Raw genomic sequence first — 56,184 nt, forward strand, 5'->3', positions numbered from 1 at the left:
GCCAGGCTCGCCTGGACGCGCTGGCGGATCAGCCACCGGATGGGACTGGTGCCGGTGACCCTGGTGAAGTGCCGCAGATAGGTGCGCGGCGACATGTGCGCCTGCCGGGCGAGCACGTCGACGCTGAGCGGCTCCGCGAGATGCTCCAGGGCCCAGCCGACGCTGCGGGAGATCCGGTCGTCGCCTGACGGCAGGGAGCCCGTCGCGGGCATCGGCGTCTCGATGTACTGCGCCTGCCCGCCGTCGCGGTGCGGCTGCACGACGAGCCGGCGGGCGACGGCGTTGGCGACCGCGGCGCCGTGGTCGGCGCGCACGACGTGCAGGCACAGGTCGAGGCCGGCGGCGCTGCCGGCGCTGGTCCACACGTCGCCGTCGGCGAGATAGAGGACGTCCGGATCCACCCGCACCGACGGGAAACGGCGCTGCAGGAGATCGGCATAGCGCCAGTGGGTCGTGGCGCGGCGGCCGTCGAGCAGCCCGGCGGCGGCGAGCGCGAACGCCCCGGAGCAGATCGACAGGATCCGGGCGCCGCGGGCGTGGGCGGCCCGCAGCGCGTCGAGGACGGCGGCGGGTGGGTCGCGGTGCACGTCGGCGACGCCGGGGACGATGACGGTGCCGGCGGCGGCGAAGTCGGCGAGCCCGAACGGGGTGCTGAGCGTCGCCCCGCCGATCATCGGCACGGGCGCGTCGCTGGGCGCGCAGACCACGAGGCGATACCAGGGCCGGTCGAACTCCGGCCGGGGCAGGCCGAACACCTCGGTGACGATGCCGGTCTCGAACGCCGACATGCCCGGATAGGCGAGGACGGACACGTCGAGCATGGCGGTATCTTAGTGCACAGTGGCATTCACGCCACTGTTCCGGCCGGGCGGCCGCCGCCACGATGAGCGCATGACCAACACAGCCGCCATCGACCACTTCGCCGGTCGTCTCCGCTTCGAGACCGACGTCAGCGACGTCCACGCGGCCCTGCATGCGCGCACGGCCGGCTATGTCGTCGTCGACTCGCGCGGCGCGCAGGCCTGGGCGCAGGGGCATCTGCCGGGCGCGGTGCACCTGCCGACGGCGCAGATCGCCGGGCGCGCCGCCGAGGTCGTCCCCGCCGGCGCGCGGGTCGTCACGTACTGCTGGGGGCCCGGCTGCAACGGCGCGACCCGGGCCGCCCTGGAGTTCGCCAAGCTCGGCTACGAGGTGCGGGAGATGCTCGGCGGTTACGAGTACTGGGTGCGGGAGGGCTTCACGTATCAGTCGCCGACCGGCCCGGACCGCCGCCCGGCCGACGAGCTGACGGCGCCCCGCCGGGCCGTGTCATGTGACTGCTAGGACCGTCTTGCCGATCGCGGTGCGCCCCTCGATCGCGGCGTGCGCGTCGGCGGCCCGGTCCAGGGGAAGCGTCTGCCCGATCAACGGTGTCAGCCGGCCGGCGGCGACGGCGGCGAGGGCCCGGGTGAGGTAGGCGCGGAACCCGTCCGGGGCGAGCTGTACGGCCTCGATGCCGGTCGCGGTGATCCCCCTGGCCCGTGCGACGTCCGGGTCGGCGGTGGCGAACGACCCGGCCGGGGTGCCGTGGGAGGAGAAGCGGCCGCCCTCGGCGACGAGGTCGAACGCGGCGCGGCCGTAGTCGCCACCGGCGCCGTCGAGGACCACGTCGAGGCCGCCGGTCAGGTCCCACACCCCGTCGGTCCAGTCGGCGACGCCGTAGTCGACGACGGCGTCCGCGCCCAGCGCGCGCAGCGCGGCGAGCTTGGCCGGGCCGCGGGCGGCGGCGACCACCGTCGCGCCGGCGGCCCTCGCGGCCTGGACGAGCAGCGCGCCGAGGCCGCCCGCGGCGGCGGTGACCAGGACCCGGTCCCCGGCGACGACCTTCACGACGTCCAGCAGCGCCAGGGTGGTGACCCCGTCGTGGAGGACGGCGGCGGCCTCGCCCGCGCCGACGCCGTCCGGGATGTCGAAGAGCGCGTCCTCGCGGGCCGCGACCCGGGTCGCGTAGCCGCCGCCGTCGTGCCGGAGCCGGGCCAGGACCCGGCGGCCGTGCACGGTGCCGGCGGCGCCGACGCCCGGCCGGTACGGCAGCGTCACGGGGAAGAACGGGGCGCCGCCGCCGGCCCGGACGCGGGTCTCCAGCCACAGCGTGTCGGCGGCCTCGACGTCGAGGACCACCTCGCCGTCGCCGGGGACCGGGTCGGGGACGTCGCGCAGCCGCAGGACTTCGGGACCGCCGAAGCGGGCCACCTCGATCGCCTTCATGCCCACCAGGGTGGAACCTCAAGCGAGGTTCAGGTCAAGGGCCGGCTCAGATCGTGGCGGTCAGCCAGTGCCGGCCGGGGTCCAGGTGACGTTCGAAGCGCAGACCGGCGCCGGACAGGGCGGCGTGCAGCTCGTTGCGGCTGAGCCGCCGGGTGGCGAACCGGTGCGTCCAGGTCGTGCCGGGCTGGTCGATGTCGCGGTACGTGCAGACCGCCTGCAGCACGGTGCCGTCGTGGGACAGCGGGGTGTCGGTGATCTCGACCCGCCCGATGCGGCCGGTGACGGGGCGCATGTCGGCGAACACCCGGTCGAACCAGGCGGGCGGCAGCCACTGGATCACGACCCGCCCGCCGGGGGCCAGGTGCCGCCGGCAGGCGGCGAGGAGCCTGCTGCGCAACCGGTCGTCGGGCGTGTTGAACAGGTGGCTCGCCAGCAGTACACCCGCGAAACGGCGATCGAGGTCGAGCGTCTCGATGTCGGCCAGGACGGTCGCGGCGCCCCGCACGTGGGCCAGCATGTCCGCGGAGTTGTCGACGGCGGTCACCGGGTGCCCGAGGTCGATGAGGGCGTGGGTGAGCCGGCCGGCGCCGCAGCCGAGCTCGAGGATCTCCGCGCCGGCCGGGACCGCCGCGTGGACGAGCGCCGGCTCACCGGTCGTCGGCAGCCGCGCGTACACGCCCACGGGGGAGCCGTCCCTCGTCACCGCGCCGCCGTCCTCGGGGTCCACTGGGTCCTCGGGGTCCACGAGGTTCACGAGGTTCACGGTCCCACAGTTCGGGTGACTTCGTGGGCCCGCCGGGCACCGGAACGCATGGGTGCGCCGCCGGTGGGCAGGACGTGGTGGTGGAGAGACGGTTCACGAGCGACGTCAGGTTCGACGTCAACGGTCACACCTATGAGCTGAGCGTCGACAACCGGGCGACCCTGCTCGACGTGCTCCGCGAACAGCTGTCGCTGCCGGGCACGAAGAAGGGCTGCGACCACGGCCAGTGCGGCGCCTGCACGGTCCTGCTGTCCGGGCGGCGGGTCAACAGCTGCCTGGTCCTCGCCGTCACCTGCGACGCCGCGGCCGTGACGACGGTGGAGGGGCTCAGCAGCCGCACCGCGATCCACGCGGCGGTGCCGCCCGACGAGCCGCCGACGCTGCACCCGATGCAGGAGGCGTTCGTGGCGCACGACGCGCTGCAGTGCGGCTTCTGCACGCCGGGGCAGATCTGCTCCGCGGTCGGCATGCTCGAGGAGGCCGCGGCGGAGGAGGTGGACCTCGACGAGCACGAGATCCGTGAGCGCATGTCCGGCAACATCTGCCGCTGCGGCGCGTACGTCAACATCGTCGCCGCCATCCAGGAGGTGGCGGCCCGGTGAAGCCGTTCGAGTACCAGCGGGCCGGCGGGCCGGCGTCGGCCGTCGCCACGATGACGCACCCGGGCGCGGCGTTCCTGGCCGGCGGGACCAACATCATCGACCTGATGAAGCTCGGCGTCACCGCACCGGACCTGCTCGTCGACGTCAGCGGCCTGCCGTTGCGGCAGATCGAGCCGCTGCCCGACGGCGGGATCCGGGCCGGCGCGCTCACCGCCAACACCGACCTGGCCACCGACCCGGTGGTGCGGACCAGGTTCCCGGCGGTGGCCCTCGCGCTGCTGTCGGGCGCGTCGGCGCAGCTGCGCAACCGGGCCACGATCGGCGGGAACCTGTTGCAGCGCACCCGGTGCCGGTACTTCGCCGACGTCACCAAGGCGTGCAACAAGCGGCGGCCCGGCACCGGCTGCGCCGCCCGCGACGGTGAGCACCGCGACCTGGCGGTCCTCGGCGGCTCCCCGCAGTGCGTCGCGACGAACCCGTCGGACCTCGCGGTCGCCCTCGCGCTCGTCGACGCGCGGGTCGAGCTGCTCACCCCGGACGGGCCCGCGGACATGAGCGTGCACGAGCTCTTCCGGCTGCCCGGTGACCACCCGGAACGCGACACGAACCTGCCGCCGGGGGCGCTGATCACGGCCGTGGTGCTGCCGGCCACCCCGATCGCGCGGCTGTCGACGTACCGCAAGGTGCGCGACCGCTCGTCGTTCGCGTTCGCCGCCGGGTCGGTCGCCGCCGCCCTCGACGTCCGCGACGGGATCGTCCGCGACGTCCGGCTGGCGTTCGGCGCCGTGGCGCACCGCCCGTGGCGCGCGTACGCGGCGGAGCGGATGCTGCGCGGCGCGACCGCGACCGTCGACAACTTCGAACGCGCCGCGGACGAGGAGCTCGCGGCGGCACGGCCGTTGCGCGACAACGCGTACAAGGTGCCGCTGATCCGCAACCTCACGGTCGGGGTCCTGCGGGGGATGACGGAGGCGAGCTGGTGACCACGTTCCTGACCTCGCTCACCGAACGCGCGACGCAGCCCGCCGTCGGTGTCGGGAGCCCGCGCATCGAGGCGTGGGACAAGGTGACGGGGCGGGCGCCGTACGCCGTCGACCACCCGGTGCCCGGTGCCGCCTACGCGTGGGTGGTCCAGTCGACGGTGGCCCGCGGGGTCGTCCACGACGTCGACACGTCCCGCGCCCTCGCCGAGGAGGGGGTCCTCGGGGTCCTCTGGCACGGCAACGCGCCGCACCTCGAGCCGGTCGGCGACCCGGAGCTGATGGTCCTGCAGTCGCCGCGGATCGCCTACCGCGGCCAGGTCGTCGCGGTCGTCGTGGCGACGTCGCCGGAGGCCGCGCGGGGCGGCGCCGACCTGGTGCGGGTCAGGGAGGAGGGCACCACCGCCGACACCGTGCTGCGGATCGACCATCCCGCGCTGTACCAGCCGGTGCAGGTCAACGCCGGCTACCCGGCGCGGTCCGCGATCGGCGACGTCGACGCCGGACTGGCCGAGGCCGCGGTCCGGGTCGACGCGACCTACCACACGCCGGCGGAGCACCACTGCGCGATGGAGCCGCACGCGACGACCGCGTTCTGGGAGCACGGCTGCCTCGTCGTGTTCGACAGCACGCAGGCCTCGACGGCGGCGCGCGACGCCCTCGCCGGCCTCTTCGAGCTGCCGCCGCAGGCCGTGCGGGTCGTCAACGAGCACGTCGGCGGAGGGTTCGGCAGCAAGGGCACCATGAAGGTGAACACGGTCCTCGCGGCGATGGCGGCGCGGCTCGTCGGCCGGCCGGTGAAGCTGGCGCTGACCCGGCAGCAGCTGTTCGCGCTCGCCGGTTACCGGACGCCCACCATCCAGCGGATCCGCCTCGGGGCGACCGCGCAGGGCCGGCTGCTCGCCATCGGTCACGACGCGGTCAGCCAGACGTCGCAGCTCTCGGAGTTCGTCGAGCAGAGCGCCGTGTTGTCGCGGCACATGTACGCCGCGCCGCACCGCCTCACCACGCACCGCGTCGTGGCGCTGGACGTGCCGACCCCGGTGTGGATGCGGGCACCGGGCGAGTGCCCGGGCGCGTTCGCCCTGGAGTCCGCGATCGACGAGCTGGCGTCCGCCGGCAACTGGGATCCGGTGCGGCTGCGGATCGACAACGAGCCGCCGGTGCACCCGGAGGAGCGGATCCCGTTCTCCAGCCGGCATCTCGTGGAATGCCTGCGGGACGGCGCGGAACGCTTCGGCTGGTCCGGCCGAGACCCGCGCCCGGCGGTGCGCCGCGACGGCGAATGGCTGCTCGGCACCGGCGTCGCGGCGTCCACCTACCCGTCGATCACGTGGCCGTCGACGGCCCTGGCCCGGGCGACCGCGGACCAGCGCTTCGACGTGGAGGTCAACGCCGCCGACATCGGCACCGGCGCCCGCACGGTCCTGCGCCAGATCGCCGCCGACGCCCTCGACGTCCCCGCCCACTGCGTCGCGATCACCGTCGGGGACTCGGCGATCGGCCCGGCCACCGTCGCGGGCGGCTCGACGGGCACCGCCTCCTGGGGCTGGGCGGTCACGAAGGCCTGCCGCCTGCTGCGCGAACGCATCCACCGCGACCACGGCGGCCGGGTCCCCGACGGCGGCGTGGCCGTCCGCGCCGACACCACCCTCGACGTCCGCGACCGTCCCGAGTTCTCCCGGCACGCGTACGGTGCCCAGTTCTGCCAGGTCCGGGTGTCCACGGTGACGGGCGAGGTCCGCGTCGACCGCCTCCTGGGCGTCTTCGCCGCCGGCCGCATCGTCAACCCCACGACCGCCCGGTCCCAGTTCCTCGGCGGCATGACGATGGGCCTGTCGGGCGCGCTCCTGGAGCGCTCGATCCTGGACCCGCGCACCGGCGACTTCGTGACCGGCGACCTGGCCGCGTATCACGTGGCCGTCAACGCCGACGTCCCCCGCGTCGAGGTCTCCTGGCTCGACGAGCACGACCCCCACCTCAACCCCATGGGCGTCAAGGGCATCGGCGAGATCGGCATCGTCGGCACCGCCGCCGCCGTCGCCAACGCCGTCCACCACGCCACCGGCATCCGCGTCCGCGACCTCCCCATCGGCCTGGAGCACCTCGTCCCGAGATCCCGCTGACCCCTTCCGAAGACCTGCGCCGCGGCCGACGACGAACCGTCGGCGCAGCACGGACGGCGGCCCCCCGACACCTCGGGGGGCCGCCTTCGGCATCTCGCGCTAATGCGTATTAGTTGGGGACGCGAACGGGTAACGAAAGCGCTCCGGGAGCTTGACGGGTCAGCGGGGACGGGCGCACGATTCGTGGCCTGAGCGTGCTGATACGCATTAGCCAAGGAGATCACCGTGGGACGTCGGGTCACGCAGCGCGACATCGCGCGGATGACCGGCGTCAGCCAGGCGACCGTGTCGGTGGTGCTGAACGACCGGGCCGACAGCGGGGTCCGCATCGCGCCCGAGACGCGGCAGCGGGTCCTCGACGCGATCAGGGCCACCGGCTACGTCGCCGACGTCGTCGGGCGACGGCTCGCCGACAGGAGCAACCGAATCCTCGGCGTGTTCACCTACGAGCCGGTCTTCCCCAGCACCACCGCGGACTTCTACCACCCGTTCCTGGTCGGCATCGAGCAGCGGGCCGAGCAGGTGGGCTGCGACCTGCTGCTGTTCACCTCCGGCCCGCACCGGATGCGGCTCGCCGACGGGTGCATCGTGCTGGGCCGGTCGATCGGCAAGGACGAGCTGGCGCGGCTCGTCGGCGAGCACCACCCGTTCGTCAGTGTCGGCCGGCGCGACGCGGCCGACGTGCCGTACGTGGGCGCCGACTACGGGGCGGCGACCGCGGAGCTCGTCGCGAAAGCCGTCGCGCGGGGACACAGGAGGCTCGCGTACGTCGGCACCGGCGGGCCCGCCGAGTCGCACCTGGACCGGCTGCGCGGCTTCGCCGACGCGTGCCTGGCCGCCGGGGTCCACGCCACCCATGAGCGCCGGGACGTGCCGCTGGAGAAGCTGGAGGACGTCACCGCGATCTTCCTCGAGGAGCCCGCCGACGCGGCCGAGCTGATCGCCGCGCTCCGGCACCACGGGAGGGAGGTGCCGCGGGACGTGTCGGTGGTCGTGCTCGGCGAGCCGACCCGGGCCGGCGCCACTCCCCCGCCGCTGGACGTGACCCGCTTCAGGACGCCGCGGCGGGAGATGGGCTGGCAGGCCGTCGACCACCTGGTCGACCTGGTCGGTGGGCAGCCGGCCCGGCAGACGTTGCTGGCCTGCGAACTTGTCGCAGGTGAAACCCTGGAACAAGCAAGATCGAGGAGAGACACGTGAAGGAGATCACGGCGGACGTGCTCGTCGTGGGCGGCGGGCTCGGCGGGGTGGCGGCGGCGCTCGCCGCGCTGCGGGCCGGGCGGACGGTCGTGCTCACCGAGGAGTTCGACTGGATCGGCGGCCAGCTCACCAGCCAGGCCGTGCCACCGGACGAGCACTCCTGGGTCGAGCAGTTCGGCGTGACCGCGAGCTACCGGGCGCTGCGCGAAGGGATCCGCGACTACTACCGGCGCTACTACCCGCTCACCGACGCGGCGCGGCGCTGGACGCACCTGAACCCCGGCGCCGGCGGCGTCAGCCGGTTGTGCCACGAGCCCGCGGTGGCGAAGGCCGTCCTGGAGGCGATGCTGCAGCCGTACCGCGGCGGCGGCCGCCTCACCGTCCTGCAGCCCTGGCGGGCGACCGGCGCCGAGACCGACGGCGACCGGGTCACGTCCGTGACGGGCCGGCACCGTGACACCGGCGAGGGCACCGTGATCACCGCGCGGTACGTGCTGGACGCCACCGAGACCGGCGAGCTGCTGCCGCTGACCGGCACCGAGTACGTGACGGGCTTCGAGTCGCAGGACGACACGGGCGAGCCGAGCGCACCGGCGACGGCGCAGCCGGCCAACATGCAGGCCGTCTCGGTGTGCTTCGCGATCGACCACGTCGACGGCGACCACACGATCGACCGGCCCAACGCCTACGGGTTCTGGCGCGCCTACGCACCGCCGATCTGGGGCGGCCCGCTGCTGTCGTGGCGGTCGCCGCACCCGCGCACGCTGGAGATCTCCGAACGCAGCTTCACCCCCAACCCCGACGACGACCCGGTCGGTGTCATCGCCGACCAGCGGCTCAACCCGGGCGACGCCAACCTGTGGACGTTCCGGCGGATCGCGGCGCGCAACCTGTTCACGCCCGGCGCGTACGCCAGCGACATCACGCTCGTCAACTGGCCGATGATCGACTACTTCGAGTCGCCGGTCATCGACGTGCCCGACGCCGGCGAGCACCTGGCGCGCGCCCGGGAGCTGTCGATGTCGGTGCTGTACTGGCTGCAGACGGAGGCGCCCCGGCCCGACGGCGGCACCGGCTTCCCCGGGCTGCGGCTGCGCGGCGACGTCACCGGATCGGCGGACGGGCTGGCCCAGGCGCCGTACGTGCGCGAGTCGCGGCGCATCCTCGCCGACTACACCGTCGTCGAGCAGGACCTGTCCTTCGCCGTGCGCGGCGACAAGGGCAGCGTCGACTACCCGGATTCCGTCGGGGTCGGCATGTACCGCATCGACCTGCACCCCTCCACGGGCGGTGACACGTACATCGACGTGCCGTCCAGCCCGTTCCAGATCCCGCTCGGCGCCCTGCTCCCCCGCAGGGTCGAGAACCTCCTGCCGGCGGCGAAGAACCTCGGCACGACCCACATCACCAACGGCTGTTACCGGCTGCACCCCGTCGAATGGAACATCGGCGAGGCGGCCGGCGCCCTGGCCGCGTTCTGCCTGGACGAGCGCACCACCCCCCGCGCCGTCCGCGCCGACCCGGCACTGCTCGCCGCGTTCCAGACCCGCCTGACGAACGACGGCGTCGAGCTCGCCTGGCCCGACGTCACCGCGTACTGAAGACACCCCCACTTCTGGAGACCCCCATGCGAATGAAGACAGCCATCGCGGTGGCCACCGCGGCCCTGCTCGGCCTCACGGCGTGCAGTTCCGAGGAAGAACCGAAGGACGACGGACCGGTGTCGTTGCGCATGACGATCTGGACCGCCAACGAGGCACACCTGAAGCTGTTCAACGAGATCGCCGGTGAGTACAAGGCCGCCCACCCGAACGTCACCGAGATCAAGTTCGACTCGCTGCCGTTCGACACGTACACCACGGCGCTGACCACGCAGATCGCCGGCGGCAACCAGCCGGATCTCGCGTGGATCCTGGAGAACTCCGCGCCCGACTTCGTGTCCTCCGGCGCGCTCGTCCCGCTCGACGACACGCTGAAGAAGACGCCGGGCTACCAGTTCGAGGACCTCGGCGCCAGCCCGATGAAGCTGTGGCAGAGCGACGGGAAGCTGTTCGCCTACCCGTTCTCCACCTCGCCGTTCGGCGTGTTCGTCAACAATGACCTGGTGAAGGCCGCCGGCAAGCAGACCCCCGCCGAGCTCATCGCGGCCGGCGACTGGAACTGGGACACGGCCCTTTCGACCGCGGCCGCGGTGAACGCGAAGTCCGGCAAGGGCGGCCTGGTCGTGCGGGACTTCGACTACAAGTCGTGGCAGAACCTGGCCAGCTTCTGGGGCGGCTGGGGAGCGCAGGCGTGGAGCGCCGACGGCAAGACCTGCGGCTTCGACAAACCCGAGATGGTCGAGGCGATGACCACGCTGCACAAGGCGATCTTCACCGACAAGGCCCTGCCGGGCCCGGGCGTCAGCGCCGACTTCTTCGCCGGCGACGCCGCCATGACGATCACCCAGATCAGCCGGGCGTCGCTGCTGAAGAACCAGTTCGGCTGGGACCTGGTGCCACTGCCGAAGGGCAAGGTCGGCGACTACGCGGTGTTCGGCCAGGCCGGCATCGGGGTGTTCAAGAAGGGCAAGCACGCCGCCGCCGCGCAGGAGTTCCTCGCCTTCATGACCAGCCCGGCGAACTCGGCGAAGCTCGCCGCGTACTTCCCGCCGCCGCGCACCTCGCAGCAGACCGCGGAGACGCTCGCCAAGACCAACCCGCTGCTCAAGCCCGACCAGCTGCAGAAGGTCGTCGTCGACGGGATCGCCAAGGGCGCGGTCGGCCCCAGCCACGCCGGGTTCGCCGAGCTGTCGCAGACCGTCCGCGCGAGCCTCGACCCGCTGTGGCAGCCGCAGGCCGACGTCAAGGCGGTGCTGTCCGGCGTGTGCGCGAAGATCGCCCCGCAACTGGCGAAGCAGTGAAACTTCGGTCCCAGACCGCGGACCGGCTGGCGGGGTGGCTGTTCATCGCCCCCCAGCTGGCCGGTTCGGCCGTCTTCGTCTACGCCCCGCTGTGCATGGTCCTCTGGTACAGCCTGCACGAGTGGAACGTCCTGGCGGGGAGCTTCGAGTTCGTCGGCGGCGAGAACTACCAGGCGCTGCTGGACGACCCGACGCTGCCGTCGGTGCTGCGGGCGACCGGGATCTTCTCCGTCGGGCTGGTCGTGTTCAACCTCAGCCTGGCGCTGCTGCTCGCGGTGCTGCTCAACCAGCGGCTGCGGGGGCTCGCGGTGTACCGGACGCTGTTCTTCTCCCCGGTCGTCGTGTCGCTCGTCGCGTGGACGATCGTCTGGGGCTTCCTGCTGCAGTCCAACGGCGGCGTCAACGGGCTGCTCCAGACGGTCGGGGTCGAAGGACCCAACTGGCTGCGGACCGGGCCGACCGCGATGGTGTCCGTGATCGCCGTGCAGGTGTTCAAGAACGTCGGGCTCAACATGGTGCTCTTCCTGGCGGCGCTGCAAGGTGTGCCGGGTGAGCTCTACGAGGCCGCGCAGCTGGACGGCGCGTCGGCGTGGACCCGCTTCCGGCGCATCACGGTGCCGATGATCAGCCCCACGATCCTGCTCACGTCGATCATCACCGTGGTCGGGTCGCTGCAGGTCTTCGCCCAGATCGCCGTGCTCACCCAGGGCGGTCCCGGCACATCGACGACGGTGCTCGTCTACTACCTCTACCAGCAGGCGTTCCAGTTCCACCACTTCGGCTACGGCTCGACCCTGGCCATCCTGCTGTTCGTCATCGTCCTCGCGCTGACACTCGTGCAGTGGCAGCTGCGCCGGAAGTGGGTCGTGCATGAGCAGTAGAACTCGCGTCCTCGTCTACGGGCTGCTGTCGGTGCTCTGCGTGCCGTTCGTCTTCCCGACCTGGTGGATGGTCACATCGTCGTTCAAGTCGACGAGCGAGATCTTCGCCTACCCGCCCCGCCTGCTGCCCTCCGAATGGCACTTCGGCGCGTACCGGGAGGTGTTCCGGCTCCAGCCGTTCGCGGAGCAGTACTGGAACAGCCTGTACATCGCCGCGATCGTCACGGTGGGCACGATGGCGGTGGCGTCCCTGGCCGGCTACGCGTTCGCGCGGATCCGCTTCCCCGGGCAGAACGCGCTGTTCGTGGTCGTGCTCACCGGCCTGCTCATCCCGAGCGAGGTGACGATCGTGCCGCTGTTCCAGCTGTTCAACCGGTTCGGGCTGATCGACACGCACTGGCCGCTGATCCTGGTGCCGATCTTCGGGGCGCCGAGCGTCCTGGCGACGTTCATCATGCGGCAGTTCTTCGTCACGCTGCCCAAGGAGCTGGAGGAGGCGGCGCGCGTCGACGGGCTCGGCCGGTTCGCCACGTTCCGGCTGATCGCGCTGCCCCTCGCGCGCCCGGCGCTCGGGGCGGTCGGCATCTTCACGTTCCTCAACAGCTGGAACCTGTTCCTGGAGCCGGTGGTGTACCTGTCGAGCAAGGACAAGTACACGCTGCCGCAGGCGCTGACGCAGTACGTCGACGCGTACGGCGGCCCGATGTGGGACGTCCAGCTGGCGGCCGCGTCGCTGACCGCGCTGCCGGTGCTCGTCGTGTTCGTGATCGCGCAACGACAGTTCGTCGAGGGGCTCGCGCACACGGGGCTCAAAGGGTGATACACCTTCGCTTGTGAGCAGAAGAGTCACGCAGCGGGACATCGCCCGGATGACGGGGGTGAGCCAGGCGACGGTGTCGCTGGTGCTCAACAACCGCACCGGTGACGACGTGCGGATCGCGCCCGAGACCCGGCAACGGGTCCTCGACGCGATCCGCGCCACCGGCTACGTCGCCGACCCCGTGGCCCGGCGGCTGGTCTCGGGGCGGAACCGGATTCTGGGCGTGTTCACGTACGAACCGGTGTTCCCGGCCACCGCGGCCGACTTCTACCACCCGTTCCTGGTCGGCATCGAGCAGCGGGCCGAGCAGCTCGGCTGCGACCTGCTGCTCTTCACGTCGCACGCGGAGAGCCGGCGGATCTTCCACGCCGACAGCCGGATCGGGATCGCCGACGGCACGATCCTGCTCGGCCGCCGGGTCGACCGCGACGACCTGGGCCGGCTCGTCGGCGAGGGGCACGCGTTCGTGTCCGTCGGCCGGCGCGACGACGCCGGCGGGCCGGTGCCCTGTGTCGGCGCCGACTACCCCGCGGCGGTCGCGGCGCTGCTCGAGCGGGCGGCCGCGCTCGGGCACACCCGGATCGGTTACCTCGGCACCGGCGGGCCCGCGGAGTCGCACGCCGACCGGCTCCGCGGCTTCCTCGCGGGTGGCGGGGCGCACCTGGTGCACCTGCCGCAACCGTCACGGCAATGGCCTGCGGCGATCGGGCGGGAGCGGCTCACCGCGGTGTTCCTGGAGGAGCACGCCGACGCCGTCGACCTGGTCGCGGCGCTGCGGGCGGACGGCCGGGAGGTGCCCGGGGACGTGTCGGTGGTGGCGCTCGGTGAGCCCAGCGGCGCCGGACCGGTCGACGAGACGATCACCAGGCTGCGGATTCCGCGCCGGGAAATGGGCTGGCAGGCGGTGGACCAGTTGACCGAGGCGATCGAGGGCGGTGGTGTCGTGCAGCGGCTCCTGCCGTGCACGGTCCACGAGGGCGCGACCCTCGGCGCCATATAACCGCCTATTGCGATCGAGCCGCGCCCCAGCTGGGACGCGGCTCGATCACGTTTCTCCCCGGAATGCGACGCTGCATCGACCGGTTTCGGCACTCCATCGAATTCAGAGCGGGCAGATCGTGTTTAGCGGCCGGCCTCGGCGTGGTAGCGGTCCACCACGTCCTGCTTGATCCGGCCCCGGTCGGAAACGTCGATCCCCTTGGCCTGCGCCCATTCCCGAATGGCACGGTTCTGGTCGCGGTCGCCGCGGGTGACGCCCCGGCCGCGCACGTCGCGGCCGCGCACGGTGCTGACCACGCCGCCCCGCCCGATCTTCGTCGCGGCGGCGACGAACGGGGCGACGGCGTCGCGCAGCTTCGCGGCGTTGGACGCGGACAGGTCGATCTCGTACTGCACGCCGTCGAGCGCGAACACGATGCTCTCGGCGGCGGGCTTGCCGTCGATGTCGTCGATCAGCTCGTGGATGACGCGTTTCGCCATGAGTGGCCTTTCTTCAGGTGCTGCCAATGCGTGCCGCATCATCGACACGTGCGTGCCGCATCATTTGGACACGAACAAGATACTCAGCGGGATAGTAGCCCCCGATCGGGGCGACATTACTCCCACCGTACCGTTCTCGCTCACCTGGCGCGCAATCCCCGCCGTCTCGAAACGCATACAGCATGAAACGCGCACGATCGGTTAAGTCGTTCGCGTCCGGCAAGTCACCCGGGGCGGATGTCCTTGGCTCATCCTCACCGCCCGCATGATCGCTGTCGTGAAGTCAGGCAAGCAGCCTTTCGTGCGGTCCGGCCGGCATCCGGCGCTTTCCGCGACGTCAGGCCAGCATCCGGAGCGAGAGCAGCAACGCCGCGCCGACGACCAGGAGCAGGCCTCCGACGGTGGCGATCCGGACCAGCCAGGAGCCCTCCCGCACCAGGCGGGTCCAGCGCTGCAACTGCTGCTTGGTGAACGTCAGCAGCCGCCGGGCCCAGTGGAACTCCATGGCCAGGATCGCCAGCCCACCGAGGATGACGAGCCATCCCGGCCCGGGCAGCGGCAGCAGCACCACGCCGACGGCGATGACCAGCGTGCCGACCAGTGCGACCACGATTTTCACGCCGAACCGGCCGATCCGCGTGGCATAGAGCCGCTCGCGCCAGCCCAGCATTCTGTGGGCGACCCGGCGCCAGAACCCGCCGGGTTTCAGGCCGGCCTCGAATTCGGCGGCCTCCTGCGTCCCCTTACCCGCTTCGGCACCCCGCTCCGGCGCAGCGACACGCCGGAAGTCACCCGGTGGGGAGCCAAGCGGTCCGGAATCAGGCGTAACGCCCGACCCGTCCGCCTCACTGTCGCGCAATTTCCGTTCCCATCACTGGATAACCCGTCACTCCCACGAACCACTGGACGTTACCCGAATGAATTGACGTACGGCCCAAACGTCACGTCAAGGACCCCGGTCACGCTCTGAAAACCGGACATCGCGCGCACGTTGTTCGGTTGACGGCAAATCGGGCCCAGAAACACTACAGAGTGAGATCGCAGAATCACTACGCGTAACACTGGGAATCGCCTCAACATAAGAGAGGCGGGGCACGGCATGCTCCGCAGCGGTGCCGGGGGGAGTACGACATGAGCGCTATCCGACCATCGACCGTCGAGGTCGAGACATCCCTACGACTCGTCGCGCCCGACGCGACTGCATTGCCGGTGCGAGCCAGCTTGCGATACGACCCGAACGACCCGTACGCGGTCCACGTCCTCTTCCACGCCGAGTCGGCCGGGGGCGAGCCGGTCAGCTGGTCCTTCGCCCGTGAGCTGCTGTTCACCGGCCTGGACGAGCCCGCGGGCATCGGCGACGTGCGGGTATGGCCGTGGAACGGGCCGCGCGGCGACTTCGTCGCACTGGCCCTGTCCTCACCGGACGGCAACGCGCTGTTCGAGGTCCCACGCAGCGTGCTGGTGCGCTTCCTGCGCCGGACGTACAGCGTCGTGCCGCGCGGGCACGAGACGGACCACCTGGACGTCGACAACGCGGTCAACCGGCTCCTCGCCGGTCGCTGACCGACCTGCTCCACCTGTACCGCGTCAGCCGGGCGCCACACCGGCGGCCACCCTCCGTCAGCAGCCCGCCAGCTGCCGAGGGTGCGGCCGTGGGGTGGCGCCCGACGCTTGTCACCCCTGGTCGCCGGTGTTCGGCGGGGTGCCGGTGCCGCTGAAACGGACGTTGCCCCAGGGGTCCACCTCCAGCAGCCGGGCCGGCACCGGGTCGGCGGGCGCGCCCGCAGCAGCGCGTCGCGGCGGCCCGCCCGCAGCAGCGCCGGCACCGCGGCTGACGATCGGGCGGGCCGCGTGGACCGTCACCTACTCGCTGATCCACCCGGGCGTCTACGCCGCGGCCGGCCTCGACCCGGTCCGGACACGGGCGGCGGCGTGGCGCAACCCGGCCTTCCGGGAGACGCTGCGCTGGTCGGCGGAGCGGGTCACGACCTACCTGCAGGAGCTCGGGCTCGTCGCCGGACCGGCCAGGCGACTTTGGCGGTCCTCGGCGCTACTGTGAGCGCCATGAGATGGGTACTGGTGGTCGTCGGGGCCCTGCTGATCCTCTCCGGCATCGTCTGGACCCTGCAGGGGCTCAACCTGCTGGGCGGCAGCGCGATGTCGGGCCACGCGATCTGGGCCGCCATCGGCCCGATCGCCGCGATCGGCGGCGCGGTGCTCTTCCTCCGGGGCGTCCGGAGGCGTTGAGAGACCCAGATCACCAGACGATGCGTGTCGGGCGCGCTACTGTCTAGTGAGTCGGTGTGCTGTGTGTCCCCGGGCCTCACCACACTGCCTTCACGGAATACCGTTCGGCTGGAGCCGTGATGCGCCTATCGCCGCGAGGCGACCTGGCACACCGACCTTAACTTCCGCGGGCTGGGCGTCAGCTCAGCACTGCGTAGACCACCACGTTGTCCCGGTATGAATGCCGGGCGGCGTCGAACTCGCCGCCGCACGTGATGAGCCGCAGCTCCGGCAGCGGCGTCGGCCCGTAGACCTTCGCGCTGGGAAACTTCGCCTTCGCGTAGTGCTCGCGGGCCGTCACCGTGAAGGTGAGCCACGCGCCGCCGCGCTCCACCTCGACCCGGTCGCCGGTCTTCAGCTCGTGCAGCTTGTAGAACACCGCCGGGCCGGTCTTCGAGTCGACGTGCCCGGCCAGGACCGCCGGCCCCGGATCACCGGGCACGGTGCCGCCTGCGAACCAGCCGGCCTCCTCGTACACCTTGGGGCTCCGCAGCTCGCCCCGCGGGTCGACGGTCAGCGACTCCAGACCGGTGTCGACCCCCAGCGAGGCGATCCGCAACCTCGTCGGCGGCGCCTCCGCGGCGGCGTCGGCGAGGGGGGCCAGGTCGATGCGGTGCGGCACGATCCAGTTGGACTCGCCCGCGTCGATGTCGACCCGGCGGCCGACGAGCGTCGCCGCGCCGATGTAGACCGGCGCGGCGAGCGCGAGGACGCAGGCGATGAGCGTCAGGGTCCGCCGCCGGCCGGGGCTCAGGCGGAAGGCACGGTGCCTGACGACCTGACCGGCGGACCTGACCATGTGGCTAGGTTATTGCAGCGGTGCCGCGACCCGGTGCCGGCGGCGCAGGATCACCAGGCCGGCCGAGATCAGCACGACCAGCAGCGCGGCGCCGCCGAAGACCGGCAGCCAGACGCCGGAGCCGTCCTGCGCGGTGCCGCCGCCACCGGTGTCGACGCCGCCCGCGGGCACGCCGCTGCTGGTCGCGTCGGTCCGCAGCTGGGCGGTCAGGCCGCTCTTGCCGTCCAGGACGATCAGCGAGTAGACGCTGCCGGCCTTGAGCGGCGCGGTGACCGTGGTCGCGGCGGTGGTGACGCTCGGCGCGGTGAGCCGCAGCGTCCACTTGCCCGGGTCGACCAGCTGGTAGTCGGTGGTCGTCGCGAACTGCACCTCGCCGGCGATCTTCGCGCCGCCCGCGATCGTGACGTCGAGCGTCGGCTGCTTCACCGAGGCCTGCACGACGCGGACCTTGGCCTTGCCCGGGTCCGGCAGCGCCAGGTCGTCGGGGATGACCCGCAGGCCGAGGTCGGCGAACTTGCCGACGCCCGCGACGGTGTACGCCTTGCCCTCCACGACGGTCGCCTGGGTGCTCAGCACCGGCGGGCTGTCGGCGGCGGCGCCGGGCAGCCGCATCGCGACCGCGTAGGTGCCGGGGGCGAGCGGCAGGTACTTCGACACGACGCCGTAGCCGACCGCGTCGAACTTCTGCGTCGCCATCGAGCCGTCGACGGCGCTCAGGTAGACGTCGACGGCGGGGGTGTCCGGCGACAGGTGCGCGAGCCGCACGTAGCCGACCCCGGCGGCCGACGCCGGGGAGGCGCCGATGAGCGAGACGCCCAGGCCGAGGAGCACGGCCGCGGCGAACGCCCCGATGCGTGTCACGGTCCGCCGTCGCAGGGAGGCAGCGATCACGTTATGTCCCTTTGCTCGAAGAAACCCGCCCGGAGGGGTTCGAGGTGCGGGTGGTACGGCCCCGCACGAAGGGAATTGAGTAATCCGCCCGGGCACCATAAGCACTGACCGATGTGCACGATGCCGAACGGCGCGCCGAAACGCAACCACTGGACGGTCTTTTTCCGCTACCAGAGGGTTACCGATCGGTAGCGATCACTATTGCCAGGCTGCCTACCGCGGGCTGCCGAAGTCCTGGGTCCAGATCGGGGTCTTGCCCTGGTACGCGAGGCCGACGCCGAGGTCCTTCAGCCCGCAGTTGAGGATGTTGGCCCGGTGACCGGAGCTGTTCATCCACGCGTTCATGACGTCGGCCGGCGTGCGCTGCCCCTTCGCGATGTTCTCCGCCGCGCCGGACCACTTGTAGCCCGCGTTCGTGATGCGGGTGGCGAAGCCGGTGCCGTCCTGCGAGTCGTGCGAGAAGTAGTCGTTGGTGGCCATGTCCTGCGAGTGCTTGCGGGCCGCGGTGGTGAGCTTCGCGTTGTACGCCAGGGGCTTGCAGCCGGCCTTCGCGCGCTCGGTGTTGACGATGGCGAGGACCTGCGCCTCGTAGGAGGCGTTGCCGCCGGCGGCCGGGGCGGTCGTCTTCGGCTTCGCGGGCGGTGTGGTGGCCGCCTTCGTCGGCGCGGCCGAGGACGCGGGGGTCGTCGGGGCGGGCGAGGCGGTCGCGCCCTCGACCCCGCCGGACGGCGCGGCGCCCGACGGGTCGCCGCCGCTCATGTCGCCGGCGTTCGCCGGGTCGCCGGTCGCGTCGCCCGCCACCGAGGTCCGGGCGGCGTCGCCGGTGTCGCTCCTGTTGCCGAGCAGCACGGCGCCACCGAACGCGGTCGCGCCCACGACGAGCAGCGCGGCGACCCCGACACCGACGATCACGGCGAGCCGGGTGCCGCGACGGTGCCGGGGCTCGTGCTCGTCGGCCTCGGGTGCCTGCCCGTGACCGCCGTCGCCGTACGGGCCGTTGCCGTAGGCGCCGTCGCCGTACGGGGCGTTGCCATGGACGCGGTCGCCGTACGGGGCGTCGCCGTGGGCGGCGTTGCCGTACGGGGCGTCGCCGTGGGCGGCGTTGTCATGGGCGGCGTTGCCGTACCAGTTGTCGCCGTGGCCGGCGTCGTGGTGGGCGGGCTCGGTGTTGCGGGCGTCGTACGGGCCGAACGCGGACACCAGCTGCCTCCTGAGGCACAGACGACACGATCGCATGTGAGCCTATGAGGCGCCCCGCCGCCGATTCCAACCAGCGACGCCGATTTCACGACGATCTAAGCGAAACTTATGCCTCGGTCGCGCAGAGCAACGCCGTCACGGCGCGGCGCAGCACCCCGGTCGCCGCGGGGACGTCGAGGTGCAGCTCGTCGCGCAACATCGACCACGACGCGAACGTCGTCGCGACCGTCAGCGCGTGCAGGGTGTCCTCGCGGGCGGCGCCGGTGCCGTCCAGCTCGCCGGCGAAGAGCTTCTCCAGCTCCTCGCGGGCGTTCGTGACATACCAGGTCCGGTTGTGCCGCAGCGCCGCGGAGAACGGCTCCCGCAGCCGGGCCGCGCGTGCCGCCGGAGCGATCAGCTCCAACAGCCGGGCGCGCTGCTCGCAGTACGCCTCGATGCGCTCGGGCAGGGGCAGGTCCTGCGGGACCGGGCGGTGCTCGGCGGCCTGGCGCTCCATGAGGCGCGCGCCGGCCGCGGCGAACAACCGCTCCATGTCCTTGAAGTTGGTCCACAGCGCGCGCAGGGACACCCCGGCCCGCTCGGCGATCCGCTCCGCCGTCGGCTTGAGGTCGCCCTCCTCCAGCAGCGCGAGGTGGGCGTCGACGATGGCCCGCCGGGTCCGCTCCGCGCGCAGCGTGCGACCGTCGACCCTGCGCTGCCCGACGACCGCCTCACTCATGACGCACCGCTCATGACTGATCAGCCTACGTGTGTACGGTGAGGTGCGTGGCACTGCGCACCGTGCACGAACTCGACATCGATCTCCCCGTCATCGACCTGGGTGAGCTCGAGCCGGTCAGCGCGCCGTGGGGCGGCAACCTCAACGACGCCCACGTGCAGACCGGCCGCGCCATCCGCACCACCCTCATCGACGCCCGGCTGCGCCGCTCCCACCTGGAGAATCTCGACCTCAACGGGGCCGTCTGGGAGGACGTGACGGTGTCCGGCTGCCGCTTCGAGAAGGTCGACTTCAGCGCGGCGCGGCTGACCGGGCTGACGGTCGAGCGGGTCCACTTCGTCAACTGCAAGCTCACCTGGGCGCACATCGCCGAGTCGCGGTTCGGCGACGTCCTGTTCGAGGGGTGCCGCCTGGACGCCGCCAACCTCGACGACATCACCACCATCGGCCCGACCGGGTTCGTCGGGTGTGTCCTGGTCAACACCACCTTCCGCGACTGCGTGCTGCCGCAGGCGGCGATGTCGGGCTGCCGGCTGCGGCAGATGTCCTTCACCAGCTGCGACCTGCGCGGCGCCGACCTGCGCGGCAACCAGCTGTCGGAGGTCAGCGGCGTGAGCAGCCTGCGCGGCGTGACGATCGAGCCGGCGCAGCTGCCGGGCCTCACCGACGCCGTGATGCGCGACCTCGGCGTGGTCGTCCGCGGCCCGAAGGGCTGACCCTCCGGCGTCCACCAGGCTTTTCGGGCGAGCGGTGCTCATCGGGCTTTTCGTGCCCGTGGTGCTTATCGGCGCGGGGATGTGGGGCCGCGGCGGGACCTGCCGCGGGCCGAGGGGTTGACCCGCCAGCGGGGGCGGCGACGCTGCGGCTGGAGGGGCTCGTCGACGCACGGCGCCGTCGGTGCGGCCGCGCCGAGGTCCGCGGCCCCCTGGCCCGGGCCCGGCAGCAGGTCGCGCGGGTCGGCGTCGACCGCGCCCTCGACGCTGGCGAAGGTGGCGATGCGATCCATCCCGGCGGCGACCTGCGCCCATGACCTGATCGCGGGCGAAGGGACGGCGAGCCGCAGCTCCCCTCCCCGCTGCCGGGCGAGCTCGGCGACCCTGACGAGCAGGGCAGCGCCGGCGGTGTCGCACACCGTCACCTGGGAGACGTCCAGGACGAGCCGCGGCTCGGCCGCGACGAGACAGCCGGCGAGCACCGGTTCGACGGTCTCGACGGTCCCTTCCACGAGCAACCCGTGCAGGGCAAGCACCACGGCGTTCATCGGTCTCGACGGTACCGGCACACCCCGCCCCTATCGTCTCCGTCGGTCGGATGACCCCGCACGGGCCGACCCGTCATGCGCGCATCGCATCCAGGGCCTTCTTCAAGGCCTTCGGCTGGGTCGCAGTGGTCGGCGCGCCGGGCCGCAGCTCCCGCATACGGGCGCCGATCTCCTCGTCGAAGTGCCCGTCCCCGGCGTACTGGAACTCCTTTTTACCCGCCCGTGAGCAGCACAAACAGTCAGCGCCGAGTGCTCAGCACCATGCCGGAGCCGTGGTCGAGCTCGACGGACACCAGGTCCCCGTGGTCCAGCAGCGTCCGGCGTACGCCGTCCTGACGGGCCACGAAGTCCTCGGGCCAGCCGTCCGCGGGCCGCATGTCGTCGACGACGAGCACGCCGCGCGGGCGCAGCGCGGCGATGGTCAGGTCGAGCCCCTCGATCTTGCCGCCCTGCGCGTCGGCGAAGATCAGGTCGAACGCGCCGACCGCGGTGGGCAGGAACGTCAGGGCGTCGGTCACCCGCAGGTCCACAAAGGACGGCCATGCCCCGGTCGCCGCGACGGCGGCCGTCCCGGCGTCGAGCTCGATCGACGTCACGGTCACGTCGGTGCGCTCCCCGAGCCCGCTGACGATCCACGCCACCCCGACCCCGGCGCCGGTCCCGAGCTCGAGAATGTTGCCGCCGGGACGGACGCCCGCCGCGAGGGTGGCGAGCAGTCGGCCGACGGGGCGTTCGCAGGACAGCGGAAAGCCGCTGGTCTCGGCGCGGGCATACGCGGCATCGACAAGATTCATGCCGCCGACCCTATCGAACGGGGACCGGCGGGCCGTGCGAAGCTGACGTCCGTGAAGTCACCGCGGATCCTGACGCTCGCAGCCCTGCTGGCCCTTGCGGCGCCGACGGCCCTCGCCGGCTGCGGCTCGTCCGGCACCCCGGCGGCGACCGGCGGCGACGAACAGTCCGCCACCAGCACGTTCGAGGTCAAGGACGACGTCAGCGTCGTCGAGGTCGACAGCGCGGGCGGCGCGATCACGGTGAAGGCCGGCTCCGGCCCGACGATCAAGGTGACGGAGACCGCCAGGTTCAAGGCCGACAAGCCGGGCCGCAAGCAGAGCGTCGAGGGCGGCGAGCTCGTCCTGCAGTCGACCGGCTGCAAGAGCGGCGGCTGCTCCATCTCGTACACGGTGGAGATCCCGTCGACGCTCAGCGTGCGGCTCGACAGCGCGGGCGGCGCGATCTCCCTGGCCGGTCTGACCGGCATCATCGACGTGTCCTCCGACGGCGGCGCGCTGACCGGCGAGGGCCTGGCCCCGCCGGAGCTGACCGCCCGCACCGGCGGCGGCACCGTCCAGCTGGCGATGGCGCAGGCCCCCGACCGCATCGACTTGGACAGCGGCGGCGGCGACGTGTCGCTCAAGCTGACCGCCGACGGCTACGCCCTGGACGTGGAGCTCGACGGCGGCCAGCAGTCCGGCACCGTGAAGTCGCAGGCCACCTCGGGGCACAAGGTGCACGTGGTCACCGGCGGCGGGAGCCTGAAGTTCGGCTGACCGTCAGTCCGTGAGCGCCGAGTAGACGAGCTGGCGCAGCTGGGACCGGATCGGGTGGGTGCTGGACGGCAGCAGCTGCGTGTAGAACGCGACCGTGAGCCGTTCGGCGGGGTCGATCCAGAAGGCGGTGCTGGCCGCGCCGCCCCAGTAATACGTGCCCGGTGAGCTGGGCGTCTTCGCCGGCACCGGGTCACGGACCACGGCGAAGCCGAGCCCGAAGCCGACCCCCTCGAACGTGGTCTCGGCGAAGCCGCCGGTCTGCAGCCGGTCGAGGTCGACCCCGCCGGGCAGGTGGTTCTGCGTCATGAACCGCACGGTCCTGCTGCTCAGCAACGTCCGGCCCGCGCCCACGCCCTCACTGAGCAGCATCGAGGTGAACCGGTGGTAGTCCGCGGCGGTGGAGATCAGCCCGCCACCACCGGACTGCATGGCGGGCTCGTCGAGAGCGTGCCTGCCGATCACGTCGAACCGGACCGCCCTGCCGTCGGCGGGGCTGGGCACGTACAGCGCGGCGAGCCGCTTCGCGTCGTCCCCGGCCGGGTCGACCGACCACCGGGTGTCCGTCATACCCAGCGGCTCGAAGATCCGCTCCCGCAGGAAGTCTCCGAGCGGCTGCCCCGCGACGACCTCGACGAGCCGCCCGAGGACATCGGTGGACACCCCGTAACCCCACCGCGTGCCGGGCTGGAAGAGCAGCGGCAGCGCCGCCCAGTCCCGGCTGGACTGCGCCAGATCGACGCCCGTCTTGGGCAGGATGTCGTACCCGGCCTTGCGGTACAACGCGTCGACGACCGAGGTCTGCAAGAATCCGTACGTCAGGCCCGACGTGTGCGTCAACAGGTGCCACACCCGGATCGGCTCGGCCGCCGGCACCGTGAACGGCGCCCCGGCGGAGCCCCGGTCGTACACCTGAGGCTGGGAGAACTCGGGCAGCCACCGGCTGATCGGGTCGGTGAGCTCGAAACGCCCTTCCTCCCAGAGCATCATCGCGGCGACGGACGTGATCGGCTTCGACATCGAGTAGATCCGCCACAACGTGTCGGCCTCGACCGGCAACCCGGCCTCCATGTCCCGCCGCCCGTACGTCGAAGCGTGCGCAACCCGCCCGTCCCGGCTGACGACCAGCTGCCACCCGGCCAGCCGCCCGTCGTCGACGTACCGCGCGAGGTGCGCGTCCAGCACATCCAGCCGCTTCGCGTCGATGCCGACTTCCCCGGGCGCGACCTCACGTTCGATGCTCACGCCCGGCAGCCTAAACGCGAGTTCACCCCAAGCGCGAGACGACCCCGGCCCCAGAACGGGGTTCTGGATGATCCGGAAGAGTTCGTGCCGCTCTGGCGACACAAAGTATTCCGGATCATGGGAAAGAGGCCAGGCAGCCCGACCCGAACCAGTCCCGCGCGACCGGCCCGCGCTACCGGCCAGCACGAGGTCACCCGGGCACGGTGCCGGTCCGACCCGTGATCAGACCAGGACAAAACCAACCCCCGCGCAAGCACCCCGCGCGAACCGACCCGCGCGAGACCACCCCCGAGCGCGGCCGGCTCGCGCGAGGCCGGCGTGGTCCAGGTCAGCTCACGGCGAGCTGCTCCGCGCCGGCGACCACCTTGTCGACGAAGCCGTAGTCGACGGCTTCCTGGGCGGTGAACCAGCGGTCGCGGTCGGAGTCGGCCTCGATCTGCTCGTTGGTCTGGCCGGTGTGTTCGGCGATGAGGCGCTGCATGGTCTTCTTGGTGAAGAGCATCTGCTCGGCCTGGATGGCGATGTCGGCCGCGGTGCCGCCGATGCCGCCGGACGGCTGGTGCATCATCACGCGGGAGTGGGGCAGGGCGTAGCGCTTGCCGGGGGTGCCGGCGCTGAGCAGGAACTGGCCCATCGAGGCGGCCATGCCCATGACGACCGTCGACACGTCGTTGGGCACGAAGCGCATGGTGTCGTAGATGGCCAGGCCGGCGCTGATGACACCGCCGGGTGAGTTGATCCAGAGGCTGACGTCCTTCTCGTGGTCCTCGGCGGCGAGCAGGATCAGCTGGCCGCAGATGCGGTTGGCGCTCTCGTCGTTGACCTCGGTGCCGAGGACGATGATGCGCTTGGCGAGCAGCCTGTCGAACACGGCGCTGTCGAAGGGGACCTGCGTGTCTGCCATGTGCGGCGTCCTTTCCCGGGGCTTTCCTCGACCGTAGTGATCGCACCCGGGGAATGGACCCCCGGTTCGCTGTGAGCGTGTTCGCTGTCAGCGTTTTTCCGCAGAGCGCAGGATCGGTCGCAAGGCGTCCAGGACCGCCGGGTCCTCGATCGTGGACGGGACGGCCGGGTCGCCGCCGTCGGCGATGCCGCGCATCGTCTTGCGCAGGATCTTGCCCGACCGCGTCTTCGGCAGCGCCGGCACGACCTGCACCCTGCGCAGGGACGCCACGGCGCCGATGCGCCGGCGTACCAGAGCGACCAGCTCATCCTGAAGGGTGCCCGGATCGGCGTCCACGCCCGCCTTCAGCACCACGAAGCCGCGCGGCACCTGCCCCTTGAGCTCGTCGTCGACGCCGATGACCGCGCACTCGGCGACGGCGGGGTGCGCGGCGAGGACCTCCTCCATGGAGCCCGTGGACAGCCGGTGCCCGGCGACGTTGATGACGTCGTCGGTGCGGCCCATGACGTAGAGGTAGCCGTCGTCGTCGAAGCGGCCGCCGTCGCCGGTCAGGTACGTGCCAGGGAACTCGGTCAGGTAGGACTCGACGAACCGCTCGTCGTCCTGCCACAGGGTCGGCAGGCAGCCCGGCGGGAGCGGCAGCCCGATGACGATCGCGCCGTCGACGCCGGTCGGGGCGGGCGTGCCGTCCGGCTGGACGACCCGCACGTCGAAGCCCGGCACCGGCACCGACGGCGAGCCGGCCTTCGTCGGCATCGGCTCCAGGCCGCGCAGGTTCGCCGCGACGGGCCAGCCGGTCTCCGTCTGCCACCAGTGGTCGACGACGGGCACGCCGAGGGTCTGACCGGCCCACTCGTAGGTCTGCGGGTCGAGCCGCTCACCGGCGAGGAACAGCGTCCGCAGCGACGACGTGTCGTGCCGCGCGACCAGCCTGCCCTCCGGGTCCTCCTTGCGGATCGCGCGGATCGCGGTCGGAGCCGTGAACAGGGCCGTCACCCTGTGCTGCTCGATCACCCGGAAGAACGCGCCGGCGTCCGGGGTGCCGACGGGTTTGCCCTCGTACAGGACGGTGGTGGCGCCGGCGAGCAGCGGCCCGTACACGATGTAAGAGTGGCCGACGACCCATCCGACGTCCGACGCCGCCCAGAACACGTCACCGGGTCCCGTCGCGTACACGTTGGCCATCGACCAGGTCAGCGCCACGGCATGCCCGCCGTTGTCACGGACGATCCCCTTCGGCCGGCCCGTGGTCCCCGACGTGTAGAGGATGTACAGGGGGTCGGTGGCGGCCACCGGTACACACGCGGCCGCCGTCGCCGCGTCGAGGGCGTCCTCCCAGGTCACGTCGCCGTCCCGCAGGACGCCGGGAGCCTGCTCACGTTGCAGGATCACCCGGTGCTCCGGCCGGTGCGTGGCCTCGGCGAGGGCGTCGTCGAGCAGCGGCTTGTATTCCACGACGCGGCTGCCCTCGATCCCGCACGAGGTGGCGACGACCACCTTCGGCCGGGCGTCGTCGATGCGGGCCGCGAGCTCCTTCGGCCCGAACCCCCCGAACACGACCGAGTGCACGGCGCCGATCCGGGCGCAGGCCAGCATCGTGATCACCGCTTCAGGCACCATCGCCATGTAGACGACGACCCGGTCCCCCTTGCCGACGCCGAGCTTCCGCAGCGCCCCGGCGAAGACCGCGACCTCGTGTCGCAGCCGGCTCCAGGTGTACGACCGGAGCGTGCCCGTCACCGGACTGTCGTAGATGAGCGCCGTCTCCTCGCCCCGCCCGGCGGCGACGTGCCGGTCGACGGCGTTGTGGCAGGTGTTGAGCTCGGCGTCCGGGAACCAGCGGTAGAACGGCGGGCGGTCGCCGTCCAGGACCCGGATCGGCATGCGGTCCCAGTCGACCCCGGCGGCGGCGTCGCGCCAGAACCAGCCGGGGTCGGTGAGACTGCGCTCGTACGTGTCGCGATAAGCGCCCATCCCTCGATGCTTACACTTTTGCCGCCCTTTACACAGGGGCGCTCGCGCTGGCCAGGCCCGGCGGGGCGTGGTCGAGGGCGGCGGTGATCGCGGCGACCAGCGCCCGGGCCGCCTCCTCGGTCAGCTCGACGGCGACCCGCGCCGCCGGTCCCCGCGCCGGGTCGGCGAAGTCGATGTTCAGCGTGTGCCCGAACGGCGCGTGATGCGGATGGTCGACGTAGACCGCGGCCCGGGTCACGGGAAACCACCCGGCCGGCCCCTTGGCGCTGCCTTCGAGCTCGACGGTTTCGGTGTCGTACGTGCACACGGCTCAGACCTCCAGCCGTTTGCCGCCGAGGTGCAGGTCGAAGAACGCGAAGATCTTCTTCCACCCGTCGACGGCGGCCTGTGGCCGGTACCCGGGCCGGTCCGGCGAGAAGAACCCGTGCCCGGCACCCTCGTAGCTGTGCCGCTCGAACGCCTTGCCATGCCCGGCCAGGATGCCGGCGAGCCGCTCGACCTCTTCCGGCGCCGGGTTCTTGTCGTCGTCCCCGAACAACCCCAGCACCGGGCAGTTCAGGTCCTGCAGCCGATCCTTGATCGACGTCATCTTCAGCCCGCTCGCCGCCGGCGGTGGCTCCAGCGCGAACGCCCCGTAACAGTCGACGGCCGCGTCCAGCGGCAGCGCCGTCGACACCAGCAGCGCCTGCCGGCCACCGGAGCAGTGCCCGATGACCCCGATCCTGCCGTTGTGCCCGTCCAGCGCCCGCAACGCGTCCATCGCGGACCGCACGTCCCCGATGACCTGCTCGTCAGGAACACCGCCCTGCCCCCGCACGAACGCCGACGCGTCATCGGGCGCCGCCCCGGGCGCTTCCCGCCAGAACAGGTTGGGGCAGATCGCCAGGTACCCGTTGGCCGCGAACCGCCGCACCATCTCCTTCGTCGACTCGTCGTAGCCCGGCAGGTGATGGATCACCACCACCCCGGGGAACGAACCGGGCCCGAGCGGCCTGGCCTGGTACGCCTGAATCTTCTCGTCCCCGACGGAAACCGTCTCGGCGCGGATCGCATCACCCATACCCCCCAACCTACTGCCGCCTCCCGCCGCACCCACTCGGAGGAGCCTCCCGGACCACGGCACGGGCCGCCCCGCAGGGAGGCCACCCAGCAGACCAGGCCGACCCGCAGGAAGGTCGCCCCACAGACCAGGCCGACCCGCACACGAGGTGCCCGGCAGACCAGGTCACCCCGCAGGGAGGTCACCCCGCAGACCAGGCCGACCCGCACACGAGGTGCCCAGCAGACCAGGTCACCCCGCAGGGAGGTCACCCCGCAGACCAGGCCGACCCGCAGACCAGGCCGCCGCCTCCGAAGGCGGGGCGGCGAGGCGTTGGGGGACGCCGCCGGCGGGGTCGGAGGGCTGAAGTGGTTACTGGCGGCCGGGCTCCAGGCGGCGGAGGGCCAGGCGGGCCAGGCCGATCAGGGCGGCGATCTGCATGACCAGGATGAGGACGGAGCGCCACCAGGCGCCGGTGGTGTGCTCCCAGAGGGTGTCCTTGAAGGGGATCATGGACTGGAGGTCGACGGTGGAGGCGCCGGCGGCGAGGCCCCAGCGGGTGGGGAAGAGCCAGGCGATCTGTTGCAGGACGGTCTGGCCCTGGAGCTCGAAGAGGCCGCCGGACAGGACGAGCTGGGCCATCACGACGACGACGAGGACCGGGGTCGTCTGCTCGGTGGTCTTGGCGAGGGCGCTGACGAGGAGGCCGAAGGCCATGGAGGCGAGGGCTACCAGGGCGACGGGGATGCTGATCTCCAGGAGCCAGTGCTGGGGGAAGATCAGCGGGTCCTTCGGGGGGTTCTTGCCGAGGAGCGCGAGCCAGGTGAACAGGGCTGTCTGGCCGACGATGATGACGGCGAAGACGAAGACCTTCGAGGCGAGATACGCGCCCGCGGAGAGGCCGACGGCGCGTTCGCGTTTGTAGATGGTTGCCTCGTTGACGATCTCGCGGATGGCGGCGGCGGTGCCGAGGAAGGCGGCGCCGACGGCCAGGACGACGAGGAGGCGTTGCGCTTCGAGGCTGAACTTGGTCAGGCCGGGCGCCATACCGTTTTCACCGGGGACGGTGCGGGTCAGCAGGGCCAGGGCGAGGGGCAGGCCGATGGTGAACAGGGCAAGGCCCCGGTCGGCGCCGATGACCCAGAACATGCGCAGGCACAGGGTGAGGAACTGCCGGATCGGCGCCGCGGGGTGCAGGGCCCGGCTGCGCAGCGATGCCCCGCCGAGCTTGACCCTCGCCCGCCCGACCGCCCGCGCCGGTTTCCCGGAAACGGCAGACTCAGCGGACGGCGTGGCCGCAGACGCCGCAGACGCAGGCGAAGGGGCGGCGGCAGCAGGCGCGGCGGCCGCGGTCTCCGGACGCTGCGGCATCGACTGCTCGGCCGTCGGTGAGTCGAGCTCCGAGGAAGCGGCGGGCGCCGCGTCGGCCGGGTTACGCGGCATCGGGACGGTGACCCGCTCGACGGCGGCCGGCTTCGGCAGCGGCGCCTCGGCGATCTGGGCCGTCACATACTGCGTATACATCTCCGAGCTGCGATAGGTCCGCATCCAGTGGTCGGCGTTGGTGGTGACCTCGCGGAAGACCTCGGCGTAGTCCTCGGCGCCGAAGAAGGAGAGCAGGTCGCCGGGCGGGCCGAAATAGCCCATCCGGCCGCCGACGGTGAGGACCAGGACCCGGTCGCACAGGTCGAGGTGCATCACGTTGTGCGTCACGACGGCGACGGTGCGGCCCTTGTCGGCGAGGTCGCGCAGCTCCTCCATGACCTCCTTGTCCAGCGCCGGGTCGAGGCCGGACGTGGGCTCGTCGAGGAAGAGCAGCGACGGCTCGGTCAGCAGCTCCAGGGCGACGGAGACGCGCTTGCGCTGGCCGCCGGACAGCTTGTCGATGCGCATCTTGGCACGCTCGGTGAGGTTGAGCGTGCGGAGCACCTCGGCGACGCGGACGCGGCGCTCCTGGCGCGGCACGTCGTCGGCGAAGCGGAGCGCGGCGGCGAAGCGCAGCGCGCGGCGGACGGTGAGCTGGCGGTGCAGGACGTCGTCCTGCGGGACCATGCCGATGCGGTAGCGCAGCTCGGCATAGTCGGCATAGAGGTCGCGGCCGTCATAGCGGACGGTGCCCTGGGTGGCGGGGCGCAGGCCGGCGACGGCCTTGATGAGGGTCGACTTGCCGCAGCCGGAGGGGCCGATGACGCCCAGGAGGCTGCCCTCGCTGAGCGCGAAGCTGACGTCGTCGAGCAGGATCGCGTCCTTGATGCGGACGGTGAGGTCGTCGGCGATGAGCGAGGACGGGCCGGCGTCCTCGAACTCGTGCAGGCGCATCCCGTCGAAGATGAACTCGTGCCGGCCGATCGAGATCATGTCGCCGGCCTGGATCGGCTGGCGGGCGATCGGCTTGCCGTTGTGGAACGTGCCGTTGCGGCTGCCGAGGTCGACGACCTCATGGCCGGTCGGGGTGCGGCGCACCTCGGCGTGGTTGCGCGAGGTGCGCAGGTCGGTGAGCACGATGTCGTTGTCGGGGCCACGGCCGAGGCGGATCAGCGCGCCCGCGTCGTGCAGGGCGGACTCCCGCTGCAGGGGCGGGGCCGCCTGGACCGCCGGCACCGGCTCGGTGATCGTGATGACCCTGAACGCGACCTTGGGGCCGTCGGCGGCGCCGAGGTGGACCGCTCCCCCGTCGACGGCGGCGACGAACGCGGCCTTCTCACCGTCGACATAGGTGCCGTTGCGGCTGCCGAGGTCGCGCAGGAACCAGCCGTCGTCATTCCAGATCACCTCGGCGTGCCGCCGGGAGATCAGGGTGCCCTCGACCACCAGGTCGTTGGCGGCGTCGCGGCCGATGGTCACGGTGTCGTCGGGCCGCACCACGGAGCGTGCCTCGCCGGCCGGGCCGGTGACGGTCACCTCGAGGACGGTCAGCTCGCGGGTCACGGTCTGCTGGTCATTGCTCGCCACGGGCATCATCATGCCGCCCACGTACGACAGAAAACAGCGGGGGGAAGTCCCGGCAAGATTTTGTATCAGGAAGCCGACCACCCACCTCTTCTTTGCAGACCACGTGAGGAGGAGCCATGGCACCAGCGGACGCCCGTTCGGAGCAGTGGCGGTCGCGCCGCGCCCGCCGGCTCGCCGGGCTGGGGTGGGTTCGTCGCGAGGACCGGGCGGACGGCACTCCGGTGCGGTTCGTCGCGGACGAGCTCCTGGTGCTCGACGACCACTTCGCCACCGCTCGTCAGGCGTTCGTGGAGCAGGGCTTCACCGTCCGGGACATCGTGGAGGAGGGGGATGTCCCGGAGGGCTTCCGGCGGGTGCGGTTGCCCGGCCTGGACGTCGCGCGCGCCGCGAGGCGGGTGCGGGTCCAGGCCGAGGCGGCCGGTGACACCAGGGTGGCCGCCGGGCCCAATCACGTGTTCGTCTCGACGCTGTTCGAGCACGCGGGGCCGTATGGCCCGCCACGGCCGGCGGCGCCAGGGCCTCTCACGGTGCGTGACCGTGAGGTGCCGGAGGTCGAGGTGCTCGTGCTGGACACCGGGGTGTGGCTCAACAGCCCGCTGCCCAAGGACCGGTATGCCACCGACGACTTCGAGTCCGACCTGCAGGCAGGCGACGACGACGGGGTGCGCGACGGCGACGTCGGCCACGCCAACTTCGTCGCGGGGGTGCTGCTGGCCAGGTCGCGGCAGGTCCGGCCACGGGTGATCAGGATCGTCGACACGTTCGGGGTGTGCCGGGAGACCGACCTGATCGCGGGTCTCGGGCAGGCGTACGACCACCAGATCATCAACCTGTCGCTGGGCGGCTACACGCTCGACGACCGGCCGCCGTTGCTGCTGACGGCGGCGCTGACGCGGCTGCTGGGCACCGGCGACCGGGTCGCGGTCGCCGCCGCGGGCAACGACGGGCAGCACGACCGGCCCTTCTGGCCTGCGGCGTTCGCCGGCACCAGCGTGTCGTGGCGGCGCCGGGTCGTCGCCGTGGCGGCTCACGACGGCCGGCGGATCAGCGACTGGAGCAACACCGGCACGTGGATCACGCTCGCGGCGCCGGGTGCGGACATCACCAGCACGTTCGTGCATCACGAGGAGTTCGGCGACGGCTGGGCGAGATGGAGCGGCACCTCGTTCGCGGCTCCGTTCGTCGCGGCCGCGATCGCCGACGCGCTGCCCGGGGCCGGCTCGGCCCGGCTGGCGGCGGAGGCGGTCATCGCCGGCGCGGCCCGCCGGTACGGCCGCTACGCGGGACTGGCGTGACCGGCATGCACAACACAAGGACACAACCCGTGACCGGCACGCACGGACAACGGACACAACCCGGGACAGACGTGCACGGACCACAGACGCGACACGTGACCGGCGCGCACGAAGCGCGGACACGACGCGGGACCGGCGTGCACAGGAGCCCGGTCCGTCTGCACGGAAGCGCGACCGGCACGCGCCACGGCAGGGGGCACCAGTGCCACACCAGGGGGAGGGGGGTGACGGGGTGCGGCACGCAGGTCGCCGCACCCCGTCTCCCGCGGGGCGCGATGATAGCCTTCGAGACCATGGCTGAGCCTGAAAACGCCGAGGTCCTGAGGGCGGCCGCCACCGGCGACCAGAAGGCTTGGGAGTCCATCGTGGACAGATATGCCAACCTTGTCTGGTCGGTCGCGCGCAGCTTCCAGCTCGGCCAGTCCGACGCCTCGGACGTCAGCCAGGCGACCTGGTTGCGGCTGGTCGAGCACATCGACGCCGTCCGTGACGCGGACAAGCTCGGCTCATGGCTCGCGACCACCGCCCGCCGGGAGGCCCTGGCACTGCTGCGCCGCGGCGGCCGGGACGTGCCCGCGGGCGCGGCCACCGACTTCGCCGGGATCCTCGGCGCCGGCGACGACGAGGAGCCCGACGCGGGCGTCCTGCGCGACGAGCGGGACAAGGCGCTGTGGCACGAGTTCCGCGCGTTGTCGGGCCCCTGCCAGCAGCTGCTGCGGGTGCTCATCGCCGATCCGCCGCCGAGCTACGCCGAGGTGTCGGCCGCGCTCGACGTGCCGGTCGGCAGCATCGGACCGACCCGGCAGCGCTGCCTGGGCACGCTGCGACGCAGATTGGGCTCGACATGACGCACTGTGCAGGGCCGACCCGATGATCGGGGAGGAAGAGGTGCTGAGGGTGTTGCGCGACATGGCGGGACGGCGCGACCCGGTGCCCGACGACGTGCTCGCCGCCGCGCGGGCCAGCATCGCCTGGCGCGACCCGGACGCGGCCCTGGCCAAGCTGACCGCCGACTCGGCCCGGGAGCGCCTCGTCGCGGTCCGCGGTGGCGGGTCGCCCCGGCTGCTGTCGTTCTTCGGCGGCTCGTTGACGATCGACGTGCAGGCGACGACCCGCGAGGGCGCCGTCGAGGTGGTCGGCGCCGTGTCCCCCGCCGTGCCGGCCAAGGTCGTCCTGGAGTCCCCCACCGGCAACCTCGAAGCGGACGTCGACGACGAGGGCAGGTTCCGCTTCCAGGGGGTCGCCGCGGGGTCGGTGCGGCTGCGGTGCGAACCCACCGAAGGCGCCCCCGTCCACACCGAGTGGGTACTGCTGTAACAGCAGGCAAATCGCCACGAGACGGACACTTCCGGCGGTACCCTGCAAAGCATGCCGATCGATCACGTGCAGATCGTGTCCATCCCGGTGAGCGACCAGGACCGGGCACGCGACTTCTACGTCAACGCCCTGGACTGGGAGCTGGTCAGCGACAACGACTCCGGCGACCGCCGGTGGGTCGAGGTGGCCCCGAAGCACGGTCAGACCGCGTTCACGCTCGTCACCTGGTTCGAGACCATGCCGGCCGGATCCCTGCGCGGCATCGTCCTGGACACCGACGACATCGAGAAGACCTTCGAGGAGCTGTCCGAGCGGGGCATCATCTTCGACGGGCCGATCGAGGAAGGGCCGTTCTCACGGGTCACGAGCTTCTCCGACCCCGACGGCAACACCTTCGTCCTGCACCAGCTCTACCAGCCTCGCACGCGGGTACTAAGCTACCCCGCGGCAGGGTCGTAGCGCAGAGGTCGTCGCGCCCGCACAGCACGCTGGAGGACGTCGGTTCGATTCCGACCGGCCCTGCCCCGCAAGACCCGAAGAGCGACCCACCGCGTCTATGCTCGTCCGCGGTGGGCCGTAGCGCAGAGGTCGACGCACCGCTTTGCCAGAGCGGAGGACGCCGGTTCGATTCCGGCCGGTCCACCAAACGAAAGCCCGGAACGAAAGCCGGAACGAAGCCGCTTGCGCACACGGGCTAGGCTCTGCCGGTGCCTCGTCTGGACCCCTCCGACGTCGCGGCGTGCCTGCGTGTGCTCGCCGCGCTCAACGGCGCGGACGACGACGACCCGTCGGCGCCGGCCGTGCGTGAGGCGGTCGTCAGCGCGTACAAGAGCCGCAAGAAGCAGCAGAAGAGCAGCCGCCGGACCGCGACCGCCGCACACGACCTGAAGCTGCTGACCGAGGACACCGGACAGCAGGAACTGCTGCGGGCGAGACGCTGCTACGTCTGCAAGGAGCACTACCGCACCGTCGACCGCGCGTATCCGCTGATGTGCGGGCCGTGCTCGACCGGCAACACGGCACGCCGCACCGCCCGCTGCGACCTGCGCGGCCGGCGCGCCCTCGTCACCGGCGGCCGGATCAAGATCGGCTACCAGACCGCGCTGAAGCTGCTGCGCGACGGCGCCGACGTCATCGTCACCACGAGGTTCCCGCACGACGCCGCGCGCCGCTTCGCCGCCGAGACCGACTTCGCCGACTGGCAGGGCCGGCTGCGGGTGCACGGCGTCGACTTCCTGGACCTGCCCGCGGTCGTGGGCCTCGTCGACGCGGTCACCGAGCGCTGGGGCCACCTCGACATCCTCGTCAACAACGCGGCCCAGACGATCTCCCGCCCGTTCGAGTACCATCGCGGGCTCCGGGCAGCGGAACAGCAAGGTCTCGAACCAGCGGTCCCGGTCGTCGGAGCGAGACAGGTCCCGGCGCTGCGGTCCACAGTGGACTTCTTCCCGTCCGGTGAGGTCGACGAGACCGGCGAGCCACTGGATCTGCGCCCTGTCAACAGCTGGGTGCTGCACCTGCACGAGGTCAGCCCGCGGGAGTGGATGGAGGTGCAGGTCGTCAACGCGTTCGTGCCGTTCCTGCTCACCGCCCGGCTGCGCCCGCTGATGCTCGCCTCCCCGCACCCCGACCGGTACGTCGTCAACGTCTCGGCGATGGAGGGCAGCTTCAGCCGCCGCAACAAGACGAGCCGGCACCCGCACACCAACATGGCCAAGGCCGGCCTCAACATGCTGACCCGCACGATCGCCGGGGACTACGCCCGCGACGGCATCCACGTCACCAGCGTCGACACCGGCTGGGTCACCGACGAGCGGCCGCAGGGCACCAAGGAGGCCTTCCACGAGGCCGGCTTCCGGGTGCCGCTCGACGTCGTCGACGGCGCCGCCCGGGTGTACGACCCGATCGTCCGCGGCGTGCACGGCGACCGGATCTCCGGCGTCTTCCTCAAGGACTACCAGGTGGTGGAATGGTAGAGATCGTCTGCCCGGTGATCGCGGTCCCGGCCGTGCCGCAGGCCGACCTCGACGATCTGTCGCCGCTGCTGGCACGGCTCAGGGATCCCGAGCCGGTCCGGGACACCGAGCGCTTCCCGCTCGGCACGCTGCAGCCCGACGGCCGCCTCGACCTGTGCAAGCAGGGCCTCGGCGCCGAAGGCGTCACCCAGGTCCTCGACCGCGTCGCCGGCTCGGAGCACGCCGTGCACCTGCTGCTGGGGACGAACGGGCTCGGCGCCGCGGGCACGGCCGCCCTCGCGACCGGCCTGCCCGACGGGCACCGGGTCGAGACGCTGTACCTCGGCTGCAACGCGATCGACGCCGCCGGCGCGGCACCGTTGTTCGAGCGGCTCGCCGCCGACGACCGGGTGCGGGCGCTGTGGCTCAAACGCAACCCGCTCGGCGACGAGGGGGTCACCGCCCTGGCGGAGACGTTGCGGCGCAACACGACCATCGACACCGTCGACCTCGTCAACACCGGCCTGACCACCGCCGGCCTGGAAGTGCTCGTCGACGCGCTCACCGCCCGGCCCACGCCGGTGAAGCGGGTCTTCCTCGGCGGCAACGGCCTCGGCCCCGACGCGGGCCCGCTGCTGCGGAAGCTGCTGCGCGACGCGGGAGTCCAGGGGTTGTTCCTCGCCGCGAACCGGTTGGGCGACGCCGGAGCCGGCCCGGTCATCGAAGCGGTCAGCGCCGCGGGCACCACGCTCGGCCTCGGTGGCAACGGACTGACGAAGGCCGCCGTCGCCGGCCTCGCCGAGCGGCTGAGCACCATGGACAGCCTGGACCTGAGCCGGCCGCAGTCGCTGCGGGTGCTCGGCGCCGCCGACAACGTGGTCGGCGACGACGGCGCCGCGCTGCTCGCCGCCGCCCTGCCCGGCACTCCGCTGCGCCGTCTCGACCTGCGCCACACGGGCGTCGGCGGCCGCGGCGCCAAGGCGCTCCTCGCGGCGCTGCCCGCAACCGACCTGACCCGCCTCGCGCTCGGCCCGGACGTCCCGCGCCGCGTGAAACGGGCCATCAGCGCGCTGCTCCCGGCCGCCGACGGCGGACCCGGTAGTGCGAACAGCAGCGAGATCGTGAGCGTGTACCGGTGACGACCCTGACCACAGCGGCCGCCGGCAACTGGCGGCGAATCCGGCGCTGGGCCACGCCGCCCGCGATGATCCGGGCCGCGACCGACGCCCGGCTCGCCGGCGACTGGCGGGCCGCCTGCGCCGCCGCGAACGTCGACGTCGAGCTCGACGACGACCAGGCGAAGCTGTTCGAGGACGACCTCGCCCACTTCGCCCCGGACCTGCTGCGCTGGCACCTGCCCCGCAAACCGGCCCGCGGCGACACCCACCTCGACGCCCGCCAGGTGTTCCATCTGCTGGGCGACGGGCCTTCGCTGTACATCGGCGGCACCAGACTCGGGTTCGGCTCCCAGCGGCTGCGGCTCTTCGCCACCGCCGAACCCCTCGACACCGATGCCTGGGAAGACTGGGAATGGGACGACGGGCCCCGGCCGTTCCACGCGCTGCACGACTACCGGGCCCTGCGGCACCTCTTCGACGCTCGCGAGAGCCGAAGCCTGCTCGACGGCTGCGGGTGGACGCACCTGCCGTTCCACGACCCGGCGGGCCGGCCGCTGCCGGAGTCCGCGTGGGGCGCCACCGAGCGGATCCTGGCCCTGCACGACGCCGGACGCTTCCTGGAGGCGTGGCAGGCCGCCGGCGCCGACGTACCGGAGCCGCCGCAGGACGAGCACCGCTGGCTCACGCGGATCCTGGGACGGCTGTGGACCGGCTTCCTCGGCGAGCACACCGCCGTCCTGAACGCCGCCCGCGCCAGGGGCACCGACCAGGTCGGGCTCACGTTCGGGTGGAACCACGTCCTGAAGCTCACCGGGTTCGACCGGCCGCGGCTGACCGGGGAATGGCTGTCGACCGGCTACCGGGAACGCGACGAGGACTGGCACCTGGACACCGGCCCGTACGAGCGGCCCATCGACGCCGACCTGGTCCGCCTCGGCGCGGTCCCCGTGTCGTGGCTGCACCCCCTGGTCCACGCCGCGTTCTTCCCGGAGGCGGAGCCCAGCGGCGGGAAGAGCAGGACGCCGAGGACCGAGGCGCGGCTGCGCTGCCGCGACGGCGCGTGGCACCAGGTGCGGATGACCGGCGGCCGGCTCGACATCCCGCACACCGACGAGGAACGCCGCCGCGAACAGGCCCTCCTCGCCCTCGGCGGCCAGGTGCACGGCTGCCTCGCCGCCGAACAGGCCTGGCGCGACGGGCGGGCCAGGCTCCCCCGCGCCCTGCGCGAACTGCGCGCCGACCTCATGCTGCGGGCCCAGCACGGCGACCTGCCCGGCGTCCTGGAGCTGCTCGACGCGGGCGTCGACCCGCACGCCCGCGACGCGCACGGCCGGACGCTGCTGCACCACATCAGCGGCCTGATGGCGGCGCCCGACGACCTGACGCTGTTGCACCGGCTGATCGACGCCGGGCTCGACGTCCACGCCCGCGACCGGCGCGGCATGACCCCGCTGCAGACCGCCGCGTACGACACCGGCTCCCTCGACCTCGTCCGGGCCCTGATCGCGGCCGGGGCCGACCTCGACGGCGAGGACGACAACGGCGTCTCCGTCGTCGAGACCATGGACCGGTTCGGCCGCCCCGAACTGAAAACCCTGCTGCACGACCGGTGAGGGCGCTCCGGACGGCGCGGCGGTTCGCCGTCCCGCACTGGATGATCGAGCGGGCGACGGCGGGCCGGCTCGCCGGTGACTGGCGGGCCGCCTGCGCCGCCGCGAACGTCGATGTCGAGCTCGACGACGAGCGGGCGGAGCTGTTCGGGGACGACCTCGCCCACTTCGCCCCGGACCTGCTGCGCTGGCATCAGTTCCAGGCGCCGCCGGCAACCGCCGGCCTGACGCTGGCCGTGCACGGGCGGCAGGCGCTGCGGGTCCGGCCGAAGCATCCGGGCACGCCCAGCCGGCGGCTGGAACTCGTGTCCGCCCCGCACGACGGGAGCGCGGCGTTCCCACGGGAGCGATGGGACAGCCGGTGCACCGGCGAACTCCTCGAACGCTGCGGCGGCTACGACGGCCATCTGCCGGGATTCACCGACACCGCAGACCGGCTGCCGCCGGCGGCGTGGACGGACCGGGAGCGGATCATCGCGGCGCAGGACGTCGGCGACTGGGTCCTCGCGTGGACCCTGGCCGGCTTCGACGTCGGGCCGCTGCGGGCCGAGATCAGCCACGGGCAGTGGCTCGACCTGCTGATGCGCGCCGGCACGCACAACCTCCCCCAGCTTCGCGCCGATGCCGTGGGACGCCGTGAGCTCGTCGTCCGGATCGGCGGCCACGGCGGCTATCAGGGGGTGCCGCTCAGGATCGACGCCGACCTGCGGGTCTGGCGCGGCGCCGGCGTGGTGTCGCCCGCCGAGGTGCCCGCGGTCCGCGCCGAACGCCCCGTCGACTTCGACCTGGTGCGCCGCGGGATCCTGCCGCTGGAGGACCTGCACCCGCTCGTCGGCGACGCCCTCTTCCCCGGCCTCGCCGGGCTCTTCGAAGGGACCCCCGAGACCGTCCCCGACATGGCGCCCGTCCGCGTGCGGTGCCAGGGCGAGTGGCACATCCTCGGCGGCCACCGGCACACCGCCGAGGAGACCCGCCGGAAGCTGGCGCTGCGGGCGCTGGGCGGGGCGCCGCTGCGCGGGTGTCTCGCCGCCCGGGCCGGCTGGCGCGACCCGGACGCGTGGACGCCGAAGGCGCTGCGCCTGCGCCGCCGCGACATCGTGCTGCACGCCGTCAACGGCGACGGGCCGGCGATCGCCGCGTGGCTCGACGCCGGCCTCGACCCGCACCTGCTCGACCATGAGGGCCGCACGATGCTGCACCTGATCGCGTGGCTGCCCGACCCGGGCCCGGTCCTGGCACGGCTGCGGCACGCCGGGCTCGACCCGGACGCCCGCGACCGGTCCGGCCTGACCCCGCTGGAGCACGCGCTGACCCGCGGCGGCACCCCGGCGGCGATCCACGCCCTGCGGGGGCTCGGCGGCAGATGACGGACCGCTCCCTCTGGCGGCGGATCCGCCGGTACGGGTGCCCGCGCGGCTGATCGAACGGCGACGGCAGCGCGGCTCGCCGGCGACCGCGGGGGCGGCTGCCGAAGTCCTTGCCGGCCCGGCGTTCGCTCGTGGTGCTCCAGGCGCGGCACGGCGACGAGACGGACGTACCCTGCTGCACATGCTGACCTGGCTGCCGTCGCCGGCGCTGCTGCCCCGGCTCCTGGCCGCCGGGCCGGATCCGGCCGCGGCCGACCGGCGCGGGCGGACGGCGCCGCGGCACGCGGAGGACCTCGACGCCCACCCGTCCGTCGTCGCCGCGCTGCGGGCGGCCGTGCGGGGCACCTGATGTGGCGTCGTGAGCTGGCGGCCGCGCGGTGGACGCGGCGGGTCGGGGTGCCCGCCTGGATGATCGCGGCGGCGACCGCGCGACGGGCCGCCGGGGACTGGCGCGGTGCCTGCGCGGCGGCGCGCGTCGACGTCGAGCTCGACCTTCCCGCGATCGCCCGCGGCGACGGCGGCGAGGTCGCGGCGCGGATCGAGGACGACCTGCGCCACCTCGTCCCGGACCTGCTGCGCTGGCACCTCGACCCCGCGCGGCCCGTCACCGTCCTGAGCGTGCACGGCGACCGCGCCCTGTTCGTGCGGCGGCGCGAGCCCGAGCGGCTGGCGCTGCACTACGGTGCCGTGCCGCCCGGCACATGGCGGTGGTCGCTGGTGCACAGCCGGGAGCAGTGGGACAGCCGCCACACCGCGTCCCTCGGCGCGCGGACATCCGCGGCCGGCGGATCGCGGGTGCCGTTCCTCGGCGCGGACGGCACCCGGCTGCCGCCGACGTCGTGGACCCTCGCCGAACACGTCATCACGCTGCAGGACGCCGGGGACTGGATCGGGGCGTGGCGCCTGGCCGGGTTCGACCTCGTGCCGCTCCTCGCCCGCCGCGCCGACCTGCGGGCGTCCGTCCGGACCCCTCGCACCGGCCCGTCGCGCAGGACGTGGCGGCTGGACCTCACCGGTCTCCCCGCCGCGATCCGGTCGGTGGGCACTCCGGAGGCGGTCCTGGATCAGGTGGATTCGGCGTACACCACCCGCATCGACGGCATGACGGTCTCCGGCCTCCACGACGCGCCCGGGCTGCGCCTCCCGGCGGCGCTGGTCGAGCGGCCCGTCGACGCCGACCTCGCGCGGCTCGGGATGCTGCCCGCGACCGCGTTGCACCCCCTTGTCGGCGCCGCATTGTTCCCGGCGCTGTCGACGATGCCGCCGTCGCCGGTGCCGGACACCGGCCCGGTCCGCGTCCGCCGCGACGGCGCCTGGCACCTCACCGACCCCGGCGACCTCGGCTGGCACGACCCGCTCGCCTCGCTGCCCGCGCCGCTGCGGTTGCGGCTCGCCACGTTGGTACGACTGGCGCGGCACGGCGACGCTCCCGCGCTGACGGCGTGGCTCGCGGCGGGCGGCGACCCCTGGTTCCGGGACCGTTCCAGGCGGACGATGCTGCACCTGCTGGCGTACGTGCCGGCCTCCGACGCGCTCCTGCTGGATCTGCTCGCCGCCGGCCTGGACCTGGAGGCCCGCGACTCGGCCGGGATGACCCCGCTGCTGTTCGCGGTCGCCCACGGCGGCCCCGCGGACACGATCCGCGACCTCGCCACGATGGGCGCCGACGTGCACGCCGTCACGTTCGCCGGCGCCGGCTGGGCCGACCTCGCCCGCGCCGCGGGACGCATCGAGGAGCTGTGGTTCCTGGCGGCGTGAAATGTCGTACCCGGGGGCTACCGTGTCGCGCATGACCGCAGAACCATCGGCGCTGACCCTCCTCGCCGCGGCCGACGAGCTGATCGCCGCCACCCGCTCGACCCGCGTGGAGCGCCGCGACAACACGCAGTTGGAGGCGCTCGCCCTCGCGGTCTCCGCCAACCTGCCGGTCCTGCTGTGGGGCGAGCCCGGCATCGGCAAGTCCTCGGCACTGCAGCAGCTGTCCGACCGGCTCGACGTGCCGATGGAGACGGTCATCGCCAGCATCCACGAGCCGTCCGACTTCGCCGGCCTGCCCGTCGTCGGCGACGACCCCGCCACCCAGGGCGTGCCGATGGCCCCGCCCGACTGGGCCGTCCGCCTCGCGGCACGCGGCCACGGCCTGATCTTCTTCGACGAGCTGTCCTCCGCCCCGCCCGCCGTCCAGGCCGCACTGCTGCGCGTCGTGCTGGAGCGGCGCGTCGGCAGCCTCGAGCTCCCACCCGCGGTCCGCGTCGTCGCCGCCGCCAACCCACCGGCGAGCGCCGCCGACGGCTGGCACCTGAGCCCACCCCTGGCCAACCGGTTCGTCCACCTGCACTGGACCCACGACCCGGCCGTCGTCGCCCGCGGCCTCGCCGGCACCTGGCCGACCGCCGACATCCCCCGCATCGACCCGCGCAAGGGTGCGTCGGCGCTGGCCCGCGCCCGCGGCACCCTGTCCGGCTTCCTCACCGCCCGCCCCGGCCTCGTCCACCACCTCCCCGCCGACGCCGAGGCCCGCGGCGGCGCCTGGCCGTCCCCGCGCACCTGGGAGATGGCCCTGCGCCTGCTCACCTTCGGCATGGCGAGCGACGCCTCCCGCGCCGCCCTGTCCACCGCCCTCATCGGCGCCATCGGCGACGGCGCCGGCCTCGAGCTGGTCAATTACCTCGACGAGCTCGACCTCCCCGACCCCAACCGCGTCCTGGCCAACCCCGACGCCTTCCAGCTCCCCACCCGCGGCGACCGCCAGCTCGCCTTCCTCACCGCCGTCGTCTCCGCCGTCCAGAGCAACACCACCCGCGAGCGCTGGGAAGCCGGCTGGACCGTCCTGTCCAAGGCCGTCGAGGCCGGCGTCCCCGACGTCGCCGCCCGCGCCGCCGCCGACCTGGCCGCCATGCGCAAACCCGCCTGGCCCGTCCCACCCACGATCGACGCCTTCATCGACATCCTCAGCCTCTCCGGCGCCCTCCGCTGATCCGCGTCGATCCGCGGTGGTCAGCACCGTCCGGAGGTGGCGATGAGCACCGCAGCGGTGCGCCGGGGTGCCGGGGTGCCGGTCGAGCAGCGCTGACGGCCACTGCGATCCGGGCGGGCCCGGCGGTCACGGTGACCGTTCCGGCTCCGTGGGCATAATGATCAGGTGCCATCGCCGACGCCGCCAGCACCGATGGCTGAGCCAGCACAGCCGTCACCTGCCGCGACCACTCCTGCGGTGGTGACCGCCCGAGCCCCTGACCCGGCACGGACGCCACCGGGCCTGACCGACACGGCGGACGCGGACACCGGCACGGCGAACGCAGCGGACGCGGACACGACCGGCGCGGACACGACCGGCGCGGACACGACCGGCGCGGACACGACCGGCGCGGACACGGCGGGTGCGGAGGTGGTCGCGGCGGCGAAGGCGCTGGATCGGACGAAGCTGCTGGCGGCGCGGTACAAGGCGGCGATGCTGCGGCCGTACCTGGCGACGGCGTTGTACGCACTGTCGGTGGTGCCCAGCAGGCATCTGGCGACGATGGGGGTCGACCGGCGGTGGCGGCTGTACGTGGCGCCCGAGTTCGTCGACGGGCACGGTGTCGAGGAGCTTGCCGGGGTGTGGGTCCACGAGGTGGCGCACCTGCTGCGGGATCATCACGGGCGGGCGGAGCGGTTGCCGGCGGGGGACCGGGCGGATCATCTGCGGGTCAACCTCGCGCAGGACTGTGAGATCAACGATGACCTGATCGCGGACAAGCTGGTGTTGCCGGCGTCGCGGGTGGAGCCGGGGACGTTCGGGTTGCCGGAGGGGCGGCTGTTCGAGGAGTACCTCGCTGGGGTGCCCCACACGCATGAGCACCACGTGCAGTGCGGGTCGGGGGCGCACGGCATCCCGGTCAAGGGTGAGGTCGATGACGCCGCGGGGCCCGGGGTCAGGGACGTGGAGGCGGTGGCGATCCGGCGGCAGACGGCCGACGCGATCCGGGCGCACGTGCGGTCCCGGGGCACGGTGCCCGGCGGGTGGCAGCGGTGGGCGGACGAGATCGCGGAGCCGGTCGTCGACTGGCGGCGGCTGCTGACCGGGGCGTTGCGGCAGGCGGTGGCGTGGGCCAGCGGGGCCGTCGACTACACGTACGCGCGGCCGGGGCGGCGGACCGGGGCGATGCGCGGAGTGGTGCTGCCGAGCCTGCGCCGGCCGCTGCCCCGGGTCGCGATCGTCGTCGACACGTCCGGCTCGATGGGGACCGACGATCTGGCCGCGGCGCTCGGTGAGGTGACGGGCGTCCTGCGTACCGTCGGCATCCGCGGCAACCGGGTGACCGTCGTGGCGTGCGACGCCGACGTGCATGCCGTGACGCGGGTGGTGAAGGCCGAGCAGGTGGAGCTCGGCGGGGGCGGCGGCACCGACATGCGGGTGGGGATCGCGGCGGCGCTGCGGTCGCCGGACCGGCCGCAGATCGTGGTCGTGCTCACCGACGGCGGCACCCCGTGGCCGGACGAGCCGGTCGGCTGCCGGCTCATCGCGGGCCTGATCGGGGCGAACCCCCCGCTGCCGCCGTCGTGGGTCGAGCCGGTGCACATCACGAGCGGTTGACGAGCCGAGCAGACGACCCGCGGAACAAGCAGCCGGCGACTTTCGGAGACTGTCCGGGCGCGGCCCGGCTGCCTACCGTGAGTCGTATGGCAGAACACGAGCTGGGACTCTCCCGCGGCGACCGGTGGCTGATCGGCGTCGGGTTCCCCGTGCTGGGGGTCGCCGCCGGGTGGGCGTTGCCGCTGCTGGCGCGGTGGCTGCTGACGCTGCCGTGGGTGCCGTTCGGCGGGCCGGTGCGGCTCGTGGCGGCGCTCGACGAAGGGTTCGGGCGGGTCGCGCTGATGGGCGCGGGGCTGCTGCTCGGCCTGGTGTTCGTGGTCGTCGCGGTGCACGAGACGCTGCGGGTGACCGTGGCCGGCGACGAGGTGCGGCTGCGGCTCGGCGACAATGCGTGGAGCGTGCCGAGGACGGACGTCTCCGCGGTGTTCGTCGACGGGCGGATGCTCGTCGTGCTCGACCGGGAGTCGCGGCAGGTGGTGCGGGAGAAGCTGGAGCGGGCCGGTGACCCGCGGGTGGCGGAGGCGTTCCGGGCGCACGGCTACCCGTGGCAGAAGGAGGACCCGTTCCGGGACCTGTTCCGGCGCTGGGTGCCGGACCTGCCGGATCTGCCCGGCGCCGTCAACGCGGTCCTCGCCGCGCGGGCCGTCGCGTTGCGGAGCAAGAGCGCCACCGACGCCGGCGAGCTGCGCGACGAGGTGCAGAAGCTCGGGTACACGGTCCGCGACGACGGCACGACGCAGCACTGGCGTCCGCTGGTGCGCTCATGAAGGCCCGCGACGTCGCCGTCGACGTGTCGGTGTTCGTCATCTCGGCGCTGACGATGGTGGTCGCGGCGACGGCCGGGCTGGACAACGGCACGCTGAGCGACGAGCGGCTGCTGGTGTCGACGGCGGTGACCCTGCCGGCGCTGGTGCTGCTCTGGTGGCGGCGGCGGTGGCCGGTACAGGTGGCGCTGCTGCTGCTCGTCCCGGCCGCACTGACCGACTTCGTCGGCGGGGCCACGATCATCGCGGTGTTCACGGTGGCGGTGCACCGGCCGTTCCGGGTCGCGGTCGCGGTCGGCGTCGCGCACCTCGTCGTGCCGGTCCCCTACCTGCTGCGGTATCCGGACCCCGACCTGCAGCTCGTCGGCAACGTCTCGGCGGCCCTCGTGCTGACGGTGATCGTCCTCGCGTGGGGCTCGACGGTCCATACCCGGCGGGAGCTGATCGCGTCGCTGCGGGAGCGGGCGGTGCGCGCCGAGGCCGAGGCGCTGCAGCGCGCCGACCTGCTGCGCGGCCTGGAGCGGGAGCGGATCGCCCGCGAGATGCACGACGTCCTCGCGCACCGGATCTCCCTGATCAGCCTGCACGCCGGGGCGCTGGAGATCCGCCGGGACCTGTCCGGGGAGCAGGTCGCGGCGGCCGGCGGCACCATCCGCGCCAGCGCCCACCAGGCGATGGAGGAGCTGCGGGAGATCCTCGGGGTCCTGCGCAGCAGCGACGACGACGAGCTGCGGCCGCGGCAGGATCTCGCCGACCTCGACGAGCTCATCGAGGAGGTCCGCCGCGCCGGTACCCCCGTGCGGCTCGACAACCGCCTCACCGGCGACGGCGACGACGGCCCCGAGACGCTGCCCGCGGCGGTGAACCGGACCGCGTTCCGGCTGGTGCAGGAGGGCCTGACCAACGCCCGCAAACACGCGCCGGGCGCGGAGGTGGCCGTCCGCCTCGACCGGACCAGCAAGGGCGAGCTGCACGTGTGGCTGCGCAACCCGCTGCCGGCCGTGCCGGTCAGCCCGGAGCTGCCCGGGTCCCGGTCCGGGCTCGTCGGCCTAGGCGAACGTGTCACCCTGGCGGGCGGGCGCCTGCGGCACGGCCCCCGGCTGATGGGGCACGCCGCGCACCCGGAGCAGGTCGGGTTTCATCTGGAGGCGTGGTTGCCGTGGCGGGTGTGATCCGGGTCGTGGTCGTCGACGACGACGCCCTCGTCAGGGCGGGGCTCGCGATGGTCCTCGGCGGCGACCCCGACCTCGACCTCGTCGGTGAGGCCGGCGACGGCGCGGCGGCCGTGCGGGTCGTCCGGGCGAGCCGGCCCGACGTGGTGCTCATGGACATCCGGATGCCGCGGATGGACGGGCTCGCCGCCCTCGAAGCGCTGCGGGCCGAAGGGACGCCGGGGGCCGTGGTGGTCCTGACCACGTTCGACACCGACGAGCACGTGCTGCGGGCGTTGCGGCTCGGCGCGCACGGGTTCCTGCTCAAGGACACCCCCCCGCTCGCCATCCTCGACGCGGTCCGGCGGGTCGCGGCCGGTGAGCAGATGCTGTCGCCGTCGGTGGTGCGGCGGCTCGTCGAGCACGTGGTCCGCGACGAGACCGCCGACCGGCGCGCCGCCGCGGAGAAGACCCTGGCGGCGCTGACGCCCGCCGAGCGGAAGGTCGCCGAGGCCGTCGCCGAGGGCCGGTCCAACGCCGAGATCAGCGCGGCGCTGATGATGAGCGTTGCCACCGTGAAGACGTACGTGTCGCGGATCCTCGGCAAGCTCGGCTGCACCAACCGCGTGCAGATCGCGATCATGGTGCACGAGAGCAGGGCGGCCTGAGGCAGCCTCAGCGGCGGTGGTAACGGTCCGCGATGAAACCCGGCTCAGCGGGTTGAGGGGGCGCGGGCAGGCCGGGGGCCGTGCTCGCGCCGAAGCCGCGCCGCAGTGAGCGCACCTGCTCCTCCATGGCCGGCACGCTGGCGCGCGCCTGCCGCTCGACGACCAGCTCCGAGAGGCGGCTGTTGACGAACGTGCGCAGCCAGTACACGACGGCGACGCTGCGCGGCACGAAGACCTTGCGGCGCCGGTGCTCGATGCCCGCCACGAACGCCGCCGCGCAGCGCTGCACGGACGTCGTCGAGCCCAGCGGCGGCGGCAGCCTGCGCAGCGTCTCGCGGAACGCGGGCATGTCGTCCTGGGCGTCGCGGACGAGGTCGGTGTCGATCCACGACGGGTGCGCGGTGCCGACCCGGACACCGTGGTGGGCGACCTCCAGGCGCAGCGCGTTGCCGAAGTGCTCCACGCCGGCCTTCGAGGCGCAGTACGGCGCCATGCCCGGCAGCGCGGCGAACGACGCGGCGGACGCGACGATGAGCAGATAGCCACGCGACGCGATGAGATGCGGCATGACCGCCGCGGCCGTCCGCATGACGCCGATGAGATTGACCTCGACGGTCCGCACCAGCGCCTCGATGTCACCGGTGGCGACGGTCCCGCGGCTGGCGACCCCCGCGTTGGCGACGACCGCGTCGAGCCGGCCGTGGGCGGCGACGGCGCCCTCCACCGCGGCTGCGAGACTGGTCTGATCGGTGACGTCGCAGAGGAACCAGGGCGCGTCGAGGTCGGCGGCGACGGCGGCGAGACGGTCGGGTTCGAGCCCGGCGAGGACCACCTTGGCACCGCGGGCGGCGGCGAGGCGGGCGGTGTGCTCCCCGATCCCGCGCGCCGCTCCGGTGACGAGCACCACCTGGCCGGACAAGCTGTGCTGCACCGTGTGCCCCTCCCGTCGGCGGTACCGTTCAGTACCAGGCAAACTAACACCCACCGACATTCTGGCGAAAGGCCAAGGCAGGCGCATGACGAGCACGAGAACCGCCGAGGAGGTCCGCGAGGCGCTGACCGGCGGGCTGGCGGCGGCGATCGCCGACAAGGGCTACGCGGCGACCACGATCGCGGACGTGGTCATGCACGCGAGGGTGTCGAAGCGCACGTTCTACGAGCACTTCGCCGACAAGGAGTCGTGCCTCATGGCGCTGTACGAGCAGGGCTGCGGCTACCTGCTCACCGTGGTGCGCAGCGCCGCCACGCGGGGCGACGGCGTGGTGCGCAGCGCCGCCCCGCGGGGTGACGGCTGGAAGGCGATGATCAACGACGGGGTGACCGCCTACCTCAACGCCCTGGAGAGCATGCCGGCGGTGACCCGCACCCTGCTGGTGGAGATCCAGGCGGCCGGCCCGAAGGCCTACCGGCTGCGTCAGCAGATGCAGCGCCGGTTCGCCGATACGCTGGTGGAGGTGGTCGATGCGGCCCGCGCCGCGGACCCGGCCATCCCGAGGCTGTCACAGCTGCTGGCGATCGCCCTGGTGGGAGGGGTGCACGAGATGATGCTGCAGGTCTCCGACCCGTACACGGGCGCCGGACCGTCCTTCACGTCCCTGGCCCCGGCCGTCGACGAGCTGGTCTACGCGATCCTCACGAATCCCTGGTCCGCCGGGATGGAATGATCGAGCACACCCGCGGGTTGCGGTGTTGTAGAAGGCTTTACAAGGAGGCTGCGTTCCGGTGCTCAACCCCAGCGAGCTCTACACGCTCACCGAGGATCTGCCGGCCGTCGACCGGCCGGTGCTCGTGCATGCGCTGACGGGCTTCGTCGACGCCGGCAACGCGAGCCGCCTCGCCCGTGAGCACCTGCTGACGGTCGGGTCGCCGCGCACCCTGGCGACGTTCGACCTCGACCAGCTCTACGACTACCGCAGCCGGCGCCCGGCGATGCTGTTCGTCGAGGACCACTGGGAGCACTACGAGCAGCCGCGCCTGCTGCTGCGCGTCCTGCGCGACGCGACCGGCACCGAGTTCCTCCTGCTCGACGGCCCGGAGCCGGACCTGCAGTGGGAGCGGTTCACGGCCGCGGTCATCGAGCTGATCGAGCGCTTCGACGTGCGGGCGACGGTCGGCCTGACCGCGATCCCCATGGCGGTCCCCCACACGCGCCCGACCGGGGTGACCGCGCACGGCACGAGCCGCGACCTGATCGCCGGGTTCGAGCCGTGGCTGCAGCGCGTCCAGGTGCCGGGCAGCGTCGGCAACCTCCTCGAGTTCCGCATCGGCCAGCAGGACCGCGACGCGTTCGGCTTCGCCGTGCACGTGCCGCACTACGTGGCGCAGGCGGAGTTCCCGTCGGCGGCGGAGAAGCTGCTCGCCTGCGTCTGCGAGGCGACCGGCCTGCAGCTGCCGACCGAGGAGCTGCACGCCGCCGCCGAGACCGTGCGCTCCGAGATCGACGTGCAGATCGCGCAGGCCGACGAGGCGGCCTCGCTGGTGCGCGCCCTGGAGGAGCAGTACGACGCGTACACCCGCGGCCGCCAGGGCCAGAACCTCCTCGCCGACTCCCCGTCCCCCCTCCCGACTGCCGACGAGATCGGCGCCGAGCTGGAACGATTCCTCGCCGAACAGACCCGCAACGACGAGAACCCGTAGAACGGACCCGAAACGACGGCAGGCGTAGCGGCGCGGTCACACGGCGAACGGGGCGAAACCGGGTCTCCCGCCCTGGTGGGACGGCATGAACTACGGTCCGTCACGACGCTGGAGATCAATTTCTGCGGCGATGCTAGAGTGCGGTAAAGCGGCGCCCTGCACACACGAGCGGTCGCGTCACCCCGGGCCGGCCGTGCGGCCGGGCCGTGCGGATCAGAAGGCCTGGCCGGTCAGGCGTTCGTAGACCTCGACGTAGCGGGCGCGGGTGCGCTCAACGACGTCGGCGGGGATCTCGGGGCCCGGGGCGGTCTGGTCCCAGCCGGTGCCGCGGGACCAGTCGCGCACCGACTGCTTGTCGAAGGAGTGCTGGGCGCGGCCCGGCTCCCACTCGTCGAGGGGCCAGAAGCGCGACGAGTCCGGGGTGAGGACCTCGTCGGCGAGGACGACGGCGCCGTCGGGGGTGAGGCCGAACTCGAGCTTCGTGTCCGCGACGATGATGCCGCGCGACGCGGCGATGTCCCGGCCGCGCGAATACACGCGCAGCGTCAGGTCGCGCAGCTCCTCCGCGAGCTCCTTGCCGATCTGCTCGACGACCTCGTCGAACGTGACGAACTCGTCGTGCTCGCCGACGGCGGCCTTGGTCGTCGGGGTGAAGATCGGCGCGTCGAGCCGGGAGGCCTCGACGAGGCCCGGCGGGAGCGTGAGGCCGCTGACGGCGCCGTCGCGGTTGTACTCCTTGAGGCCGAGCCCGGTCAGGTAGCCGCGGGCGATGCACTCCACCTGCACCATGTCGAGGCGCCTGCAGCGGATGGCCCGGCCGGCGAACTCCGAAGGCACGTCCGTCGCGGACAGCACGTGGTTGGGGACCAGGTCGGCGAGCTGCTCGAACCACCACAGGGACAGCCGGGTGAGGACCGCGCCCTTGTCGGGGATCGGGGTCGGCAGGACCACGTCGTAGACCGAGATGCGGTCGGAGGCGACCAGGATCAGGTCGTCGCCGTCGAGATACACGTCGCGGACCTTGCCGGAATGCAACAGCTTCACGCCCGCCACCCTAACGTTTAGACTCCCTTCAATCTCAGGGGTACGGCGGCCCCGCAACGACAGGGAGCCGCCATGCCGCACACCCGCCGTCAGGTCCTCGCCACCGGTCTGCTCAGCACCGGCGCCGTCCTGCTGCATCCGGCACGGGCGGGCGCCGCCGTCACCACCGTCGATCTCGTCGTCTACGGGGCCACGCCCGGCGGGCTGGCGGCGGCGATCCAGTTCCGCAGGTCGGGCGGCACGGCCGTCGTGGTCGAGCCGGGCACGCACGTCGGCGGGATGACGACCGCGGGCCTCGGCGCGACCGACACCGGCAACACCGGCGCGATCGGCGGCCTGTCGCACGAGTTCTACCGGCGCGTGTACGGCAGGTACAACGGCACCCCGGTCACCGCCACGTCCCCGGCGCGGTTCACGTTCGAGCCGCACGTCGCCGCCGCCGTCTTCGCCGACCTGCTGGCCGAGGCGGGCGTGACCGTCCACCTCGGCCGCAAGCTGCAGACGGTCACCATGAGCGGCAACCGGATCGTGGAGATCAGCAGCGAGGACGGCGGGATCTACCGGGGGCTGATGTTCGTCGACGCCAGTTACGAGGGCGATCTGATGGCGAAGGCCGGGGTGGCCACGACCCTCGGCCGGGAGGGCAACGCCCAGTACGGCGAGAGCGTCAACGGCGTCCAGCTGCGCGACAAGCACCAGTTCACCAGGCCGGTCGACCCGTACGTGACGCCGGGAAACCCGGGCAGCGGCCTGCTGCCGGGCGTCCAGGCCGCGACCCTGGCGCCCAACGGCACCGCCGACGGGAAGATCCAGGCCTACAACTTCCGCATGTGCCTCACGACAGCAGCGGATCGCCTGCCGTGGGCGAGACCGACCGGCTACGACGCCGGTCGGTACGCGCTGCTGCTGCGGTACGTCGAGGCCGGCTACACGGGCCCGTTCTTCAACACGGTCGGCGTCGGCGGCGGCAAGACCGACTCGAACAACGACGGCGCGTTCTCCACCGACGACATCGGCATGAACTACGCATACCCGACAGCGAGCAGCGCGGTCAGGGACACGATCGTCGCCGAGCACCGCACGTACCAGCAGGGCCTCATGTGGTTCCTCAGCAACGACCCGAGGGTCCCGGCGGCCGTCCGCACCGCCACCGCGAGCTGGGGGCCCGCCCCGGACGAGTTCGGCGCCACCGGGTTCTGGCCGCCCATGCTGTACGTGCGGGAGGCCCGCCGCATGGTGGGTGCCTACGTGATGACGGAGCACAACTGCCGGGGCTCGGCGACCGTCGCGGACTCCGTCGGCCTGGCCAGCTACACGATGGACTCGCACAACTGCCAGCGGCTGGTCGTGGGCGGGGTCGCGAAGAACGAGGGCGACGTGCAGGTCGGGGTCCCCGGCCCGTACCAGGTGAGCTACCGCTCGATCGTGCCGGTCGAGGCGCAGTGCGCGAACCTGCTGGTCCCGGTCTGCCTGTCGGCGAGCCACATCGCGTACGGCTCGATCCGGATGGAGCCGGTGTTCATGGTGCTGGGCCAGTCCGCCGCGGTGGCGGCGCGGCTGGCGATCGCCGGCGCCGTGCCCGTGCAGCGGGTCAACGTGACGACCCTGCAGGGGCTGCTCCGCGACCTGGGCCAACGAATTGACATTTCGGGCAATTCGGAAATTGTTATCGACAGCCGCGGCAGTGGGGTGACGCGAGCGGGGGCGTGGCTGTCGAGCACGTCGATCGGCGGCTACTACGGCAGCGACTACGAGCACGACGGCAACACGGCGAAGGGCGTGAACCGGTTGCGGTTCACGCCGGCGCTGCCCGCGGCGGGCGCGTGGACGGTGCAGCTGCGCTGGACCGCGCATGAGAACCGGGCCAGCAACGTGCCGGTCGACGTGGTGCATTCGGGTGGGCTGAGCACGTTCAGCGTCGACCAGCGCGCGTCCGGCGGGCAGTGGGTGGCGCTCGGCACGTTCCAGTTCACCGCGGGCAGCGCCGGCTCGGTGCTGATCCGCACCGAGCAGACCAACGGCTACGTGGTCGCCGACGCGGCCAGGTTCGTCAGGGTGTGACGACGGTCAGGCACCGATGGCGGGCCTGGCCAGGGCGGTCGCGAGGAGGACGTCCAGCAGCGCCGGGTAGTCCAGGCCCGCCACCCGGAACATCTGCGGATACTGCGACACGGCCGTGAACCCGGGGAACGTGTTGACCTCGTTGATGACCGGTTCGGTGCCGTACCGCAGGAAGAAGTCGACCCGCAGCAGCCCCCGGCACTCCAGGGAGCGGAACGTGCGCACGGCGAGGTCCTGCAGCTGCTCGATGATCGCCGGCTCTAGCTTCGCCGGGATGTCGAAGATGGTGGTCGGGTCGAGGTATTTGGCCTCGTAGTCGAAGAACTCGTGCTTGTCCGGGAAGCTGATCTCCAGCGGCGGCCCGACCTGGAGGGAGCCGTCGGGGTGCTCGAGGACACCGAGGTCGACCTCGCGCCCGTGCACCATCTCCTCGACGAGGACCTTCGCGTCGCTGGCGCGGGCCTCGGCGAGGGCGTCGTCGAGCTCGGACCAGTCGTCGACCTTGGACACCCCGAGGCTGGACCCGGCCCGGGACGGCTTCACGAAGACGGGCAGCCCCAGCCGCTCGCGCTCGGTCGAGGTCACCGTCCCGACGCCGCCGCGCAGGACGACGCCGTCGGCGACGGGCAGCCCGTCGGCGACGAGGAGCCGCTTGGTGAACTCCTTGTCCATACCGGCGGCGCTGGCGAAGACGCCGCTGCCGACATACGGCAGGCGGACCATCTCCAGCACGGACTGGATGGTGCCGTCCTCGCCGTAGGGCCCGTGGATGGCGGGGAACACGACGTCGCAGTCGCGCAGGGCGCCGATCGCCTCGGCGAGGCTGGCCAGGGCCGGCACGTCGGTCTCCTTGGTCAGCGCCAGAAGCCCTTCGAGATCGAGGGCCTCCGGGGAGTCGGCGTCGCGGCCGAAGACCCAGGTGCCGCTGGGCGTGATCCGCACCGGCACGACGTCGTAGCGGGCCCGGTCGAGGAACCGCACGATGCTCAGCGCCGACTTGCACGAGACCTCGTGCTCGCCGCTGCGCCCTCCGAAGACGACGGCGACGCGGGTGCGACGATCAGCCATGCGGTGACTCCTTACCGAACCGACGTGTACGTGCGTGGAACCCGGGCCCCGATGCCCGTCAAGATCTCATGCGGGTTGGTCCCCGCCCACGCCGCCCACTCTTCCACGGTCGGCTCGGCACCGTCGCCCGGCCCGAACAGCACGATCTCGTCACCGAGGGCGACGGACAGGTCACCGGCGTCGACGACGAACTGGTCCATGGCGACCCGCCCGGCGATCGGGCACCGCCGGTCGCCGATGGCCACCGCGCCCCGGTTGCTCAGCTGCCGCGGCACCCCGTCGGCGTATCCGGCGGGGACCAGCACCATCGTCGTGTCGCGGTCCGTCACGTACTGGTGCAGGTAGGACACGCCCGTGCCGGGCGGGACGCGTTTGACGTTGACGGCGCGGGCGCGCAGCGTCATCGCCCGCCGCAGCCCGGCGACGACCCCCTCGATCGGCTCGACACCGTAGAGCGCGAGCCCGGCCCGGACCATGTCGTAGTGGCTGGCGGGCACGTCGACGATCCCGGCGGAGTTGGCGAGGTGCCGCAGCGGCGGTTCGAGGCCGGCCTTCGCGGCGATCGCGAGGGCGTCGGAGAAGCGTTCGAGCTGCAGCGCCACGGACGGGTTGCCCGGGTCGTCGGCGGCGGCGAGGTGCGACCAGATCCCGCGGACCATGAGGGCGCCGCGCCGCTCCAGGTCCGCGGCCCGCGCCACCAGCGAGGGCCAGTCGGACCAGGCGACACCGTTGCGGGTGAGGCCGGTGTCGACCTTGAGGTGGACGGCGGCGCCGGGCGCCATCGCCTCCAGGTGCTGCGGCGTCGACACGGACAGGTCCACGTCGTGCCGGACGGCCCACGCGAAGTCGTCGCCGGTGCCATACAGCCAGGCGAGGACCGGCGCGGTGATCCCCGCGTCGCGCAGCCGCCGGGCCTCGGCGATCGAGGTGACCCCGAGCCAGGTGGCGCCGGCGGCGAGGACGGTGCGGGCGACCGGTAGCACTCCGTGACCGAACGCGTCGGCCTTGACGACCGCCATGGTCTCGGCGCGGGGGGCGGCCAGACCGGCCAGGAGCCGCGTGTTGTGCGCCACGGCGTCGAGATCGACGACCGCCTCTGCCATCGGTTGCACCTGCCACCCCCTCGTCCCGTCGATCATAGTGGTCACCGTGCGTCACAGCGGTGTCGGTTAACCGGCACGGTACAGCCGGACCGACAGGCCGCCGGCGATCAGGAACGTCGCGGCGAGCACCGCCAGGTGCAGCGGCCGCGGCACGTCGCCGACCCACGCGGCCTGGATCGCCTGGCGGAACGCGCCGAGCGGGGTGAGGTCGCCGATGCGGCGCAGCACCGCCGGCATGACCTCGACCGGCACGTACAGGCCGGCGAAGAACGCCGACGGGAACCACATCGCGAGGGCCCAGCCGGTCGCGGACTTCGCGGTGCCGGCGGCGGACGCGACGAGCAGCCCGATCGGGAACAGCCCGAGGACGCCGAGGGCGAGCACCGGCAGGACCAGCGCCAGGTCCGGCAGCCGCATGTCCATCAGCGTCACGCCGACGAGCATGGTCAGCAGCGTCGAGACGAGCACGACGCCGCTGTTCATGAGCAGCTGCGCGCCGAGCATCGCCGACGGTCTGACCGGGGTCGTCGCGAAGCGGCGCAGGATGCCCTTCTCCCGGTACGAGGTGAGCACCACCGGCAGCATGAAGAACGCGATCATCGCCAGGGACACCATGATCGACATCGACGGGATGTAGGTGTCGATGCCGCGGTGCCCGCCGAAGGCCGGGTCGGGCCGCCGGACGCTCGCGGACCAGCCGAAGGCCAGCAGCAGCGCGACCGGCAGCAGGACGGTGAACAGCGGCGGCGACACCTCCCGGAGCATGAGCCGGGTCTCGACGATCGTGAGGCGGGCCAGGGTACGCATGATCAGACTCCAGTCAGGGCGACGAAAGCGGATTCCAGGTCGGATTCGGAAGCCCGCCGGATCAGACCCGCGGGGGTGTCGACGGCGATCGTGCGACCGTCGTCGATGACGGCGATCCGGTCGCAGAGCCGCTCGGCCTCGTCCATGAAGTGCGTGACGAGCAGCACGGTGACGCCGCGGTCGCGGATGTCCTCGATGAGCCGCCACGTCTCGCGCCGGGCGTGCGGGTCGAGGCCGGTGGTGAGCTCGTCGAGGACCGCGACCTCCGGGGAGCCGATGAGCGACAACGCGATCGACATCCGCTGCTTCTGGCCGCCGGAGAGGCTCTTGTACTGCTGCTTCGCGTGTTCCGCGAGGCCCAGGGAGGCGAGGACGGCGGCCGGGTCGGCCGGGTCCCGGTAGAAGGAGGCGAACAGGTCCAGGGCCTCGCCGACCCGGATCCGGTCCGGCAGCTGCGACTCCTGCAGCTGCACGCCGAGCCGCTCGCGCAGCGCCGGGTCGCCCGGGTCGAGGCCGAGGACCCGGACGGTGCCGGCGTCGGCGGTCCGCAGCCCCTCGATGATCTCGACGGTGGTGGTCTTGCCGGCGCCGTTGCGGCCGATGACGCCGAAGATCTCGCCGCGCTCGACGGAGAAGGTCACGTCCTTGACCGCGTGCCGGTCGCCGTAGCGCTTCTGCAACTGGTGAACGTCGATGACTGCCATGCCATCGATCCTGCGAGATCCGGGCGGCGGGCAGAATGATGCTGGGCGCCGGACAGGGGTGGGGCTAGGTGCACCCCGCAGACGGCGGTCAGGGCCGATGTGCCGGCGGCGGCGCGTGAAGAG

56 protein-coding genes, 2 tRNA genes and 1 pseudogene (1 of these 59 cut by a window edge) are annotated in these 56,184 nt (G+C 72.6%); 35 read left to right on the forward strand and 24 right to left on the reverse strand.

Annotation, left to right across the window (positions count from 1 at the left end):
• Window positions 1-821: the 5' portion of a helix-turn-helix domain-containing protein gene (locus tag ABZS58_RS05540; RefSeq protein ID WP_354777888.1), read on the reverse strand. The gene continues 151 nt to the left of window position 1, outside the view; 821 of the gene's 972 nt are visible here — the first part of the coding sequence; the start codon lies at window positions 819-821; its stop codon lies beyond the left edge, outside the window.
• Between the two features lie 70 nt (window positions 822-891).
• Between ABZS58_RS05540 and ABZS58_RS05545 the strand changes: the two genes are divergently transcribed.
• Window positions 892-1,323 (forward strand): rhodanese-like domain-containing protein, encoded by a 432-nt coding sequence (locus ABZS58_RS05545; RefSeq protein ID WP_354777890.1) that lies wholly within the window; start codon window positions 892-894, stop codon window positions 1,321-1,323.
• Here the strand turns inward: ABZS58_RS05545 and ABZS58_RS05550 are convergent.
• Complete coding sequence (locus ABZS58_RS05550; RefSeq protein WP_354777891.1) at window positions 1,309-2,247, reverse strand: zinc-binding dehydrogenase; 939 nt, start codon at window positions 2,245-2,247, stop codon at window positions 1,309-1,311. The genes ABZS58_RS05545 and ABZS58_RS05550 overlap by 15 nt on opposite strands.
• A gap of 46 nt (window positions 2,248-2,293) precedes the next feature.
• The gene (locus ABZS58_RS05555; RefSeq protein ID WP_354777893.1) at window positions 2,294-3,001 is read right to left on the reverse strand and encodes a class I SAM-dependent methyltransferase; all 708 of its coding nucleotides are present in this window, start codon (window positions 2,999-3,001) and stop codon (window positions 2,294-2,296) included.
• Window positions 3,002-3,090: 89 nt separating this feature from the next.
• Here ABZS58_RS05555 and ABZS58_RS05560 point away from each other — a divergent pair, with 89 nt between their 5' ends.
• The 9 genes from ABZS58_RS05560 (at window position 3,091) to ABZS58_RS05600 (ending at window position 13,521) form a co-directional block, all read left to right on the forward strand.
• The gene (locus ABZS58_RS05560) at window positions 3,091-3,612 is read left to right on the forward strand and encodes a 2Fe-2S iron-sulfur cluster-binding protein (protein ID WP_354777895.1); all 522 of its coding nucleotides are present in this window, start codon (window positions 3,091-3,093) and stop codon (window positions 3,610-3,612) included.
• A complete protein-coding gene (locus tag ABZS58_RS05565; protein WP_354777897.1) occupies window positions 3,609-4,595 on the forward strand; it encodes a xanthine dehydrogenase family protein subunit M in 987 nt (328 codons plus the stop codon). Before ABZS58_RS05560 ends, ABZS58_RS05565 begins: the two co-directional genes overlap by 4 nt.
• Entirely contained in the window at window positions 4,592-6,718 is a 2,127-nt protein-coding gene (locus ABZS58_RS05570) for a xanthine dehydrogenase family protein molybdopterin-binding subunit (RefSeq protein WP_354777899.1), read from the forward strand. Before ABZS58_RS05565 ends, ABZS58_RS05570 begins: the two co-directional genes overlap by 4 nt.
• Window positions 6,719-6,943: 225 nt before the next feature.
• Entirely contained in the window at window positions 6,944-7,918 is a 975-nt protein-coding gene (locus tag ABZS58_RS05575) for a LacI family DNA-binding transcriptional regulator (protein WP_354777901.1), read from the forward strand.
• Window positions 7,915-9,519, forward strand: a complete 1,605-nt coding sequence (locus ABZS58_RS05580; RefSeq protein WP_354777903.1) for an FAD-dependent oxidoreductase — start codon at window positions 7,915-7,917, stop codon at window positions 9,517-9,519. The genes ABZS58_RS05575 and ABZS58_RS05580 overlap by 4 nt, the downstream gene beginning before the upstream one ends.
• A 26-nt stretch (window positions 9,520-9,545) precedes the next feature.
• Complete coding sequence (locus ABZS58_RS05585; RefSeq protein ID WP_354777905.1) at window positions 9,546-10,820, forward strand: sugar ABC transporter substrate-binding protein; 1,275 nt, start codon at window positions 9,546-9,548, stop codon at window positions 10,818-10,820.
• On the forward strand, window positions 10,817-11,701 hold the full coding sequence (locus tag ABZS58_RS05590) for a sugar ABC transporter permease (RefSeq protein ID WP_354777907.1): 885 nt from the start codon (window positions 10,817-10,819) through the stop codon (window positions 11,699-11,701). Before ABZS58_RS05585 ends, ABZS58_RS05590 begins: the two co-directional genes overlap by 4 nt.
• Window positions 11,691-12,521: a carbohydrate ABC transporter permease gene (locus ABZS58_RS05595; RefSeq protein ID WP_354777909.1), complete on the forward strand. Its 831-nt coding sequence runs from the start codon at window positions 11,691-11,693 to the stop codon at window positions 12,519-12,521. The genes ABZS58_RS05590 and ABZS58_RS05595 overlap by 11 nt, the downstream gene beginning before the upstream one ends.
• 13 nt (window positions 12,522-12,534) lie before the next feature.
• Window positions 12,535-13,521, forward strand: coding sequence for a LacI family DNA-binding transcriptional regulator (locus ABZS58_RS05600; protein ID WP_354777911.1), 987 nt, complete (start codon window positions 12,535-12,537; stop codon window positions 13,519-13,521).
• Window positions 13,522-13,643: 122 nt separating this feature from the next.
• Here ABZS58_RS05600 and ABZS58_RS05605 read toward each other — a convergent pair whose 3' ends face one another.
• Both ABZS58_RS05605 and ABZS58_RS05610 read right to left on the reverse strand, forming a co-directional pair.
• Window positions 13,644-14,000: an Lsr2 family protein gene (locus ABZS58_RS05605; protein WP_203852988.1), complete on the reverse strand. Its 357-nt coding sequence runs from the start codon at window positions 13,998-14,000 to the stop codon at window positions 13,644-13,646.
• Window positions 14,001-14,337: 337 nt separating this feature from the next.
• On the reverse strand, window positions 14,338-14,670 hold the full coding sequence (locus ABZS58_RS05610; protein WP_354777914.1) for a TIGR02611 family protein: 333 nt from the start codon (window positions 14,668-14,670) through the stop codon (window positions 14,338-14,340).
• Between the two features lie 461 nt (window positions 14,671-15,131).
• Between ABZS58_RS05610 and ABZS58_RS05615 the strand changes: the two genes are divergently transcribed.
• The 3 genes from ABZS58_RS05615 (at window position 15,132) to ABZS58_RS05625 (ending at window position 16,247) form a co-directional block, all read left to right on the forward strand.
• A complete protein-coding gene (locus tag ABZS58_RS05615) occupies window positions 15,132-15,563 on the forward strand; it encodes an SsgA family sporulation/cell division regulator (RefSeq protein ID WP_033356715.1) in 432 nt (143 codons plus the stop codon).
• Between the two features lie 94 nt (window positions 15,564-15,657).
• Entirely contained in the window at window positions 15,658-16,059 is a 402-nt protein-coding gene (locus tag ABZS58_RS05620; RefSeq protein ID WP_354777916.1) for a diiron oxygenase, read from the forward strand.
• A gap of 5 nt (window positions 16,060-16,064) precedes the next feature.
• Entirely contained in the window at window positions 16,065-16,247 is a 183-nt protein-coding gene (locus ABZS58_RS05625; RefSeq protein WP_354777918.1) for a hypothetical protein, read from the forward strand.
• A gap of 178 nt (window positions 16,248-16,425) precedes the next feature.
• Here ABZS58_RS05625 and ABZS58_RS05630 read toward each other — a convergent pair whose 3' ends face one another.
• The 4 genes from ABZS58_RS05630 to ABZS58_RS05645 form a co-directional block, all read right to left on the reverse strand.
• Entirely contained in the window at window positions 16,426-17,085 is a 660-nt protein-coding gene (locus ABZS58_RS05630; RefSeq protein ID WP_354777920.1) for a class F sortase, read from the reverse strand.
• A gap of 9 nt (window positions 17,086-17,094) precedes the next feature.
• Window positions 17,095-17,976 (reverse strand): DUF4397 domain-containing protein, encoded by an 882-nt coding sequence (locus ABZS58_RS05635; protein ID WP_354777922.1) that lies wholly within the window; start codon window positions 17,974-17,976, stop codon window positions 17,095-17,097.
• A 213-nt stretch (window positions 17,977-18,189) separates the two neighbouring features.
• Window positions 18,190-19,176, reverse strand: coding sequence for a CAP domain-containing protein (locus ABZS58_RS05640; protein ID WP_354777924.1), 987 nt, complete (start codon window positions 19,174-19,176; stop codon window positions 18,190-18,192).
• Between the two features lie 106 nt (window positions 19,177-19,282).
• Window positions 19,283-19,894, reverse strand: coding sequence for a TetR/AcrR family transcriptional regulator (locus tag ABZS58_RS05645; protein ID WP_354777925.1), 612 nt, complete (start codon window positions 19,892-19,894; stop codon window positions 19,283-19,285).
• Between the two features lie 47 nt (window positions 19,895-19,941).
• Here ABZS58_RS05645 and ABZS58_RS05650 point away from each other — a divergent pair, with 47 nt between their 5' ends.
• Entirely contained in the window at window positions 19,942-20,610 is a 669-nt protein-coding gene (locus ABZS58_RS05650) for a pentapeptide repeat-containing protein (RefSeq protein ID WP_354777927.1), read from the forward strand.
• A gap of 65 nt (window positions 20,611-20,675) precedes the next feature.
• Here the strand turns inward: ABZS58_RS05650 and ABZS58_RS05655 are convergent, their stop codons facing one another.
• From ABZS58_RS05655 to ABZS58_RS05665, 3 genes are all read right to left on the reverse strand, one after another.
• Window positions 20,676-21,155, reverse strand: a complete 480-nt coding sequence (locus ABZS58_RS05655) for an STAS domain-containing protein (protein ID WP_354777929.1) — start codon at window positions 21,153-21,155, stop codon at window positions 20,676-20,678.
• Window positions 21,156-21,228: 73 nt separating this feature from the next.
• Window positions 21,229-21,390: a hypothetical protein gene (locus ABZS58_RS05660; protein ID WP_354777931.1), complete on the reverse strand. Its 162-nt coding sequence runs from the start codon at window positions 21,388-21,390 to the stop codon at window positions 21,229-21,231.
• A gap of 4 nt (window positions 21,391-21,394) precedes the next feature.
• Complete coding sequence (locus tag ABZS58_RS05665) at window positions 21,395-21,949, reverse strand: class I SAM-dependent methyltransferase (RefSeq protein WP_354777933.1); 555 nt, start codon at window positions 21,947-21,949, stop codon at window positions 21,395-21,397.
• Between the two features lie 51 nt (window positions 21,950-22,000).
• Between ABZS58_RS05665 and ABZS58_RS05670 the strand changes: the two genes are divergently transcribed.
• Entirely contained in the window at window positions 22,001-22,705 is a 705-nt protein-coding gene (locus ABZS58_RS05670) for a hypothetical protein (protein ID WP_354777935.1), read from the forward strand.
• Between the two features lie 3 nt (window positions 22,706-22,708).
• Here ABZS58_RS05670 and ABZS58_RS05675 read toward each other — a convergent pair whose 3' ends face one another.
• The 6 genes from ABZS58_RS05675 to ABZS58_RS05700 form a co-directional block, all read right to left on the reverse strand.
• Window positions 22,709-23,947 (reverse strand): serine hydrolase domain-containing protein, encoded by a 1,239-nt coding sequence (locus ABZS58_RS05675; RefSeq protein WP_354777937.1) that lies wholly within the window; start codon window positions 23,945-23,947, stop codon window positions 22,709-22,711.
• Window positions 23,948-24,275: 328 nt separating this feature from the next.
• A complete protein-coding gene (locus ABZS58_RS05680; RefSeq protein WP_354777939.1) occupies window positions 24,276-24,851 on the reverse strand; it encodes an ATP-dependent Clp protease proteolytic subunit in 576 nt (191 codons plus the stop codon).
• An 87-nt stretch (window positions 24,852-24,938) separates the two neighbouring features.
• Window positions 24,939-26,825, reverse strand: a complete 1,887-nt coding sequence (locus tag ABZS58_RS05685) for a propionyl-CoA synthetase (protein WP_354777941.1) — start codon at window positions 26,823-26,825, stop codon at window positions 24,939-24,941.
• Window positions 26,826-26,853: 28 nt separating this feature from the next.
• The gene (locus ABZS58_RS05690; RefSeq protein ID WP_354777943.1) at window positions 26,854-27,132 is read right to left on the reverse strand and encodes a DUF6295 family protein; all 279 of its coding nucleotides are present in this window, start codon (window positions 27,130-27,132) and stop codon (window positions 26,854-26,856) included.
• Window positions 27,133-27,135: 3 nt separating this feature from the next.
• Entirely contained in the window at window positions 27,136-27,885 is a 750-nt protein-coding gene (locus tag ABZS58_RS05695) for a dienelactone hydrolase family protein (protein WP_354777945.1), read from the reverse strand.
• A gap of 351 nt (window positions 27,886-28,236) precedes the next feature.
• The gene (locus ABZS58_RS05700; RefSeq protein WP_354777947.1) at window positions 28,237-30,816 is read right to left on the reverse strand and encodes an FHA domain-containing protein; all 2,580 of its coding nucleotides are present in this window, start codon (window positions 30,814-30,816) and stop codon (window positions 28,237-28,239) included.
• Window positions 30,817-30,932: 116 nt separating this feature from the next.
• Between ABZS58_RS05700 and ABZS58_RS05705 the strand changes: the two genes are divergently transcribed.
• The 17 genes from ABZS58_RS05705 (at window position 30,933) to ABZS58_RS05785 (ending at window position 46,637) form a co-directional block, all read left to right on the forward strand.
• Window positions 30,933-32,111, forward strand: coding sequence for a S8/S53 family peptidase (locus ABZS58_RS05705; RefSeq protein ID WP_354777949.1), 1,179 nt, complete (start codon window positions 30,933-30,935; stop codon window positions 32,109-32,111).
• A 293-nt stretch (window positions 32,112-32,404) separates the two neighbouring features.
• Complete coding sequence (locus tag ABZS58_RS05710) at window positions 32,405-32,959, forward strand: sigma-70 family RNA polymerase sigma factor (RefSeq protein WP_354777951.1); 555 nt, start codon at window positions 32,405-32,407, stop codon at window positions 32,957-32,959.
• Between the two features lie 40 nt (window positions 32,960-32,999).
• Window positions 33,000-33,428 (forward strand): hypothetical protein, encoded by a 429-nt coding sequence (locus ABZS58_RS05715; protein WP_354777953.1) that lies wholly within the window; start codon window positions 33,000-33,002, stop codon window positions 33,426-33,428.
• A 51-nt stretch (window positions 33,429-33,479) separates the two neighbouring features.
• Window positions 33,480-33,887: a VOC family protein gene (locus tag ABZS58_RS05720; protein WP_354777955.1), complete on the forward strand. Its 408-nt coding sequence runs from the start codon at window positions 33,480-33,482 to the stop codon at window positions 33,885-33,887.
• A tRNA-Ala gene (locus tag ABZS58_RS05725) sits at window positions 33,878-33,950 on the forward strand. Before ABZS58_RS05720 ends, ABZS58_RS05725 begins: the two co-directional genes overlap by 10 nt.
• Window positions 33,951-33,999: 49 nt before the next feature.
• A tRNA-Gly gene (locus tag ABZS58_RS05730) sits at window positions 34,000-34,073 on the forward strand.
• 62 nt (window positions 34,074-34,135) lie between these two features.
• On the forward strand, window positions 34,136-35,404 hold the full coding sequence (locus ABZS58_RS05735; protein WP_354777957.1) for an SDR family oxidoreductase: 1,269 nt from the start codon (window positions 34,136-34,138) through the stop codon (window positions 35,402-35,404).
• Complete coding sequence (locus ABZS58_RS05740) at window positions 35,398-36,522, forward strand: gala protein (RefSeq protein WP_354777959.1); 1,125 nt, start codon at window positions 35,398-35,400, stop codon at window positions 36,520-36,522. Before ABZS58_RS05735 ends, ABZS58_RS05740 begins: the two co-directional genes overlap by 7 nt.
• A complete protein-coding gene (locus ABZS58_RS05745; protein ID WP_354777961.1) occupies window positions 36,519-38,114 on the forward strand; it encodes an ankyrin repeat domain-containing protein in 1,596 nt (531 codons plus the stop codon). The genes ABZS58_RS05740 and ABZS58_RS05745 overlap by 4 nt, the downstream gene beginning before the upstream one ends.
• Complete coding sequence (locus tag ABZS58_RS05750) at window positions 38,111-39,478, forward strand: hypothetical protein (RefSeq protein ID WP_354777963.1); 1,368 nt, start codon at window positions 38,111-38,113, stop codon at window positions 39,476-39,478. The genes ABZS58_RS05745 and ABZS58_RS05750 overlap by 4 nt, the downstream gene beginning before the upstream one ends.
• A gap of 181 nt (window positions 39,479-39,659) precedes the next feature.
• On the forward strand, window positions 39,660-39,827 hold the full coding sequence (locus ABZS58_RS05755; RefSeq protein WP_354777965.1) for a hypothetical protein: 168 nt from the start codon (window positions 39,660-39,662) through the stop codon (window positions 39,825-39,827).
• Complete coding sequence (locus ABZS58_RS05760; protein ID WP_354777967.1) at window positions 39,827-41,236, forward strand: hypothetical protein; 1,410 nt, start codon at window positions 39,827-39,829, stop codon at window positions 41,234-41,236. The genes ABZS58_RS05755 and ABZS58_RS05760 overlap by 1 nt, the downstream gene beginning before the upstream one ends.
• Window positions 41,237-41,267: 31 nt before the next feature.
• Window positions 41,268-42,455 (forward strand): AAA family ATPase, encoded by a 1,188-nt coding sequence (locus ABZS58_RS05765; protein WP_354777969.1) that lies wholly within the window; start codon window positions 41,268-41,270, stop codon window positions 42,453-42,455.
• A 237-nt stretch (window positions 42,456-42,692) separates the two neighbouring features.
• A complete protein-coding gene (locus tag ABZS58_RS05770) occupies window positions 42,693-44,054 on the forward strand; it encodes a VWA-like domain-containing protein (RefSeq protein ID WP_354777971.1) in 1,362 nt (453 codons plus the stop codon).
• Between the two features lie 86 nt (window positions 44,055-44,140).
• The gene (locus ABZS58_RS05775; RefSeq protein WP_354777973.1) at window positions 44,141-44,821 is read left to right on the forward strand and encodes a hypothetical protein; all 681 of its coding nucleotides are present in this window, start codon (window positions 44,141-44,143) and stop codon (window positions 44,819-44,821) included.
• Window positions 44,818-45,990 (forward strand): histidine kinase, encoded by a 1,173-nt coding sequence (locus tag ABZS58_RS05780; protein ID WP_354777975.1) that lies wholly within the window; start codon window positions 44,818-44,820, stop codon window positions 45,988-45,990. The genes ABZS58_RS05775 and ABZS58_RS05780 overlap by 4 nt, the downstream gene beginning before the upstream one ends.
• The gene (locus ABZS58_RS05785; protein ID WP_354777977.1) at window positions 45,978-46,637 is read left to right on the forward strand and encodes a response regulator transcription factor; all 660 of its coding nucleotides are present in this window, start codon (window positions 45,978-45,980) and stop codon (window positions 46,635-46,637) included. The genes ABZS58_RS05780 and ABZS58_RS05785 overlap by 13 nt, the downstream gene beginning before the upstream one ends.
• Window positions 46,638-46,644: 7 nt before the next feature.
• On the opposite strand, the gene ABZS58_RS05790 is transcribed toward ABZS58_RS05785, so the two are convergent.
• Window positions 46,645-47,568: an SDR family oxidoreductase gene (locus ABZS58_RS05790; RefSeq protein ID WP_354777979.1), complete on the reverse strand. Its 924-nt coding sequence runs from the start codon at window positions 47,566-47,568 to the stop codon at window positions 46,645-46,647.
• An 85-nt stretch (window positions 47,569-47,653) separates the two neighbouring features.
• Here ABZS58_RS05790 and ABZS58_RS05795 point away from each other — a divergent pair, with 85 nt between their 5' ends.
• Together ABZS58_RS05795 and ABZS58_RS05800 are read left to right on the forward strand one after the other, a co-directional pair.
• Entirely contained in the window at window positions 47,654-48,301 is a 648-nt protein-coding gene (locus tag ABZS58_RS05795) for a TetR/AcrR family transcriptional regulator (RefSeq protein WP_354777981.1), read from the forward strand.
• Window positions 48,302-48,359: 58 nt separating this feature from the next.
• The gene (locus tag ABZS58_RS05800; protein WP_354777983.1) at window positions 48,360-49,274 is read left to right on the forward strand and encodes a PAC2 family protein; all 915 of its coding nucleotides are present in this window, start codon (window positions 48,360-48,362) and stop codon (window positions 49,272-49,274) included.
• A gap of 213 nt (window positions 49,275-49,487) precedes the next feature.
• On the opposite strand, the gene ABZS58_RS05805 is transcribed toward ABZS58_RS05800, so the two are convergent.
• Window positions 49,488-50,456 carry a phosphoribosylaminoimidazolesuccinocarboxamide synthase gene (locus tag ABZS58_RS05805; protein ID WP_354777985.1) on the reverse strand — a complete coding sequence of 323 codons (969 nt, stop codon included), beginning with the start codon at window positions 50,454-50,456 and terminating at the stop codon, window positions 49,488-49,490.
• On the opposite strand from ABZS58_RS05805, the gene ABZS58_RS05810 reads away from it, so the two are divergent.
• Complete coding sequence (locus tag ABZS58_RS05810) at window positions 50,391-52,379, forward strand: FAD-dependent oxidoreductase (RefSeq protein ID WP_354777987.1); 1,989 nt, start codon at window positions 50,391-50,393, stop codon at window positions 52,377-52,379. The genes ABZS58_RS05805 and ABZS58_RS05810 overlap by 66 nt on opposite strands.
• Before the next feature lie 6 nt (window positions 52,380-52,385).
• Here the strand turns inward: ABZS58_RS05810 and ABZS58_RS05815 are convergent, their stop codons facing one another.
• The 4 genes and pseudogenes from ABZS58_RS05815 to ABZS58_RS05830 form a co-directional block, all read right to left on the reverse strand.
• Window positions 52,386-53,447 carry a D-alanine--D-alanine ligase family protein gene (locus tag ABZS58_RS05815; protein WP_354777989.1) on the reverse strand — a complete coding sequence of 354 codons (1,062 nt, stop codon included), beginning with the start codon at window positions 53,445-53,447 and terminating at the stop codon, window positions 52,386-52,388.
• Window positions 53,448-53,458: 11 nt separating this feature from the next.
• Window positions 53,459-54,550 (reverse strand): alanine racemase, encoded by a 1,092-nt coding sequence (alr, locus tag ABZS58_RS05820; protein WP_354777991.1) that lies wholly within the window; start codon window positions 54,548-54,550, stop codon window positions 53,459-53,461.
• Window positions 54,551-54,616: 66 nt separating this feature from the next.
• Complete coding sequence (locus ABZS58_RS05825) at window positions 54,617-55,357, reverse strand: ABC transporter permease (protein WP_354777993.1); 741 nt, start codon at window positions 55,355-55,357, stop codon at window positions 54,617-54,619.
• A gap of 59 nt (window positions 55,358-55,416) precedes the next feature.
• Window positions 55,417-56,061 (reverse strand): annotated as a pseudogene (locus ABZS58_RS05830) (ABC transporter ATP-binding protein); the annotation flags it as partial.
• Window positions 56,062-56,184 lie beyond the last annotated feature (123 nt).

Origin of the sequence: Dactylosporangium sp. NPDC005555 (genome assembly GCF_040605635.1) — a bacterium.
Classification (GTDB): Bacteria; Actinomycetota; Actinomycetes; order Mycobacteriales; family Micromonosporaceae; genus Dactylosporangium.

Excerpts from the sequence above, each read along its gene's own strand:
- ABZS58_RS05545 (WP_354777890.1), top strand. The coding sequence starts at position 892 with ATGACCAACACAGCCGCCATCGACCACTTCGCCGGTCGTCTCCGCTTC.
- ABZS58_RS05550 (WP_354777891.1), bottom strand. The coding sequence starts at position 2,247 with ATGAAGGCGATCGAGGTGGCCCGCTTCGGCGGTCCCGAAGTCCTGCGG.
- ABZS58_RS05585 (WP_354777905.1), top strand. The coding sequence starts at position 9,546 with ATGCGAATGAAGACAGCCATCGCGGTGGCCACCGCGGCCCTGCTCGGC.
- ABZS58_RS05595 (WP_354777909.1), top strand. The coding sequence starts at position 11,691 with ATGAGCAGTAGAACTCGCGTCCTCGTCTACGGGCTGCTGTCGGTGCTC.
- ABZS58_RS05605 (WP_203852988.1), bottom strand. The coding sequence starts at position 14,000 with ATGGCGAAACGCGTCATCCACGAGCTGATCGACGACATCGACGGCAAG.
- ABZS58_RS05610 (WP_354777914.1), bottom strand. The coding sequence starts at position 14,670 with ATGCTGGGCTGGCGCGAGCGGCTCTATGCCACGCGGATCGGCCGGTTC.
- ABZS58_RS05615 (WP_033356715.1), top strand. The coding sequence starts at position 15,132 with ATGAGCGCTATCCGACCATCGACCGTCGAGGTCGAGACATCCCTACGA.
- ABZS58_RS05625 (WP_354777918.1), top strand. The coding sequence starts at position 16,065 with ATGAGATGGGTACTGGTGGTCGTCGGGGCCCTGCTGATCCTCTCCGGC.
- ABZS58_RS05630 (WP_354777920.1), bottom strand. The coding sequence starts at position 17,085 with ATGGTCAGGTCCGCCGGTCAGGTCGTCAGGCACCGTGCCTTCCGCCTG.
- ABZS58_RS05645 (WP_354777925.1), bottom strand. The coding sequence starts at position 19,894 with ATGAGTGAGGCGGTCGTCGGGCAGCGCAGGGTCGACGGTCGCACGCTG.
- ABZS58_RS05655 (WP_354777929.1), bottom strand. The coding sequence starts at position 21,155 with ATGAACGCCGTGGTGCTTGCCCTGCACGGGTTGCTCGTGGAAGGGACC.
- ABZS58_RS05665 (WP_354777933.1), bottom strand. The coding sequence starts at position 21,949 with ATGAATCTTGTCGATGCCGCGTATGCCCGCGCCGAGACCAGCGGCTTT.
- ABZS58_RS05680 (WP_354777939.1), bottom strand. The coding sequence starts at position 24,851 with ATGGCAGACACGCAGGTCCCCTTCGACAGCGCCGTGTTCGACAGGCTG.
- ABZS58_RS05685 (WP_354777941.1), bottom strand. The coding sequence starts at position 26,825 with ATGGGCGCTTATCGCGACACGTACGAGCGCAGTCTCACCGACCCCGGC.
- ABZS58_RS05695 (WP_354777945.1), bottom strand. The coding sequence starts at position 27,885 with ATGGGTGATGCGATCCGCGCCGAGACGGTTTCCGTCGGGGACGAGAAG.
- ABZS58_RS05705 (WP_354777949.1), top strand. The coding sequence starts at position 30,933 with ATGGCACCAGCGGACGCCCGTTCGGAGCAGTGGCGGTCGCGCCGCGCC.
- ABZS58_RS05710 (WP_354777951.1), top strand. The coding sequence starts at position 32,405 with ATGGCTGAGCCTGAAAACGCCGAGGTCCTGAGGGCGGCCGCCACCGGC.
- ABZS58_RS05720 (WP_354777955.1), top strand. The coding sequence starts at position 33,480 with ATGCCGATCGATCACGTGCAGATCGTGTCCATCCCGGTGAGCGACCAG.
- ABZS58_RS05740 (WP_354777959.1), top strand. The coding sequence starts at position 35,398 with ATGGTAGAGATCGTCTGCCCGGTGATCGCGGTCCCGGCCGTGCCGCAG.
- ABZS58_RS05755 (WP_354777965.1), top strand. The coding sequence starts at position 39,660 with ATGCTGACCTGGCTGCCGTCGCCGGCGCTGCTGCCCCGGCTCCTGGCC.
- ABZS58_RS05760 (WP_354777967.1), top strand. The coding sequence starts at position 39,827 with ATGTGGCGTCGTGAGCTGGCGGCCGCGCGGTGGACGCGGCGGGTCGGG.
- ABZS58_RS05765 (WP_354777969.1), top strand. The coding sequence starts at position 41,268 with ATGACCGCAGAACCATCGGCGCTGACCCTCCTCGCCGCGGCCGACGAG.
- ABZS58_RS05775 (WP_354777973.1), top strand. The coding sequence starts at position 44,141 with ATGGCAGAACACGAGCTGGGACTCTCCCGCGGCGACCGGTGGCTGATC.
- ABZS58_RS05780 (WP_354777975.1), top strand. The coding sequence starts at position 44,818 with ATGAAGGCCCGCGACGTCGCCGTCGACGTGTCGGTGTTCGTCATCTCG.
- ABZS58_RS05795 (WP_354777981.1), top strand. The coding sequence starts at position 47,654 with ATGACGAGCACGAGAACCGCCGAGGAGGTCCGCGAGGCGCTGACCGGC.
- ABZS58_RS05810 (WP_354777987.1), top strand. The coding sequence starts at position 50,391 with ATGCCGCACACCCGCCGTCAGGTCCTCGCCACCGGTCTGCTCAGCACC.
- ABZS58_RS05805 (WP_354777985.1), bottom strand. The coding sequence starts at position 50,456 with ATGCAGCAGGACGGCGCCGGTGCTGAGCAGACCGGTGGCGAGGACCTG.
- ABZS58_RS05815 (WP_354777989.1), bottom strand. The coding sequence starts at position 53,447 with ATGGCTGATCGTCGCACCCGCGTCGCCGTCGTCTTCGGAGGGCGCAGC.
- alr (WP_354777991.1), bottom strand. The coding sequence starts at position 54,550 with ATGGCAGAGGCGGTCGTCGATCTCGACGCCGTGGCGCACAACACGCGG.
- ABZS58_RS05825 (WP_354777993.1), bottom strand. The coding sequence starts at position 55,357 with ATGCGTACCCTGGCCCGCCTCACGATCGTCGAGACCCGGCTCATGCTC.